Origin of the sequence: Erythrobacter sp. AP23 (genome assembly GCF_001542855.1) — a bacterium.
GTDB lineage: Bacteria > Pseudomonadota > Alphaproteobacteria > Sphingomonadales > Sphingomonadaceae > Qipengyuania.
In genome coordinates this window covers 57,672-112,731 of the sequence record NZ_LNBY01000001.1, presented here as the reverse complement: position 1 = coordinate 112,731, position 55,060 = coordinate 57,672, and the positions used below count along the sequence as shown (strand labels likewise).

Genomic DNA, 55,060 nt, shown 5'->3' with positions numbered 1-55,060 from the left:
AACGTCGAGGCCGCGCACCCGCGGAAAATCGCCGCGCGTCGAAAAGCCGAACGTATCGCCCACCACGCCGGCGGTGTAATTCAACGTGTCATCCAGCGTCAGAGCGCCTCGCTCGCGCCAATCCTCGGCGCTGATAACCGAAACCGAACGAGCGGTTTCGATGATGGGGGTTTCGGATTTCGTTGCACCGAAGGTCGACACTTCGCCTGTCACGACGATGACGTCCTCATCCTCGTCGACGGCTACGGAGCTTGCCTCCTGGGCGCTTGCCGTGCCGGCGAACGCCGTCGAGAGAAGGAGAGATGCTGTGATGGTTCTGCGCATTGATTGACCCTGTTTCGAATTCGCCGGCGCTGTTGGCGATAATGCTTCTGCGAGTCAATCGCAATTAGGGGCTTTTGATCGAACGGCGTGAGTCGAGCCGGTGCTCGCCGGCCTTGCATGAGCGACCGAAGCCGTGGTGCTAGATGAAACACGGCTTTCGATCTCCGCGTCGGTTGAGCAGGTAGCGGGAGCCCGACCGTCCAACTCCTTGCCGCGTTGGTCGCCCGAGCCCCCGCCAACCGGTCAAACCACTCCGAACTTCCGGTTGCAGCGTGAAACCTGCTTGCTAGGCATGGCGTGGAGAGGAGAGCGTGCGTGCCCGAACAGGATCCCGAGTATACCCCCGTCATCGTCGGCGTCGGCCAGATCAACGATCGGCCCGAAGTGCCCGGCGATGGACTCGACCCCGTCGCCCTGATGGTCCAGGCACTGCGCCGCGCCGAAACCGATGCGGGCGGCGGACTGCTCGCCGATTGCGACTCGCTTGCAGTGGTCGCCCAACTTGCCTGGCCGCAGCTCAATCCGATCGACGGAAAGGTGGCCGAAGCGCTGGGCATCGATCCAATTCACCGGATGCAGACCGCCCTTCCCAATGGCGACAGCCCTATCCTGCTGTTGCACGAAGCCGCCAATCGTATCGGCAAGGGCGAAACGAAAATCTGCGCCATCACGGGCGGCGAGGCGCTTCGCACCGCCGGCCAGCTTGCCGCGCTCAAGAAGCGGGAAAATGGCGATAAGCCCAATGCACTACGCGATGCGACGCATCGTGTCCGCAAGGGACATGCGCAGAGCTACGGTCTGGTGGTGCCGACCGACGTCTATCCCTTGTACGAGAATGCCGGGCGCGCGGCTTATGGCCAAACTCTTGCCGAAGGGCAGGCGGAAAGCGGTGCGATCTGGGAAGGGATGAGCGAGGTTGCAGCCCACAGCGAGGGCGCATGGATTCGCAAGCCGATCAGCGCGGATGAAGTGATCACGCCTTCGTGCGGCAACCGCCTGATCGCTTTTCCCTATACCAAGTTTCAGGTAGCCAATTCCTCGGTCAACCAAGGCGCGGGCTTCATCGTTACCTCGCTGGCCGAAGCGCGGCGCAGGGGCATCCCCGAGGACAGATTGGTATGGCTTGGCCACGGCGCGGCCGCGCATGAGAGCGGCAACTTCCTCGCCCGCGACCGTTACGATGCCTCGCCCAGCCTCGCGACATCGATCGAGCGGACCATGAAACTCAATGCCGTGAATGCCGACGATCTCGCCCATGTCGAACTTTACAGCTGCTTTCCCTGCGTCCCCAAAATGGCACGCCGGGTCCTTCGCTGGCCACTCGACAAACCCGCCACGGTTTTCGGTGGCCTCACCTTCGGCGGCGGGCCCATCGGTAACTACATGAGCCATGCAGTTGTCGCGATGGTGCGGAACTTGCGCGGCACGAAGGACAAGGGTCTGCTGTTCGCCAATGGCGGCTATGCGACGCACAACCACACGATCCTCCTGTCCGGCGCACCGACCGATGCCACCTTCCCGCAGGATTTCGACTATCAGGCCGAAGCCGACGAGCGGCGCGGCGACGTCCCGCCACTGGACGAAGACTATACGGGGCCGGCGACGATCGAGAGCTACACCGTGCACTATCACCGCGATGGGTCGGCAAGGTCGGGCGTGATCGTCGCAAAGACGCCGGACGGATCGCGCACGCTTGCCAGCGTTCCCAGTGCGGATGCGGGCACCATCGCATTTCTGACGGACGGGAAACGCGAACCGGTCGGCGCTGGCGGCGTGATCCGCCGCGAGGGCGGAGAGCTGGCGATCTGGCACCGCGGCTGAGTTCAGAACCGGATAGCCCGGACCGTTTCCCCAGCTACTCGCTTCGCCTGCCCCGGCGGGCACCGGATCAGCCAATCCGCACGCACGAGTCCGCCCTGTACGCCGCTGTCCTGATTCCCGAGAGGGCGCAGGCCGTCCTCTTCCCAGCTGGCCCTGGCGAAAGTTTCGCGGTCGCCGGTCTCTGGCAGGTCCAATGCAAGCGGCATTGCGCGCCAATGATGCTCTCCGGCACCGCCCTGTAACAGGGCGAGCAGCGGCACGAGAAACAAACGCGCGGTCACCATCGCCGAGGTCGGGTTTCCCGGCAGGCCGAGCACGGTGCTCGGCCCCACCCGACCGAGCCAGACAGGTTTGCCCGGCTTGATCGCCACCTTGTCGAAAATGAGTTCCAGTCCGTGGGCGGCGAACATCGGCTTGGCGAAATCGCGCTCACCGACCGATGCGCCCCCGGTCACGACTATCAGATCAGCTGTGCCGAGCAATTCCCCTGCCCGTTTCTCCAGCGCGGGCAAATCGTCTTGCGCACGATGGCGGGCGACGACACTGCCGCCACCAGTCTGAACCAGTGCCGCGAGCGCAGGGCTGATGGTGTCGGGAATGGCATTGGGCTCGTACCGCGCGCGGCCCGGGTCTGTCAGTTCGTCGCCCGTAGCAAGTACTGCGACCCGGGGACGGCTACCTACCAGAACCCGTCCACTATCGCCGGCGGCAGCGGCAACCAGCGCCTTGGGCCCGAGCCGCGTCCCCTTTGCCAGCAGGACGTCGCCCTTGGCGAAATCGCTTCCCGCGATGCGGACATGTCGCGCGGGGCCATGGCCTTTGGCGAATCTCACGGTTTCGCCGTCACGCTGCGCGCATTCCTGCATGATGACGCGATCGGCGCCGTCGGGCAGCGGCGCCCCGGTAAATATCCGCACCGCCTCGCCCGGTGCCAACCGCGCCTCGTAAGCCTTGCCAGGACGCGCTTCTCCGGCGATCCACAGCGCGCGGCCCGGTTCCAGTCCCGCTTCGGTCACTGCATAGCCATCCATGGCCGACACTGTGAGCCGCGGAGACGCAAGCGCGGCGACGAGATCCTCGGCAAGGATACGCCCCGCCGCGTCTTCGAGCGCGACCATTTCGCTTCCCAGTGCAGCGACATGCTGCTTGAGCAACGCCATCGCCGCGTCGAAACAGATCATGCCCTCTGCCAATTACCGGAGCGTCCACCCTCCTTCGAGGTCACGCGGATCGTCCCGATCGTCATCGTCCTGTCGATTGCCTTGAGCATGTCGAATAACGTTAGGCAGGCGACCGAAACAGCGGTCAGCGCCTCCATTTCCACGCCGGTACGACCCTCGGTGCGGACTATGGCGGCAACCCGAAAACCGGGCAGTTCCTCATCGAGGCCGATCGAGACTTCGACCTTGGAGAGCGGCAAGGGATGGCACAGCGGGATCAGATCGGCGGTTCGCTTGCCGGCCATAACTCCGGCCAATTCCGCGGTTGCGACGACTGAACCCTTCGGCGTCTGCCCTGCCTTCACTGCCGCAAGCGTTTCGGACGCGCATCGCAATTCACCCTCAGCGCTCGCCCTGCGCCGGGTGACAGGTTTGTCGCCCACATCGACCATTCTCGCCCGGCCCTGTTCGTCGATGTGCGAAAGCTCGGCCACCTGCAGTTCCTTTTCCGAAATTCTGTAGTGTATCGCTTCCAGCATCATAGGCGCATCCTGTCGAGGACGTTAGGTGCGCCATGCCGAGGTATTTCTAACCGCGTCAGCCGTGGCTATGCAATCAGGGGCGTCGGCTGCGCTAACTCCTTGTGAAGCACCCGTGGCGGAATTTCCGGTACTGGCCGTCGTCGAAGTGGATCGACGAATTCGGCCAGCCGGAGGTCCGCGCGGCCGGATCTAGAGTCCCAGCGCCTTTTTTAGGGCATCACCCGAAAAGGGCTTTCTGAGAATCGAAACGGGCATCTGCTCCAGCTCTTCGGGGACATTGCCGCCTGTCGCCAGAACGATGTCGACGTCGGGGTTCTTCTGCAGGACCTCTTGCAGGAACTGAGTGGCTTTACCGTCCGGCAGCCCGAAATCGGAGACGACGACGTCGACTTGGGTACGTTTGATCCTTTCCCGTGCCATCTTGAGAGAATCGGCCTCCAAGACTTCGTAGCCGGCGCGCTCCAAGGGGCGGATCAAGGTCATGCGGATAAGCGGCTCATCCTCGACGACAAGGGCCCGGCCGATCCGGTCCCCGTCGGTGCCCTTACCATTGCCATTTTGGCGATCCCTAACCGCTTCGATCGTGTCCGCGGCCTCAGCTTCGCAGGCCATGTCCAACGTCGCCCGAATCTTCTGACTTAGCTGCTCCGTGGAATAGGGTTTGCTGATCAGCTCGATATCGTCATCGAGCTTCCCGCCATGGACGATCGCGTTCTTGGTATAGCCCGAGGTAAACAGAACCGCGAGGTTCGGCATTCGCTCCTTGGCCATGCGCGCCAACTCGGGAGAGCGTAATTTACCTGGCATGACGACGTCTGTGAACAGTAGGTCGATCGAAATTCCGCACTGGATGATGGCCAGCGCGCTATCGGCGCTCGATGCCTCGATTACGCGGTAACCGAGGTTGCCGAGCTGTTCGACCACGGTCGCGCGGACATCCTCATCGTCCTCCACGACCAGAATTACCTCGTCATTGCCCTGGGCAGTCACCAATCCGGATGCTGGGCGCTTGGACATTTCCTCCTTGTGCGTCCGCGGAAGATAGATGCGGACGGTCGTGCCCTCCCCTTCTTCGCTGTAGATTGCGATATGCCCGCCCGACTGCTTGACGAAACCGAAGACCATCGAAAGGCCCAATCCCGTGCCCTCGCCAGGTGCTTTCGTCGTGAAGAACGGCTCGAAGACCTTCGACAGGCTCTCCTCGGGGATGCCACGTCCCGTATCGGTTACCGCGATCATAACGTATTTTCCGACCGAGGCGTCGGGATTTGCGGCGACGTATTCTTCGTCCAGCGAGGCATTGCCAGCTTCCAGCGTCAGCTTGCCCCGGCCGTTCATCGCATCGCGCGCGTTGATCGCCAGGTTGAGCAGCACATTCTCCAGGAGCCGCGGGTCGGCCAGACAGTTCCACAGACCGGCGGAAACGATGGTCTCTATCTGCACGATTTCGCCCAGCGTGCGGCGCAGCATGTCGCCCATCCCGCGCAGGACGCGACCGGCATTGATCGGTTTGGGATTGAGCGGCTGCTGCCTGCCGAAGGCGAGCAATTGCGAGGCCAGCTTCGCCCCGCGCTCGACTCCGGAAATGGCATTGTTGATGCGCGCAGTATTGCGCCCATCGATGATCGGGTCCTGTTTGAGCAGCTCCAGATTGCCGCCGATTACCTGGAGCAGATTGTTGAAATCATGTGCCACTCCGCCGGTTAGCTGGCCAAGCGCCTCCATCTTCTGTGCCTGAACGAGCTGGACTTCGAGCTCTTCCCGCTCGGTCATTGCCTCGTCCACCCGGTTCCTCAATGCGGCGTTGAACGAAGTCAGAGCTTCCCTGGCTTGCAATTCTTCTTCGATGTTGTGTGCTTCGATGACAGTGCCCACGGGGGTCCCGTCGGAATCTATCACCGGCGAAGCTGTAAAGCCGACGTGATAGAAGCTGCCGTCTTTGTGGACGAAGACTTCCTCGCCCTGCGTCTTGTGGTTCTCGGGAAAGGCACGGTCGATGGGACATTCCTCGATCGGGAACGGCCGACCATCGGGATAGGTGTGGTGCAGCACATCGTGCAGCGGTTTGCCTCGGGTCTCCTCGAATGTGTATCCGGTCAGCTCTTCCGCGGCCTTGTTCATGAACGAGCAGTGCTGCCGCTCGTCCATCATGAACACTGCCATGGTGGTGTTATTGAGGATGGCATCGAGACGGCCGGATACTTCCTGGAGCTCCTTACGCACCTGGTTCTGCTCGGTGATGTCCTGGATCGCGGCATAGAAAACCGGAAGGTCGTCGCTCGAGATAAGTTGCAGGCGCACGCTGGCGTCGTAGGTCGATCCATCCTTCCGCTCGTGGACGGTCTCGAATTGCAGGTGCTCTTCGCGGCCGTCGAGCAGCGGCCGAACGAATTCGATGAATTGTTTCTTGGTGTAGTCGGGCTTCAGATCCCACGGGTGGAGGCGAGCCAGCTCTTTTTTAGAGTAACCGAGATTGTCCCGCGCGCCCTTGTTTACGAGAAGAAAGCGAAGGTCGTCGTGGCCGAAAATATAGATTTCCGCCGCGGCGCCCTCGACGATCTGGCCAAGGCGTTCCGCCGTCATCTCTCGAGTATCTGGCATCCTTCAAACCCCCTGATCCCGGCGGATCAGCCACATCCATCCAAAACACTAGGCGGGAACCGAGATTCCTACCGACAGACCCCAAGTACGCAACTCAACCCATTAAAAATGCGGCAATTCCCCGTTGGTTTCCAACCGGGACCGATATGGCAATGATGGTTGAGCGAATATCCTTACCAAATCGTTAACCAATTGCCCGCGAGCAGAGCACCGAGAAAAGGCGGACACCGGCACTCGGCAATCGTCAAGGGACCGCCCGGAGGCCGCGGTTCGACCCGTTCCCAGTGCGCCCACGGCATATCGGTCGTCAGCGATCGCAGTCGCTGCAGTCGATCGGCTTCCTAATCTACGGGAAGTTTTGGTAGCGGAGGAGGGACTTGAACCCCCGACACGCGGATTATGATTCCGCTGCTCTAACCACCTGAGCTACTCCGCCCCAAAGAGGCATGCCGGGGCAGACGCCCGCACGGCAGGCGGCGCATTTAGGGCGGTCGGCACGCATGGTCAACCGCGCAATTACGCCTTCGGCGCGTTTTCCGCCGAGCCTTGCGCAGCCACCTCGTTCATACGCCTTACCTTGGCCGCGAGACCGCGATTGAGGGCGTGGGTGAGCGCCGTGTCGACCTCGGGCACGGCGCGTGCGTAATGCGCCAGCGCGTCGCGGTCGAAGGTCGCCACACGGGAGCGCTGGGCGACGATCACGGTGGCCGAAGCGGTCTGACCGGACACAAGGCTCATTTCGCCGAGAAACTCTTCCGGACCGCAGGTGCCGACGATTTTGCCATCGCATTCGACATGCACCCCGCCGCGCGCAACATAGATCAGCGGCGGGTCGGGCTGATGCTGGCGCATCAGCACCTCGCCCTCCTCGACATCGCGCCATTGCATCAGATCGCGCAGATGCTGCTGGCGACCGGGATCGTCGATGCCGAGCAGCCGGTCGAACAGGCTGACTTCTTCCTCAAGCATCGCCCCGCGCCGGGCCCGGCGGCGCAGCACCCAGATCTGTACACCGTTCACCGCAACGAAAACAAAGCAGACGATCGCCCAGCCGATCTGGTCGGTGAGTGCAAAATGCCCGAGCGCCGCCAGCCCGGCAGTCAGCATCGCGTAACGCAACTGCCTTATGGTTGTCGTGGCCATGGCGACGACGGCCAGCAGGGCCGCGCCATAGGCCAAGATCGTGGTAAGTCCGGCCATGTTCCGGTCCCCCTGACTATGCGGCCCTTATGCCGCGCCGCGGCCCCTGAATGCAAATTCCTTTACCGGCTCCCACGGTCCGCCGCGATAACGGAACAGCGCGAGGCCGCGGAAGGCAAAGGGCCGCGGCTCGATCAATCCAGCCAGCGCCGATTGCAGCGCCTTGGCCTCCTTACCGCTGACCTTGTTCTGAATGGTGACATGGAGCCGCGGGCGATGCTGGTCCTGCAGGGTGAGCATGCCGCGAAAATGCTCTGCGATCATGTCCCGCAGCGAGAGCATGTCGGGGCTCGACAGCTTGATAGCCGTGCCGCGCCCTAGCGACATCAGCCCCTCTACCCGCCCCTCGACCGGCGCAAATTCGGCGGCGATGCTCTTGAGGTAGGTGCCGGCTTCCCCCTCGCACATCGGCGGTAGCGCGTGGAACAGCGTGACGTGCGCCTCGAGATAGTTGCGCTCGGGCGGAAAATGCTCGTTGCGCAGAGCGGTGAAGCGCGCGTGGAGATCGTGCGGCAATTGCGCGGTCACGATCAGTGGAGCGTCGGTGGCGCCGCTCACATTTCCCCGCGTTCGCGGCGGATTTCGAACCACTCGGCGACGTTGCGATTATGCTCTTCCAGCGTTTCCGCAAAGGCGTGTCCACCGGTGCCGTCGGCGACCATGTAGCGCGCGCTGGTCTCGGCGGGATCGAGCACGGCAGCAATCGCCTCGCGCCCCGGATTGGTGATCGGTCCCTTGGGAAGGCCGACCATCGTGTAAGTGTTGTAGTCGTTGATCGCGGCGATTTCGGACTGGCGGATGCGGCGCCCAAGCGGCTTACCCTTGGTGATCGGGTAGATGATCGTCGGATCGGCCTGCAGCAGCATACCGTCTTTCACCCGGTTCGAATAAAGTCCGGCGACCATTCGTCGCTCGCTCGGCTTGCCGGTCTCCTTTTCGACAATCGAAGCTAGGATCACCGCGTCCCTGACATTGTCGACCGCGATATCGGGCGCGCGCTTGGGCCAAGCCTCTGCAAGGTAATTCTGCATCGCCGCCTGCATACGGGCAAGCACCGCGCTACGGGCTTCGCCGCGCTCGAAATCATAGGTGTCGGGCAGTACAGAGCCTTCGACCGGAACGGGAATCTCGCCCGTCAAATGCTCTTCCGCCATCAACCGCTCGTGTACCAGGATCGAGGGCAGCCCCTCGGGAATGGTTACGAAGCGGCGGATGACCTCGCCGTGCTGGAAGGTGTCGAGAATGGCTGCATTGCTGGCACCGGCCGGTAGAAGGAACTCGCCCGCCATGATCGGGTCGGACGAGCCGAAGATTTTCGCCCGCAGCAGGAACCCGTCGGCATCGGAGATCAGACCTTCGTCGGCGAGTTTCTCCGCGACCGAAGTGAGGCTCGCGCCAGAGGGGACGATGAAGCTCGTGTCCTCCTCCACTTTGGCACTGCCCCACCAGCCGGAGAGGAACCAGATCGCCCCGACGGCAAGGGCCAGCGAAAGGACGCCTGCGAGGAGGCACCCGGCCTTCTTCACCTCAGTCGACCTTCTTGACGATCAGCGATGCGTTGGTGCCGCCGAAGCCGAAACTGTTGTTGAGGGCTGCTCTTACCTCGCGCTGCCGGGCTTTGAGCGGGACCAGGTCCACGCCCTCGGTGCCCTCATCGGGGTTGTGAAGGTTGAGCGTGGGCGGAACCACCTGATCGCGGATCGCGAGGATGCAGAAGATCGCTTCCACCGCGCCTGCCCCCCCGAGCAAGTGACCGATTGCCGACTTGGTCGAACTCATCGACGCGCCGCCAAGGTCGTCCCCCATAACGCGCTTGACCGCGCCTAGCTCGATCGTGTCGGCCATGGTCGACGTGCCATGCGCATTGACGTAATCGATGTCGCCCGGGGCCATCCCCGCTTTCTTGAGTGCCATGCGCATCGCCAGCTCGGCGCCCTTGCCTTCGGGGTGCGGCGCGGTGACGTGATAGGCATCGCCCGACAGGCCATAGCCGACCACTTCGGCATAGATCGTCGCGCCGCGTGCCTTGGCATGCTCGTATTCCTCGAGCACCACCACGCCTGCGCCCTCGCCCATGACGAAGCCGTCGCGATCCTTGTCATAGGGGCGGCTCGCCTCGGTCGGGCGATCGTTCATGCTCATGTTGAGTGCGCGCGCCTGCGCGAAACCGGCGACGCCCAGCGGGTTGATAGTGCTTTCCGCACCGCCCGCCAGCATCACATCGGCATCGTCGAGCGCGATCATGCGCGCCGCATCGCCGATCGAGTGTGCTCCGGTCGAACAGGCAGTAACGACCGCGTGGTTCGGGCCCATGAGGCCATATTTGATCGAAACCTGGCCGCTGATGAGGTTGATCAGGCGGCCATGGACGAAGTGTGGGGACACCCGGCCCGGTCCGCGCTCATGCAGGACAATCGATTCGCTTTCGATGCCCGGCAATCCCCCGATACCCGAGCCGATTGAAACGCCGGTCCGCTGTTTGAGGTCGTCGTCCATCTCGGTGAGCCCGGCGTCTTCGAGCGCCTGTCCGGCGGCATCGATCCCGTATACGATGAACGGATCGACCTGGCGCTGCACCTTGTGGTCGACGCGCTTGTCGGGATCGAAGCCCCATTCGTGGTCCTTCGGCTTCACCTCGCAGGCGATGGTCGCCTTCTGGTTCGAGGCATCGAAGCGGGTGATCGGTCCCGCCCCGCTCTCGCTCGCAATCAGGTTCTTCCACGAGGTTTCGACATCGCCGCCCAGCGGGGTGACGAGGCCAAGTCCGGTTACGACCACACGACGCATGCTATTCTCCGCAAAAAGACAACAGGCCCGGCCCTGTTAGCGGGTCGGGCCTGTCCGAACCCGCACGGTAGCGGGCATGAAGGCAGCAGGGCTTAGCCCTTGTGCTCTTCGATGTACTTGGTCGCGTCGCCGACCGTGGTGATCTTCTCGGCAGCATCGTCGGGGATTTCCACGCCGAATTCTTCCTCGAAGGCCATAACCAGCTCGACGATGTCGAGGCTGTCCGCACCGAGATCGTCGATGAAGCTTGCTTCCTGGGTGACCTTGTCGGCCTCGACGCCGAGGTGCTCGACGACAATCTTCTGCACGCGGTCGGCAGTATCGCTCATTTTTGTCCCTCTCGAATTTGGGGGTTTATGAATTGCCTGTCGCCCTAATGAACGGCGCAGGCTTAGGCAAGGGCCACTGATTTTCCGCTATATGGGGAGCGCTCGATGAATTTGATAGCTGCCCTCAGTTCCCGGATCGATCGACCCGAGTCGCTTCGGCCCCATCGGGCTTGGGCGCATCGACCGTGCGGATGTGCACGTCACGCAACTGGCGCGGGCTGACGAGCGAGGGCGCGCCCATCATCAGGTCCTGCGCTTTCTGATTGAGCGGGAAGGCAATCACTTCGCGAATGTTCGGCTCGTCGGCGAGCAGCATCACGATGCGGTCGATGCCCGGTGCCGAGCCACCGTGCGGCGGTGCGCCCAGCTTGAAAGCCTCGATCATGCCCGAGAAGTTTTCGTCGACATCCGCCTGGCTATAACCGGCGATCTCGAAAGCCTTGTACATGATGTCCGGGCGGTGGTTACGGATGGCGCCCGAGGACAGCTCATAACCATTGCAGACGATGTCGTACTGCCAGGCGAGGATTTCGAGCGGGTCTTTCGTTTCCAGCGCTTCCATCTCGCCCTGCGGCATCGAGAAGGGGTTGTGGCTGAAATCGACCTTCTTCAATTCTTCGTCGTACTCGAACATCGGGAAATCGACGATCCAGCAGAACTTGAAGCAATCTTCCTCGATGAGGCCCAGCTCTTCGGCAACGCGGGTGCGTGCGGCGCCCGCGAGCTTGGCGGCTTCCTTTTCCTTGCCCGCGGCGAAGAACAGGCCGTCGTTTTCACCGAGGCCGAGTTCGGCGTAGAGCTTTTCCATGCCTTCGGTGCCGTGATTCTTGGCGATCGGGCCGCCGAACTCTCCGCCCTTGCGGGTGACGTAACCGAGGCCGGCAAAACCTTCGCGGCGGGCCCACTCGTTCATTTCGTCGAAGAACTTGCGGCTCTTCTCGTGCGTTGTCGGGGCGGGAACCACGCGAACCTTGCCACCCGTGCCGACAATCTTCTCGAACAGACCGAAACCGCTCTTCTCGAAGTGACTGGTGACGTCCGAGATGATCAACGGGTTGCGCAGGTCGGGCTTGTCGGTGCCGTATTTCAGCATCGCTTCGGCATAGGGGATGCGCGGAAATTCACCGGCCGGAGTCACGCTCTTGCCGTTCGCGAACTCCTCGAACACACCCGCGAGCACGGGCTCGATCGCCTGGAAGACGTCTTCCTGCGTCACGAAGCTCATCTCGAAGTCGAGCTGGTAGAATTCGGGGCTGCGATCGGCGCGCAGGTCTTCGTCACGGAAACAGGGCGCGATCTGGAAGTAGCGGTCGAAACCGGCGACCATGAGCAGCTGTTTGAACATCTGCGGTGCCTGCGGGAGCGCGTAGAAACGGCCCGGGTGGAGGCGGCTGGGTACGAGGTAGTCGCGTGCGCCTTCGGGCGACGATGCGCCGAGGATCGGCGTCTGGAATTCGCTGAAGCCCTGGTCGGTCATGCGGCGGCGCAGGCTCGTAATGACCTGGTTGCGCAGCATGATGTTGTTGTGGACGCGCTCGCGGCGCAGGTCGACGAACCGGTATTTGAGGCGCGTCTCTTCAGGATAGTCTTCGGCCGAGTTGACGATCAGCGGCAGGTCGTCCGCGCGGCTCTGCACGCTCACCTCGCGCGCGAACACCTCGATTTCGCCGGTCGGCAGGTTCGGGTTCACGGCCACATCGGCCCGCGCCTTGACTGTGCCATCGATCGTGACGACCGATTCCAGCTTGATTTTGTCGAGAACGGGGAGCGCCGGGCTGTCCTCGTCCGCGACGATCTGGGTGATGCCATAATGGTCGCGCAGGTCGACGAACAGCACGCCGCCATGGTCGCGCTTGTTATGCACCCAGCCGGAAAGGCGGACGGTTTCGCCGACATTGTCCTTGGTCAGCGCAGCACAGGTATGGGTACGGTAGGCGTGCATGAAAAGCTCGATCTTTCTGCCGGAAATTGATTGGGGCCGCGCGCGCATTCGGGCGCCGCGCGAAAGCGCGCCCCTAACAGCCATCGGGGGCCGATTTGTCAAGATTCGTCTGGTTGGCGCCTAAGCCAGTCGGGCGCGGCGCAGTGCCCTAAGCGTACCCGCACGGACCCAGGGTCGGCCGCCCGGCTTCGGCGCCCTCACTCCGCATCGCGCGAGCAACCCGTTCATTGCCCAGGCATCGTCCTGCAGCAGGCTGTCGCGCGATCGCCAGGTAACCGACAGCGAAATCGACGGGCTGTCGCCTACCGTGACCGTATGCGCCGCCTTGAACGGCACGTAGAGCGCATCGCCCGGGCCCATGTCGAAGTGCAGAGCATGTTCGGCCAGCTGCGGCGTCCAGGGCAGGAGGTTGTCGCCGGTGCGATGAAAGCGTTCATTGTCTGCCGCCGAAGGCAGGCCGCATGCCTGCGGCAGCACGGTGAAGCGCTTGTGTCCGGCGATCTGGAACAGAATATTGTATTCGGGATCGAAATGCAGCGGGGTTAGCAGACCCGGCGAGCTGGCGAAGAGGAAGGCGACGGGCTTGAGCAGTTCGCCCGTGTGCGGCGCGGCCACCGGCGCGATGCCGGCAAGGATCTCCGCGACGACCCGCTCGAATTCGGGCCAGCGTGCAAGATCGCGCAACATGATCCAGCGCTTCGTTTCGCTCAGCGAAGCAACCAGCGGCCCGAGCTTGGCGGGCAGATCGGAAAGCGGACGGAAGCGACCCTCGACACCATCCTCGCGCACTTCGATCAGCGAGCGGTCACCACAATCGAAGATGTCCTCCAGCCGCGCCCACGTGAAACAGCACTCGGCCTCCAGCGCGTGGTCGAGTGGCTGCGCCGTGTGCGGATAGGCAGCGCGCAAGCGTGCGCGATCGAACGGCCAGTCTGCCGATTGCGCGTCGAATTGCTCGCGTGGATCGATCCGCCCCATGCGCAGCAGCGATAGCGCGCAAGCGTTAAGACTCGCTTGACCGCGCATGTGGCAGGTCTAAAGCGGCGCGCGTCGCGGCGGTGCATAGCCCCGCTCGCGCGATTGCAGGCCTGGCGGCAATACCGCTAACCTGCGCCTGCGGGATGACCCCGCACTACCGATGGGCCTCGCCCGGGGGCGGCACTCCGCCCGACTGAACACGAAAAGACACGATGAAAATACACGATCTGATTACCGAGACCGAACCGCTCGCCGAATTGTGCGAGCGTCTGGCGAAAAGCGATTTCGTCTGCGTCGATACCGAATTCATGCGCGAGAACACCTATTGGCCCGAGCTGTGCCTGGTGCAGATCGGCAATGAGGAAGAGGCCGCGGCGATCGACCCGCTGGCCGAGGGTATCGACCTTACCCCGCTGTGGGACCTGATGTGCGACAATGAAGATGTGCTCAAGGTCTTCCATGCCGGCGGGCAGGATGTCGAAATCGTCTACAATTTCACCGGTAAGACCCCGCAGCCGATCTTCGACACGCAAATCGCGATGATGGCGATCAGCCAGTCGGAACAGATCGGCTATGCCAATCTCGTCGAGAGCTGGCTCGGCCTGACGATCGACAAGGGTGCGCGCTTCACCGACTGGAGCCGCCGCCCGCTGACCGACCGCCAGATCGAATATGCGATCGGCGACGTGACTCATCTGGCGCAGATCTTCCCGCGCATCCTCAAAAAGCTGATCAAGACCGGTCGCGGAGCCTGGCTCGATGCCGAGATGGAAAAGCTCGCCGATCCGGAGAATTATGCCAACGACGCGGGCAAGGCTTGGCAGCGCATCCGCTCGCCGGGACGCAACCCTGCCGTGCTTGGCAGACTCAAGGCGCTGGCAGCATGGCGCGAGAGCGAGGCGCAGCACAAGAACATCCCGCGCGGGCGCATCATGCGCGACGAGACGCTGGCCGATATCGCCAGCCACCCGCCCAAGAAGCAGGCCGAACTTACAAAGGTTCGTGGCCTGTCGAATGCGTGGAAAGACAACGACATCGGCAAGCGTCTTATGAAAGTGCTTGAAAAGGCAGAGCCGCTGCCGAAGGACGAAATGCCCGACAAGCCCAAGCGCGGCGCGCCGCTGGGCAAGGAAGGCGCACTGGTCGCCGACTTGCTCAAGTTGCTGCTCAAGATCCGCGCGCGCGAAATCGATGTCGCTGCACGGCTGCTGACCAAGGCCGACGAGATGGAAGCGCTGGCCGCCGGTGTGCGCGATCTCAAGATCCTCGAGGGTTGGCGCTACGACGTGTTCGGCAAGGACGCGCTCGAACTGGTCGAAGGTAGGCTCGCCTTCGCGGTCAAGGACGGACGGTTGCTGATGACCCATGTCGACGAGGTCCATGCGGGCATGGTCGAAGCGCAGGCAGCGGAGTGAGCACCTACCTTCCGACCCTCAAGCAGCTTCAATATCTCGTTGCGCTGCACGAACACGGCCATTTCGGCCGCGCGGCGGAGGCCAGCTTCGTATCGCAATCGACGCTGTCGGCAGGCATTCGCGAGCTCGAATCGCTGCTCGGCGTGACTCTGGTCGAGCGCAGCCGTCGCGTGGTGCGCTTCACGGCGCTGGGCAATCAGGTCGTCGACAAGGCGCACCGCATCCTGCGCGAGGCGGAGGAACTGGCGGACCTTGTTCAGGCCGCAGGCAAGCCACTGGCGGGGCAGCTCCGCATGAGCGTCATCCCGACTATCGCCCCTTTCCTGCTGCCCCGTTTTCTGCCGCGCCTGCGCAAGGAACGGCCCGACCTGGAGCTGTTCCTGCGCGAGGAAACCAGCCAGGACGCGGTCGAATCGCTCCAGCACGGGCGCGTCGATTGCGTTCTGCTCGCCCTCCCCTTCGCCACCGGCGAGGTCGAGAAAGCGCATATCTCCGACGACGAACTCTACGTCGCCTTTCCCAAGGATGACCCGCGCGATCCGCCCGACCTCATACCGCCAAGCATGATAGACGAAGGCCGGCTGTTGCTGCTCGAGGACGGGCACTGCCTCAAGGACCACGCGCTTGCCGCCTGCAACCGCCCGGAATTGCGCGCCTCTGCCACCATGATAGGCACCAGCCTGCACACGCTGGTGCAGATGGTCGACAATGACCTCGGCCTCACCATGCTGCCCAAAATGGCGGTGGATGCGGGCATTTTAGCCGGGACCGAGGTGGTCGCCCGCCCGCTCAAATCGAAAAGCGCCACGCGCGAGATCGCGCTGATCTGGCGCAAGAACTCGCCCCGGCGGGACGATTTCGAATTGCTGGCCGAAGAGCTGCGCGCGGGATGAACTTGCGATCGCCCTAGCGAAAGGGCTGAACCTCTTCACCAGCACTCAATACCGGCTCGGTCGATCCCCTGAGCGACAGCCGCCACCCGGACACGCTTTGGATCGCGAAGAGTGCCGATACGAGAAACTCGAGCATCTCGTCGTCATAGTGCGGCAGGAATTCGGACCAGTTGATGGGAAGCGGCGTGGGACTTCCGAGCGTGAGCCCAACTATGCCATAACATACGACCGATAAGCCGAAGAGCCACGCGCAGCTCACCGATGCCACCGGAAACTCCAGCGCATCGAGAAGGCGCCGGCAGAGCGGCTGATGGGCGTGCAGCAATGGTAAAAGAAAAAGCAGTGCTGCCGTCACCGCCAGACCGGGGTAAACAAACAGCGAATTGGAATAAACATTGTGCAGGGTGAATTCCCCCTGCACGTTGATCGCGGCAAGCTCCTCGGGCGTGTCGAAGCCGAACAAGCGCTGGCCCCAGCTGATCTCTTCCCCGCCCACGAACAGGAACAATAAGGCGAGGCCGATCAGCCAGCTACGCAACCTCGTACGTCCGCTCGCCCGAGCGGCGAGGACAATGCAGGATGCGCTGGCAATCCCGTAAAGGATTGCCGAGCCGTACTCGAACGGTCCGTCTTCGTAAAAAAGCACCGTGAACGCTTGCGCATCGAGCATGGCGAAAACGGTGAGCAGCAATGCCGATAGGACGAATAAGGCGTTCAAAGTCCGTTCGGCCAAGCTGGCCCTGGGAATTCGATCGAGGGCTACGACCTGTCTGGATTCGAGCTGTGCGGCCACGCGGGACAACATCGCCGCGACGCGATCCCGGAAGATCCAGCCAACGACTGCACCGATCAGCGAGCCCCAGATCACCAACCGACCGATCACCAACTTGGCACCGTCCGCGCCAGTAAGCGCCATGACCGCGCTCTCGATCCAGAGACCGAGAACAACGGCTGCCGCCGAAACGGCCAAATTCAATGCGATGGTTCTCATCGGATCTCCGGAAAGCTTGCCCAGCAAGCAGGATCATCCGACAATACATAGCCGCACCCGGTGAATGTAAGGTAAATTCGGGATTTACCTCTCTACAGGGCCCCAATTGTATTCGATAATGGAACGGTAGTACTCGTCGAGACATACCTTTTGTTCGTTCTCACCCATTCCCCGCAGACGATCTAAACCTGGGTTCTTCCACCTTTCCACCTTCTTGCTTCGCCACCGATTTGTCCCCGCCCCCTCGACCATCGGGTAGCCTTCTTGCTTGCGATCGACGATCTTGGCGCGCGAGGATGGGACTCTAGTCCATGTGCTTAAGACCGACGCGCAGATAGTCCCATCCGGTAATCACCGTCAGAACCGCAGCGGCCCATAGCGTCGTGAGGCCAACGGTGTGCGGGATATTCGCTTCGACTTCGCCGATCATCACAGTCCAGCGCGGCAGCCCTTGGCCGAGGATCAGCGAGCCTAGGGCAACCATCTGGAAGGTCGTCTTCCACTTGGCGAGCTTGGAGACCGGTACCGAGACCTGCAGTGGTCCGAGGAACTCGCGCAGACCCGACACGGCAATCTCGCGCATCAGGATGATAAGTCCTGCAATCACGTGCATGTCGCCCACATAGGGGCCGCGCAACACGCCTTGAGCGGCCAGCACCAGGATCACCGCGGCAACCATGATCTTGTCGGCGATCGGATCCAAGAAGATGCCGAGCTTCGATACGGTCCCGCTGGTGCGCGCCAGATAACCATCGAAGTAATCGGTAATTCCCATCAGGCAGTAAAGCCCGAAAGCCAGCAGGTAGCCCGCCTCCCATCCCGGCCACCAGAGAAACCAGGCGAGCAATGGGATGGCAAAAATGCGCGAAAGGGTGAGGATGTTGGGCAGGTTCAGCATCTTGGCCGCATGCCCTAGCGGCAATCGTCCCGTCGCAAAAGCCGCTCTGTGCCCTTGTCCGCCACCACGTTGGCACTAGAGTCGGGCGCACGATTGGGTTTCGCCCGGGGGGTCATGCTTACATCCACTCATCTGCTGCGTCGCAGGCGCTTCCTGCCGCTGTTCGTGACGCAGCTGTTCAACGCTTTCAACGACAATCTCTACAAGACCACCATGGTCCTGTTCGTCGTTTACGCAGTGTATAATGACGAGAGTACCGAGGCGAGCTTCAGCGGGCTCGCCAGCGCGCTTTTCATCCTGCCTTTCTTCATTCTCTCCGCGCTGGCCGGGCAGCTGGCCGACATGCGCGACAAGGCCAAGATCATCCGTGTGGTGAAGGCCTGCGAGATCGGACTGATGGTGATCGGTGCGACAGGCCTATACATGGCCTGGCAGGGTATTCTGGTGCATGCGGTGGCGATCCCGCTGCTGCTGCTCGCGCTGTTCCTGACGGGGGTGCAATCGACCTTTCTCGGCCCGATCAAATACGCGATCCTGCCGCAACATCTGAAGAAAGAAGAGGTACTTGCCGGGACCGGGCTGGTCGAGGCGGGCACGTACATAGCGATCCTTGCCGGTACCATTCTCGCCGGACCGTTGGCGGTCGACCATACCGGCTGGGCAGCGATCGGCATCATCGTGACCGCCTGCATCGGCTATCTCGTCAGCCGTCAGGTGCCCCCTGCCCCGCCGCTAGGCAAGGTCGAGCAGCTCGACTGGCACATTTTGCGCGCTTCGGCGAAGCTGGTGCGCGACACGATGCACAATGCCGAAGTCTATTACGCCATTCTCGCGATCAGCTTCTTCTGGACCATCGGCGCGGTGCTGTTCATTCAGTTCCCGCCGCTGGCCAAGAATACGATCATGGCCAGCCCCGAAGTTGCAAGCCTGTTCTTGGTGGTATTCTCCGTGGGTGTCGCGATCGGATCGGTGGCGGTGAATGCGTTGCTCAAGGGTCGTGTCTCCGCCCGCTTTGCGCCCGTTTCGGTGATTGCAATGGGATTGTTCGTGGTCGCCTTCTACATCGTTGCCAAGATGTGGGAGGCGGACCAGCCCGCCAGCCTGCTCGGCGTTAGCGAATTCATCGCCTGGCCGATGGCCACGGTGCTGCTGCTATGCTTGCTGGGAATTTCGGTGGCGGGCGGCATGTTCGTGGTACCGCTCTATGCATTTCTGACCACGCGGGTCTCGCCCGACACGGCTTCGCGCACGATCGCGGCAAACAACATCGTCAATTCGGGGGCGATGGTGGCCGGCTCGCTGATCGCCATGGCACTGAGCGCGGCAGGCGTTCCGATCACCGAGCAGGTATTGCTCTGCGCGGCGATGTGCCTGTTCTCGGCCTGGCTGGCGAAGCGGCTGATCGCGGCGGAGAACGCAGCTGCCGAACTGGCCGCCGCCGCCGGAGCCTGAAGCCTAAATCATCTAGATTATGAAGGCGAGGACCGCCGCGACGGTGGCAAAATATGTCGTTGCCGCACCGCGCACATCGTCGGCGGTGAGGCGCCAGTCGGTCATACCGCCAGCGGGCAGGTCGGCAAAGCCGCTGCGGCGTTGCGGGAGGCTTGCCCGGAACCAGTGGCGATGGGCTTCGCTCGTCAGAACCAATGCGCGTCTCATGATGTTGCGTTAACTAATTTTTAACCATTCGGTATCCTTCGGAGTCGAAGCTGTCCCCCTTTGGCACGGATTGGGAAGAATTAACCATGATTGTCGTGATTGCGCCGCTCCGATTGCCGGGCTAACCGCCGCTGACATGACTGCGCCCGACACACCGCAAGCCGCCCAGCTCCTCGTCGACTGCCTGATCGCGCAGGGTTGCGACCGTATCTTCACCGTTCCCGGCGAGAGCTTCCTGCAGGTGCTCGACGGGCTCTGTCGGCAAGACACGATCGATGTGGTTACCTGCCGACAGGAGGGCGGCGTCGCCTTCATGGCCTGTGCCGACGGAGCGATGACCGGGCGGCCAGGCGTGGCTTTCGTCACGCGCGGGCCAGGCGCCACCAATGCCAGCATCGGCGTGCATGTCGCGATGCAGGATTCACAGCCGATGATTCTTTTCGTCGGCGACGTCGACAGCGAAATGCACGACCGCGAAGGCTTCCAGGAAGTCGATTTTGCCGCCTTCTTCGGTCCGATAGCCAAATGGGCCGCGCGGATCGACAGCGCCGACCGCATTCCGGAATACATCGCGCGCGCCTATTCAACCGCCATCTCGGGCCGTCCGGGACCCGTTGTCCTGGCGCTGCCCGAGGACATGCTCAGCCGTGCGACCAACGCTACCCCGCGCGCGCGCGCCGAGAGGCCCGCACAGGCTCCCTGCCCCGACGCGATGCAGGCCATGATGGCGCTGCTTGCGGACGCCGCCTCGCCCATCGCGATCATCGGCGGCGCGGGCTGGAATGCCAAGGCTCGCGCGCATTTCCAGCTTTTCGCCGAACGGCTCGGCATTCCCGTCGCGACGGCCTTTCGGCGGCAGGACGCAATTTCGCCGTCGAGCCCGGTCTACGCGGGCAATTTGGGCTACGGGCCCAATCCCAAGCTGGTCGAGCGCGTAAAACAGGCCGATCTGATCCTGGCCATCGGCGCGCGGCTGGGCGAGGCGACGACCGATGGCTACACGGTGCCGCCTCTCACTGCTACCGAGCGCAAGCTGGTGCATGTGCACCCGGATCCGAACGAGCTGGGCAGCGTCTATCCCGCCGATCTCGCGATCTGTGCCAGTATGGACGAATTCGCCGAAAGCGCCGCGCTGTGGGACGACGGCGCGGTGATCGATTTCGACGCCGGGGCCGAAGCGCATGCGGAATGGCAGGCCTGGGCGACCGCACATCCCAACGATCACGCGCTCGACATGGGCCAGGCGGTGCAATTCATGCGCGACACGCTGCCCGCCGACACGATCATCTGCAACGGCGCGGGCAATTTTTCGAGCTGGTGGCATCGCTACTGGCGCTACGAAGGATTTCCTACTCAGCTAGCTCCTACCTGCGGGGCTATGGGTTACGGCGTACCGGCAGCGGTTGCCGCCGCGCTACGCTTTCCGCAACGCACTGTCGTCGCCGTGGCGGGTGACGGCGATTTCCTGATGAACGGACAGGAGCTTGCCACTGCCGTCCAGCACAATGCCGATCTGATCGTAATCCTGGTCGACAACTCGGCCTATGGCACGATCCGCATGCACCAGGAACGCGAGTTCCCGGGCGAAGACCGGATCAGTGCGACCCGTCTTGCCAATCCCGATTTCGCGGCCTTGGCAGAAGCCTTTGGCGGCTGGTCGGCTCGCGCCTCCACGACCGAGGAGTTCAAGCAGGCGCTCGTGGCTGCCCAAGGACGCAGCGGCTTGCGACTGATCCATTGCACCATAGATATCGAACAACTCGCCGCCAGCGGCGCGAGTGTGAGCGGGTTACGCGATCGCTAGACGTCAGCGCATCGTCATTCCGCCATCGACCACATATTGCGAGCCAGTGACGTAACTCGCCTGGTCGGACAGCAGGAACAGCGCCACCTGCGCCGCCTCGTCGGCCGACCCAAAACGGCCCAACGGCACCTGCTTCTCGATCTGCTCGGTCAGTTCTTCGACCTGGTCGTCGGGAATGCCCATGCCGTCGAAGAAATTGGTCTCGATCGGCCCGGGGGCAATCGAGTTCACTCGAATGCCGCGACCGGCGAGATCGGCCGCCCAGCTCCGCGCCAAAGCGGTCACGGCACCCTTAGTAGCGGCATAGACGGCACCCTGTGGCTGGCCGAGATACGGCGAGACCGAAGCCGTCACGACCACCGAGCCGCCGTCGGCGACCACCGGAATCAACTCGGCCATCTGCAACACGGGCCCGCGCACATTCACGTTGGTCATACCGTCGAACATCTTGGCATCGACACTTTCGTTGTCGCCGAACTTGCCGAACCCGGCATTCAACCACACGCCGTCGATCATGCCCATCTGCCCCTTGACCTTTGCACCCAACTCCTTGGCCGCCTGGGGATCGGACGCGTCGTTTCGCAATACCAGCGATCCCGACGGCAGCGCCGCACCAGCCTCTTCGAGATGATCCTGGCTCGTGCCGGTCACGGCGACTTCGCCACCCTCATCGACGATCATCTTCGCACCGGCCAGGCCCATGCCGCTGGTGCCGCCGGTAATGAGGATACGCTTGCCTTCGAACCGCTTCATGTCTGGTCTCCGTTGCTGGGGTCATCTCGGCAACGGTGGACTGCACCAAGGCGTTCCTTCGGTCTGCCCGATCAAATGCCCGCCATGGCACAGATTACCGACCATTCGTCGGGCTTGATCTCCGCCACCGACAGGCGCGAGAGCTTGACCAGTTCGCAATCGGCAAGCTTCGGCTCGGCCTTGATCTGCTTGAGCGTAACCGGATGTGGCAGCTTGCTCTTGGGCTTGACCTTCACCGCGGCCCACTTGCCTTCGGGATCGGTGGGATCGGTGATGCCCGCCACGCTCACTTCGCAGATGCCGACGATTTCGAGGCCCTCGCGCGAGTGGTAGAAGAAGGCCTGGTCGCCCACCTCCATCGCGGCGAGATTGTTTTTGGCGCGGTGGTTGCGCACACCGTCCCATGTACCCTCTTTCTCGGCGACGAGATCGTCCCAGCTGTACTTGAAGGGTTCGGATTTCATCAGCCAATAACGCATCGCGGGATCTGCTCCGTCGGTTACTCCTCGGTACGGGTTCGGGTAGACCGATGCGCGCGCGCTGGCCACCCCGGCAAGACCCACGATTAACGTGTTTTTAGTCCTATTGCGGCTATCGCAGGGCAGTCCAAATACTCCAAGGGGGCGGGATTGGTCCGGAAAAGTTCAGATGCGACCGGAAATCGGACCGCGCGCCGAGGCAAAGAGGCTGCCCGTAGCGATCACGATATCGTGACTCTTGGGATCGCCTTTGCTGCGATTATCCTCTTCGTCGGCACGGCTGGCGTGGTCCTGCCCAATTTGCTTTTGGCATGGAACGGCGATGCACCCTCTCTCGATGTCGCGCTCACCAATGCTCTGCTCCTCAATATCGCGCTGATCCTCTTGGGCTGGCACCGCTACAAGGCGCTCACCGAAGAGCTTAAGAGCCGCCGCGAGTCCGAAGAAGAGGCGCGCCGCCTCGCCGATATCGACCATCTGACCGGATGCCATAACCGCCGCAGTTTCACCGCCGTGCTGGGGCAATTGCTGGCCGAGCTCGAGCGCCGGGAAAACGCGCTCGCGGCAATTGCGATCGATCTCGACAGCTTCAAGCAGGTCAACGATCTGCACGGCCACCAGGCCGGCGACGAAGTCTTGCGGACAACCGCCGCGCGCATCCAGCGCCTGCTACCCGACGGGGGCGCACTGGCACGGCTTGGCGGAGACGAATTCGTTTGCGTCGTGCCCTATCCTCCCCAGGTTCCCGACCGCGTTGACCAATTGGCGACGCGAATGATCGAGCAGGTCGCACGGCCGGTTGAATATGCCGATTCCGCGATCGAGGTAACCATGTCGATCGGCATTGCCTCGAGCACCCAGATGGACGGTGTACGCAACGGCACGCCTTCCGCGCAAAAGCTGATGCATAAGGCGGATATCGCCATGTATCACGCCAAGAAGCAGGGAAAGAACCGGTTCTACTGGTTCGAACCGTCGATGGAGAACGAGCTGCGTTTTCGCAACGAGCTCGAGGCGGGCATCCGCCGCGGCATCGCCAATGGCGAATTTAGGCCGTACTACGAACAACAGATCGATATCGAGAGTGGCGAGCTGGTCGGTTTCGAAATGCTGGCGCGCTGGGAATCGCCCGAAATGGGCGTGGTCGGCCCGGACATCTTCATTCCCATAGCCGAAGAAATCGGTGTGATAGGAGAGATGAGCGAAGCGCTGATCGAGCAGGCCTTCGAGGATGCCAAACAGTGGGATTCGGAGCTCACGCTGTCGGTCAACATCTCGCCCGTGCAGATGCGCGATCCGTGGTTTGCGCAAAAGCTGCTCAAATTGCTCGTACTGCACAATTTCCCGCCCAACAGGCTGGATATCGAGATTACCGAGAGCTGTCTGCACGACAATGTCGGCATGGTTCGCTCAATGATCAGCAGCCTGCGCAATCAGGGTGTCTGCGTCAGCCTCGACGATTTCGGTACCGGATATTCGAGCCTGGCACAGCTCCGCAGCTTGCCATTCGACAGGCTCAAGATAGACCGGGCCTTCATCGCCGAACTCAAGGAAGACGAACACGGCGCCAAACTGGTCGACGCAATCCTCGCCATGAGCGACGGGCTGAAACTTCCCGTGACCGCCGAAGGGATCGAAAACGAATTCGTGCTCGAAGCGCTGAAGCGTATGGGCACGATGAAGGGCCAAGGCTATCACTATGGTCGCCCCGAGCCGGCGGCGCAGGTGCTGGAACGGCTGAACCAGAAGGGCCTTCTCTCCAAGGACAAGCTCGACAACGTGACCGAAGTCGACTTCACCGCACAGGAGACCAAGCGCGGCGAAGGCAAGCGCGCGGGCTGATACGCACACTGGACGCTTCCGCGTCGAGTGCATAGATGCGCCGCAGGATGCGCGTCGATTTCACCAAGATGCATGGGCTGGGCAACGACTTTGTCGTGCTCGATGCGCGTGCGCGCGCTGTTCCTGCAATCGATGCCGCGATTGCGCGGGCCCTGGCGGATCGGCGCACCGGCATCGGCTGCGACCAGCTGATCCTTCTCGAACCCAGCGAAACCGCCGATTTTCGCATGCGGATCTTCAATCATGACGGCGGCGAGGTAGAGGCTTGCGGTAATGCGAGCCGCGCGGTCGCGTTGCTGCATGGAGCTGACGCCAGCGTGGAGACGTCTGGTGGAGTGATCCATGTCGAACCGGCAAGCGGTGGAGCGAGCGTCGACATGGGCAAACCGCGCTTCGACTGGGACGCGATTCCCCTCGCCTACGCCATGGACACTGCGATAATGCCCGTCGGCTGGGACGGGCTCGACCAGCCCGGTGCGGTCAATGTCGGTAATCCGCATGTGATCTTCTTCGTCGAAAATGCCGACGCGGTTCCGCTCGACGAGGTCGGACCCGAGATCGAAAACGATCCGCTGTTCCCCGAACGTGTCAACGTCAATGTCGCTACCATCGAGAACCGTGAACACATCCGCTTGCGCGTGTGGGAGCGTGGCGTCGGCCTCACCCGCGCCTGTGGCACCGGGGCCTGCGCCACAGCGATCCACGCCATGCGCAGAGGACTTGCCGACCGCGAGGTGACCGTGACCCTGCCGGGTGGAGACCTCGTGATCGCATGGGGCGACGATAACCGCATTCGCATGACCGGCCCTGCGACCGAAAGCTATCGTGGCAGCTTCGAATGGGGCGACTTCGCATGAGCGAGGCGCAAGTCATTTCGCTCGGTTGCCGCCTGAATATCTCCGAAAGCGAGCAAATCCGCGCCATGCTGGCGAAGGAACGCGACCTCGTGGTGGTAAACAGCTGTGCGGTGACCAGCGAGGCCGTGCGCCAGACCCGCCAGGCGATCCGCCGCGCACGCCGTGCCAATCCCGATGCGCGCCTGCTGGTGACCGGCTGCGCTGCCGATATCGAGCGCGATCAGCTCGCCGCCATGCCCGAAGTCGACGGGCTGATCGCCAACACTTCCAAGCTCGACGCCCGTGCCTGGAACATCCCGCCCGAGGCGCCCTCCGCCCCGCAGGACCGCACCCGCGCCTTTATCGCGGTGCAGAACGGGTGCGACCATGCCTGCACCTTTTGCGTCATCCCGCAAGGGCGCGGCCCCAGTCGCTCGCTGACCATCGCGCAGGTTCTGGCCGAGGTGGAACGTCATCTCGACCATGGCGCGCCCGAAGTGGTGCTGACCGGCGTCGATGTGACGTCATGGGGCCACGATCTGCCTGGCGCGCCTCCGCTCGGCGAGCTGGTGCGCGCGGTGCTCGACACTTTCCCCCAGCTCCGGCGGCTGCGGATGTCCTCGCTCGACGGGATCGAAATCGACCCACTGCTGTTCGAGCTTTTCGCCCATGAGCAGCGGCTGATGCCGCACCTGCACCTGTCGCTGCAGCATGGTCACGATCTTATTCTCAAGCGCATGAAGCGGCGGCATCTGCGCGGCGATGCAGTGGATCTGATCACCCGTCTGGCGGCGCTTCGCTCCGATCTGGCGGTGGGCGCGGACCTGATCGCGGGCTTTCCGACCGAAACCGACGAGCATCATGCGGCCAATCTCTCGATTATTCGCGAACTCAAAATAGTCCACGGGCACATTTTTCCCTATTCGCCTCGCCCCGGCACCCCCGCCGCGCGCATGCCGCAGGTCGAACGCGCCGAGATCAAACGCCGTGCGGCCCAACTGCGCACGGCCACAACGCAGGCGCGCGACGAGTGGCTGACGACGCTCGTCGATAAGCCGCACACTGTCCTCGCCGAGCGTGACGGGACCGGCTACACGCCGCATTTCGCCCGTGTTTCCGTACCCGAAGGCACGCCCGCCGGGTCGATCATCGCGGTCACGCCGACCAAGCACGAGAATGGCCTTCTAGAATGACAGAGAAGCAAAGCTGGACCGACCGGCTGTTCGGAGGATTTCGCAAAACCTCCGAAAAACTGACCAGCAACCTCACCGAAGTGGTGGGCACGGCCAAGCTAGACGATGCAACACTGGACGATGTCGAGGATGCGCTGATCCTGTCGGATCTCGGCCCGTCTGCTGCTGCGCGCATTCGCGAAAAGCTGCGCGCCAAGCGTTTCGGTCTCGAAATCAGCGAGTCCGAGCTGAAGGAAGCGGTGGCCGAGGAAATCGCCGCCATCCTGCGTCCCGTCGCCAAGCCGCTCGAGATCACTGCCTTCCCGCGCCCGCAGGTGCTGCTGGTGATCGGCGTCAACGGCAGCGGCAAGACCACCACCATCGCCAAGCTGGCGCATCTCTTCCAGGAAGACGATTACGCCGTGATGCTGGCGGCAGGCGATACTTTCCGCGCCGCGGCCATCGGCCAGCTCGCCACTTGGGCCGACCGCATCGACGTGCCGATCGTGCGCGGCCCCGAGGGCGGCGATCCGGCCAGCATCGTGTTCGATGCCGTCAAGAAAGCGACCGAGATCGGCACCGATGTGCTCATCGTCGACACGGCAGGCCGCCTCCAGAACAAGCGCGAGTTGATGGACGAGCTGGCCAAGATCCGCAAAGTTCTTGGCCGCCTCAATCCCGAAGCACCGCACGACGTGGTGCTGGTACTTGATGCGACCAATGGCCAGAACGCGCTCAACCAGATCGACGTGTTCAAGGAAGTCGCGGGGGTCACCGGCCTTGTCATGACCAAGCTCGACGGCACAGCGCGCGGCGGCGTGCTGGTGCAGGCGGCCGAGCAATACGGCCTGCCGATCCATGCGATCGGCGTGGGCGAGAAGATCGACGATCTGCGTCCCTTCGACCCCGACCTCGTCGCGCGCGTCATCGCGGGAGTGGCTTGATGACCGAAGACACCGCACCCAAATCCAAATCCGGCTGGCTCAACATCCTCGTCGACTATGGCCCGCTGCTGGTCTTCCTCGGGGTCTACAAGTTCTACCAGCCGCCCGAGACCTCGACCTTCGGCGAGATCGCGGCGGTGATCTACGGCACCATCGCCTTCATGATCGCGGCGGTGGTGGCACTCGTCTTCAGCAAGTTCAAGTTCGGCCATGTCAGCCCGATGTTGATCCTCTCGACCGCGCTGATCGTGGGGTTCGGCGGGCTGACCATCTGGCTGCAGGACGAGAAGTTCATCCAGATCAAGCCGACCGCGATCTATTTGCTGTTCGGCGCGCTGCTGATCGGCGGCTGGCTGCGCGGCAAGGCGCTACTGCAGATCTTGTTAGAGGCGGCCTTCGAAGGCCTGAACCGCGAAGGCTGGCTCAAACTGTCGCGCAATTGGGGCCTGTTTTTCGTGTTCATGGCCGGCCTCAACGAGGTCTTACGCCTGCATCTGAGCTTCGAAAGTTGGCTCTGGGCCAAGCTGTGGGTGTTCATGCCGCTGAGCTTCCTGTTCACCTTCACCCAGATCCCGATGCTGCTGAAGCATGGCCTGGCGCTGGAGGAAAAGGACGAGGTGATTAAGGACGAACCGCCGACGGCGTGAGTAATCTAGCCAAGCCGGTCGATCGCGCTCACCAAGCAGATGGTCGAGGCTAAGCAGGATAGGGTCCGCACATGGTTCCATCGAACCCATGCGGCCAGATATCGCGACCACATCACATCGCCAGCTTGGCTGCCGGGTTTTTCGGTCTCAAGGGCATTGTTGAGCGGCACCTTACCGACCACCGTCACAACGAACATGCCGAAGAAATAGAGGGCTCCACCCGCCACGAGCATGACCGCACCGGGCCGACCCATGTCGTAGAGACCAACAACTGCAACGGCTGCGCTCGTGAGCGTGCCCCCGAAAAACACCGGTAGAAAAAGCGATCGCACAATCACCTTGTTGATCGACTGCATCGCCTCCATGCCACGCGCGCTTCCGAGCGCGTCGAGCGAGGGCATCATGAAAGTGGAGAAGGCGAAATATACGCCTCCCATGATCGTAGCCGAAATCAAAGTGATCCATGCAGGGATCGGAATGACGGTGTCCAAGAGAGCCTCCTGCAGCTTCGCAGCGCGCACGACACGACCCTCCGTATCGAGCCTACCCCACAGAGACTAGATTTCCACCTGGCTCCCGAGCTCGACCACCCGGTTGGTTGGCAGCCGGAAGAAGTCCATCGCGGTCGCGGCATTGCGCAGCATCCAGGCGAAGACTTTCTCGCGCCAGATCGGCATGCCGGGCTTGTCGCTGGCGAGCAGCGTCTGGCGGCTGAGGAAGAAGCTGGTGTGCATCATGTCGAACTCGCCGCCGCAGCGCTGCATCTTCTTCAGCCCCTGCGGAACGTCGGTCTCTTCCATGAAGCCGTAGTGCAGGATCGCGCGATAGAAGCCGTCGCCTAGGTCGTGATATTCGCAGCGCTCCTCCGGATCGACATAGGGTGCATCGGCGATCAGAACGGTCAGGATCACCACGCGTTCGTGCAGCACCTTATTGTGCTTGATATTGTGCAGCAGCGCGGAAGGCACGCCCGCCGTCTGGCTGGCCATGAAGATGGCGGTGCCGGGCACGCGAGTGGCGGAATTTTTGGCGCTTTTGGCGAAAATCTCGATCGGCAGCGCTGTCTCGCTCATCCGGTCGCGCATCAGCTTGCGACCGCGCGCCCATGTGGTGAGTAGGGTGAAGGCAATGAGGCCCACGACCAGCGGGAACCAGCCACCATCGGGCACCTTGAACAGGTTTGCGGCGAAATAGGCACCGTCGATGATCAGGAAGAAGATCACCACCGGCGCGGCGTACCACCACTTCCACTTCCATACGCCGACGAACAGCACGCCCATCAGCAGCGTGTCGATCGTCACCGCGCCCGTCACCGCGATGCCGTATGCGCTGGCAAGGTTGGAGGAGGTCTGGAAGGTCAGCACCAGGATGATGACCGCCACCATCAGCGCCCAGTTGACGACCGGAATGTAAATCTGGCCCGCTTCGGTTTCGCTGGTGTGGCGGATCGACAGCCGCGGCATGAAGCCCAGCTGCATCGCCTGATGCGTGATGCTGAAGGCGCCCGAGATAACCGCCTGGCTGGCGATGAAGGTCGCCACGGTGGCGAGGATCACCAGCGGGAGGCGGAATTCCTCGCTCGCCAGCAGGAAGAAGGGGTTCTTGACGACTTCCGCCGCCTGCTCGGACGGGAGCCCTGCGATCATCGCGCCCTGCCCAAAATAGTTGAGCAGCAGGCACGGCATGACGAAACCGAACCACGACAGACGCATCGGCCCGCGCCCGAAATGGCCCATGTCCGAATAGAGCGCTTCGGAACCCGTCACCGCCAGCACCACCGCGCCCATCGCAAGGAAGGCGATGAAACCGTCGGTCACGAAGAACATCACCGCGTAGTAGGGGTTGAGCGCCCAGAGGATGTCCGGGTTCTGGATGATCTGGTTGAGGCCCAGCCCGGCAAGCGTCAGGAACCAGACGATCATCACCGGGGCGAACAGCGCCCCGACCTTGGCCGTGCCCCGTCGTTGGAGAACGAACAGGAAGACCAGCAGCACAAGCGCGATGGGTATGACGTAGGAGGACAATCCTTCGTCGACCACGGTCAGCCCCTCCACAGCCGAAAGGACCGATATGGCCGGGGTGATCATGCTGTCGCCATAGAATAGCGACGTGGCGAACACGCCCAGCAGAACCACGAGCCAGGCGTATTTCGTCTTGCCGACATGGCGCGATAGCAGTGCGACAAGGGCAAGGCTGCCGCCCTGCCCCTTGTTGTCCGCACGCATCAGGATGGTAACGTACTGGATCGCGACGACCAGCAGCATCGACCAGAATATCAGGCTGACCACGCCCAGCACGTGCATCCGGTCGATGGCAATGCTCGCCGCCCCGGAAAAGGTCTCGCGAAAGGCATAGAGCGGGCTTGTCCCGATATCGCCGAAGACGATACCGATCGCACCCACGGCCAGAGCCGCGCGCGAACCGCTGCGGCCGTGCCCGCCATGCGAATTCGCAGGCGGCACACCTTCGTTCAGCGGGGATGACGCGGGAGCGTTTTCTGTCATGCGGGAATGGGTTCCGACAACATCGTGTCTCTCGGCCTAAGTGGCGAAGTCGCGGGCGTTAGCAGCAAGGCTTCGCACTCGCAACAAGTCGCGCATGGGGCTGTTATCCTTCGGTTTCTTCCGTGGAAGAAACAGGGCCTACCCCCAGCATCGCTTCCAGACGTTCGAGTCGCGCGGCAAGCGGCCCGCGCCAATCGGTGCCTTCGGGCGCATTTTCGAGCAATTCGCGCCACAGTGCGAGGGTCCGTCCCGGCTCGCCTGCGCGAAGGTAAGCGAGGCCAAGAAAATAGGTCGGTGCGGGATTGGCGGGAGCGACCTGCTCGGACCGCGAGTATGCGTAAAGCGCGGCCGCAGTAAGCTGGCCGTTGGCATGCTCGACCAGCGCATTGCCCAGTGCCAGCCAGGCCTCGCTGTCTTGCGGATTCTCGGCCACGGCATTGCGGAGGAAATTGGCTGCCTGCGCGTGCTGGCCGCGCCGGGTAAAGGCGTCGGCGGTGACGACGAAGCGCGAGGGCAGACGACCCTCGGGATAGAACTCGCGCCGCGCCTCGACCAGGAGTTCGCCGGTCTGCGAAGCCTCCTCGGCAACCGGCGCGGTAGGCGCGGCAGGCTGGCCGGGGTTTCCTTGCATCGCATAGCCTGCCAAACCGAACAGCAGAGCCGATCCGAACAGCATCCACAGACTGCGCGGGAGCTTGAGCAGATACACCGCAAGGCCGAACACCAGTGCGGCCAGGGCGAGGATCGGCAGCCAACTCATGCGCGCCTCCGGTACCTGCCGAGGAGCACCCCGCCCGCGAGCGCCAAAAGCAGGATGGGTATGGCAAACAGCGGCCAGGTCGTCGCACTTACCACCGGCTTATAGCTCACATAGTCGCCATAGCGCTGCGTCAGCCAGCCGCGGATCTGGTCGGGGCTTTCACCCGCGGCGATCCGGATACGGACCTGGTGACGCATATCGCCCGCCATCGGCGCATCGCTATCGGCGATCGATTGCGACTGGCATTTCAGGCAGCGCAGCGTCTCCATGAGGTCCTGTGCGGCAGCCTCCTGCACCGGATCGTCGAGCTGGCGGTAGGCATAGGGTGCCGGCGGCATGCTCTGCTGGGCGGCAAGCGGGAAGGCGAGCATCAAGATGAACGAAACGACGAGAGGGCGGATCACCGGGCCTTCTCCAGCTCTGCCAGCAGGCGTGGCACGTCATCGGCCCGGATATCGCCGATGTGCTGGTGACGGATCACCCCACTGCCATCGATGACGAAGGTTTCGGGCACGCCCGACGATCCGATGGCGAGTTGTACTTCGGACAGATCGTCACGTCCTATCCTGCTGTAAGGATTGCCGTGCTGCGCGAGGAAACGCGCAACGTCCTCAGGCCGGTCACGAATAGCGACGCCCACGATTTCGGCGCCCTGCTCTTTCAGGCTTTCGAGATGCGGTGCCTCGGCGATGCATGGCAGACACCAGCTCGCCCAGATATTGAGCAGGCGCGGCTGGCCGTCGGCAAAACTTGCATTGGACACGCCTTCGACACCGTCCATCGCGGGCGGAAGCTCGAAATAGGGCAATTCCTCGCCGACCATGCGGCTCTGGACGAATTCGTCCTTGGGCTGCGTGAGCTGGTAGGCGGCAAGGCCGACGAACAGCGCGAAAGCGAACAGCGGGACCCAAAGACGCCAGCTCATGCGACCGCCTCCCGGTCGGCGCGCCGTTCGGCAATGCGCGAAGCGAGGCGCCGGTGTCGCAGATCGCTATGGACCCGGCCGACCAACGCAAGGACACCCCCCAGCGCAATCAGCAGTCCGCCATACCAGATCAGCGTTACGAAGGGCTTCCACCATAGCCGCAATTGCCAGCGCCCATCGGCCGCGCGGTCGCCGACCACGGCATAGAGCTGGCCGTTCCAGCGGGTAGAGAGTGCGCTTTCGGTGGTTTGCTGCAGCGGCGCCCAAAAGTTTCGCGATTGCGGGGTGAGGACCCGAGCCTCGCCTCCGCCATAGCTTGCCGCAAGCCGTCCTTCGATCGCGGTCCAGTTTGGTCCGGCGACGGGTTCGACCCCCTGTAGGACCACCGTCCACGGCCCGACTGTGGCGCTGCCGCCTTCCTCGACCGCGGCCAGCCGTTCCTCGGTAAAAGCGCTTTCGCTCGCCATGCCGAGCAGCGCAACGGCGACACCGAAATGCGCCACGATCATCCCCCAGGTGGACAGCGGCGTGCGCGAAAGCTTGCGCCTGCGTAGCGGCATCAGGCTGGCGACGGCCAAGCCGAGACCGAATGCAAGACCCAGCAGCGGCAGGATGGCAATCTCGGAAAGCAGGCTCACCAGGACCAGCGCGGCCAGCACCAGCGCGGCAAACAGGGCGACTTCCTTGCCGATCCGGTCGATCCGGTCCTGCCGCCAACGCAGCAGCGGTCCCACCGCCATGACGGCGAACATCGGGATGGTGAAGATCGCCCCTACGGGATTGAAGTAAGGCGGACCGACCGAAACGCGCACGTCGAACGCCTCGGTCAGAAGTGGGTAGAGCGTGCCGAGTAAGACGATGGCGAGAATCGCGCTCAACATGACGTTGTTGAACACCAGCGCCCCCTCACGGCTGGCCAGCGCGAACCGCTCCCCCTCCCTGATCGTATTCGCGCGCAGGGCGAATAGCAGCAGCGCCCCACCGATGAAAATGCCGAGCAAGACTAGGATGAAGGTGCCGCGTTCCGGGTCGACCGCGAAGGCATGCACGCTGGTGAGGATGCCCGAACGCACGAGGAAGGTGCCCACCATGCTCATCGAAAATGCGACCACGCCGAGCATGATGGTCCAGGTGCGCAAGGCGTCGCGGCTGGCGAGGACACTCGCCGAATGGAGCAGCGCAGTCGCGGCGAGCCATGGCATGAGCGAGGCGTTTTCCACCGGGTCCCAGAACCACCAGCCACCCCAGCCGAGTTCGTAATAGGCCCAATAACTTCCCGCGGTGATCCCGATAGTCAGCATCACCCAGGCGCCCAGGACCCAGGGTCGCATCGCGCGTGCGAAATTCGGCGTCACCTGTCGTGTAAGCAATGCGCCCACTGCGAAGCTGAAGGCAACCGAAAGGCCGACATAGCCCAGATAGAGCGTAGGCGGATGGAAGACGAGGCCGATATCCTGCAGCAGCGGGTTTAAGCCCATGCCTTCCGCTGCCGGTGTCGGAAGGCGCTCGAAGGGGTTCGAACTCAGCAGCAGGAAGGCGTAGAAACCAAGCGAAACCACGCCCTGCGCTGCCAGCGTCGCATTCATCGTATTTTCCGGCAGGCGCTTTTCGACCGCGGCGATCAGTGCGCCGGCAAGGCCCATCACCATAACCCACAGCAGCATCGAGCCCTCATGATTTCCGAAACTACCCGAGAGCTTGAAGATCAGCGGTTTCATGGAATGGGAATTCGAGGCCACCAGCTTCACTGAGAGATCGGTGATCGCGAACAACCATACCAGCATGGCGAAGGAGAAAGTCACCAACACGCCCTGCACCACCGCGGCAGGGCGGATCAGGCTGGCAAGCTCGCTCGAAGCGCCCTGACGCACCGCCATGAAGCCCGCGATCATCTGCAATGCGGCTAGCGCCGCGGCGAGCCACAGGGCTGCAAGGCCGAGTTCTGCAATCATTCGAGACCGACCGTCGTTTCCTCGGCCATCTTAGCGGCCTGGTGCTGCTCCATTTCCTGCAGCTCGCGCGGGACGTAATTCTCATCATGCTTTGCGAGGAGGTTGTCGGCCACGAAAGTGCCATCGGCGCCGAGGCGCCCCTCGGCCACCACGCCCGAACCTTCGACGAAGAGGTCGGGCGCGATGCCGCTGAAACGGACCGGCACGCGCGAACCGTCATTGCCTGTAACGGCAAAGGTCAGCGTGATGCCGTCGGCGGCGGTGTGCAGCGAGCCTTCCTCGACCATGCCGCCAAGCCGTACTGCCTGACCCACTTCGGGCGGGTCGGCTAACATCTGCTCGGGGAGGTAGAAGTAGCTCGCCTGGTTGCGCAGGGCATACGCCGCCAGAAGGCCCGCCCCGACCAGTGCAACCAAGGCAAGGACGACCAGAACGAGCCGCTGGTGCTTGGGTTTCAATGCGTTCATTTACGCCTGCTCTCCGCGCGGCGCTTTTCCGCACGCTTCATGTCGATCCACGCCCAAGCCACCATGGCAAGCGTGCCGACGATACCCACCGCATAGGCTGCGACAACGAAATCCCACTGGTCGAGCGCTTCCCTCATCATGCAGACTCCATCGCCCGGCGACGCAGGCGCGCCTCGGCCTGGATATCGGCAAGTAATGCGCGCATGCGGGCGAGGACCACACCTCCGAACACAAGCGAGAAGCCCAGCACCGCGACCAGCAGCGGCGCCAGAAATTCGCCGTCGATGGCGCTCTTACCCATCGTTATGCTCGGAGGCTGGTGGAGCGAGTTCCACCACACGACGCTGCGGTTGATGATCGGGATGTTGATTGCGCCGAGCAGGCCGAAGATCGCCGGAATGCGCGCGGATACACCCTCACGCTCGGCTGCCTGTGCCAGCGCGATATAGGCGAGATAAAGAAAGGCCAGCACCAGCATGCTCGTCAGTCGGCCGTCCCACACCCACCACGTGCCCCAGGTCGGGCGCCCCCAGATCGAACCGGTGGCAAGGCATATCACTGTAAAGACCAGCCCCGGCACCGCCGCGGCGCGGGCGGCAAGCGCGGCCAGTGGGTGCCGCCAGACGAGGAAGACGAGGCTGGCAATCGCAATCGCGCTCCATCCCCCCATTCCCAGCCATGCGGCTGGAACGTGAAGGAACAGAATTCGTACCGTTTCCCCCATCAATCGATCGGGCGGGACGTGAAACAGGCCCCAATAGAGCGCCGCAGCGCTCACTAGCAGGCCGCCGACCAACAACAGCGGGGTCAGCAAGCTGGCGAGCGTGAGGAAGCGTTTGGGGTTCGCGAAGCCGTGCATCGAAAATTACCGTTCCGCCCCGCTTTGACAGCGCTCACCCGGCGTCGCAAGAGCGCAGTTCAGCGACCGATCAGTTCCTGCGCCATGCGGTCGGCAACCTGATCCGGTGAGGCGCCGCTTCTGTCGCTTTCGTGCCAGATCTGCTCGAGCCGTCCCGGGATCAGCGCGATGCGCTTGCGCACTTCGTTGATGTCGCAAGGCGCCTTGTCCTTGCGGCACAGATACTCGAGAGTAACCGAGATGATTCCGCCTGCATTGATAACGTAATCGGGCGCATAGAGGATACCGCGCTCGGCCAGCATGGGCCCATGCTCGGGGCGGCGCAGCTGGTTGTTCGCACCGCCTGCCACGATCTGGCAATCTAGCCGCGCGATGCCTTCGTCATCGAGAATCGCGCCCAGCGCATTGGGACTGAAGACATCGCATGCGACCGACATTATCGCATCGGACGCGGCCGTATCCGCGCCGAGCTCGGCGGCCAGGGCTTCGGCGCGGTCGTGATGGATGTCCGACAGGGTCAGCTTGGCGCCGTCGCGAGCCAACAAGCGGGCGACACCGCCGCCAACGCTGCCGGTACCCTGGAGCGCAACATGCACGCCTTCTACGCTGTCCTTGCCCAACTTGTGTCGAATCGCAGCCTTGATGCCGAGGAAAATCCCAAGCGCGGTAAAGGGCCCCGGATCTCCGCCAGCCGCATCCTCGCCCTCGACCGGCAGGCCCGAAACGTATTGCGTGCGCTCGGCCACCGCTGCCATGTCGGCTTCGCATATGCCGACGTCCTCGGCGGTAACATATTGCCCGCCCAGCGCTTCGACGGCATCGGCGAAGGCAGCGAGCATTTCGGGCGTCTTGGTCTTGTCCTTCTCGGCGAGAATGACTGCCTTGCCACCACCCATCGGCAGGCCGGCCATGGCGTTCTTGTAGCTCATGCCGCGCGACAGGCGCAGCGCATCGCGCATGGCATCGGCGGGTTCGGTATAGTGCCAGAAGCGCGTACCTCCCGCGCCTGGGCCGAGATGGGTGGAGTGCAGCGCGATGATCGCAGTCAGGCCGCGTTTCGCATCGCGAACTACCTCGACCAGTTCGTGGTCGTCGAAATCCGCTTCGGTCCAGAACGCCGTCATGCCTGCTTGCCCCCTAAGAGCGTTGAAGGACGGCCAACAAGAGGGGAGAAAATGGGGCGATCGACGGGGTTCGAACCCGCGACCTCCGGTACCACAAACCGGCGCTCTAACCAACTGAGCTACGATCGCCACATGCCCCCGGAACCGCCCGGGAAAGGGGGGCCTGATACGCTTGCGCGCGGCAGCGTCAACCCGCCCAACGCAACGGCGCGTGCCTGTTGCACAATGAGGGCCGATTGGGAAGCGAAAATCGCAATCACCCGCGCCCTGCGCAACATTCTTTCGCAGTTGCCGGGAACTGCAAGCGCGCTATCCTTGCTGCGATGAAGGGTCCCGGCGAATCTTCCAGCGAGCGCTTGCTGATGGTCGAAGGAATGCAACGCGTGCCGAGCGACAAACTTGAACTGTTTCAACTGCGTGACTTCGTGCCTCACGATCTGCGCGAAGAACTGATTCGCCTGATCGAACAGGATCGCCGTCCCTCGACGCTCGCCGATGCGGGCGATGATCGCTATTTTCGCACCAGCGAGACATGCGATCTCGAAACGGACGAGCCCGCCGTGCGATCGCTGGAAGAGCGGCTGTATGCGCTGAATGGAATCGATCCGGCGCATGGCGAACCGCTGCAAGGCCAGCGTTACGAGGTTGGACAGGAATTTAAACCGCATTGCGACTATTTCAATCCGGGCGGTTCCGACTGGGCCAAATACTGCTCGGTTGCCGGGCAGCGAACCTGGACATTCATGATCTATCTTAACGACGTCGAGGCCGGCGGCGCGACGCGGTTCAAGGCGGTGGGAAAAACCTTCCAGCCCGAGGCGGGCAAGCTGATCTGCTGGAACAACCGCCGCCCCGATCTCAGCGAGAATCCCAATACGCTCCACCACGGCATGAAGGTGCGCAAAGGGCTCAAATACGTCATCACCAAATGGTATCGCGAGAAACCCTGGGGATGGTGAGGTGATCGAGGGCGGCAAGATCTACGAAGGCGGCTCTCATTGCAGGACGGTTCGGTTCCGCTTCACCATGCCCGAGGAGCCCGTAATCCGGCGGTGCAATTGCACGATCTGCGCGATGAAGGGGGTGGTGATGCTCGATGTACCCATGGCCAGCCTCGAGATCACGGCGGGGCGAGATGCCCTTGTGCTATATACCTTCGGCAGCGGGCAGGCGAAGCACCGGTTCTGTTCGAAGTGCGGTATACACCCGTTCCACCAACTGCGCTCCGAACCCGACCAATACGGTCTCAATCTCGCTTGCGTGGACGGGTTGACGATTTACGATCTGCCCGAGGTTCCGGTATTCGATGGCCAAAGCCATCCCGCTGATGGCGGCGAATACAGCTACGTCGGCATCATGCGGTTCGAACGCAGCGAAAATTGACGCAAGACAAATTTCGCTCGTGGCATTCATGGTAGTCAGCGAGAATTGGACCAATCGGGAGTGTGGTAATGACCGACTACAGCGATATTCGCGCCAAGCTGCAAACACGCCTCGCAGATCTGCTCGCACGCGCCGAGGTCATCGAAGATGACCTGCGCCACCCGCTCGACGCAGATTCGAGCGAACAGGCGGTCGATCTCGCGGACGACGAAGCCTTGGAAGGAATTGACGATGTCCTGCGGCAGGAGATCGGACAGGTACGCATGGCGCTGTTGCGGATCGAGAACGGGACCTATGGCGCCTGCAGCCGCTGCGGGAAGCAGATCGCACGCGCCCGCCTCGAAGCTCGACCGATCGCGACGCGCTGTATCGAGTGTGCAGACTGATCGGTCGAAACAAAAAGGGCGGCCTCGCAGGACCGCCCTTCCCAAAACTTCGAGGCTCGCCGCGCTCAGTTCTTCTTGAGCGACAGGCCGCCGAAACGCTTGTTGAAGGCTGCAACGCGGCCGCCTTCCTGAATCTGCTTGGTGCCGCCGGTCCATGCCGGGTGGCTGGTCGGGTCGATATCGAGCGTCAGCGTATCGCCCTCGCTGCCCCAGGTGGAGCGCGTCTGGAATTCGGTACCATCGGTCATCTTGACCGTGATCATGTGGTAATCGGGGTGACCTTCGGCCTTCATTGTAAACGTCCTTCTAGCCTCGGAACGGTTCCGACCGGTCCAGCTGTGTTGTGGAGAAGGCGCGCGCATAGCCGCGAGCGCCGAATTTGGCAACCTTATTCGGGTGCGTCGGCAATCATCGCGGTAAACTGCACTTCACAGGTCACCTTGCCATCGACCGAAGCCTCGCCCGCAAATTTGCACACACGGGAGCGCTTCTGGACGAATTCGGCCTTCAGATCGAGCAGCACGCCGGGCGTCACTGGCGCACGGAACTTCGCATTCTCGATCGCCATGAAGTAGACGAGCTTGCCCGAACCCGCGAGGCCGAGGCTTTCAACCGCGAGCACACCCGCGGCCTGCGCCAGCGCCTCGATCTGGAGCACACCGGGCATAATCGGCGCGCCGGGGAAATGCCCCTGGAAGAAATCCTCGTTGAAGCTGACCGCCTTGACCGCATGAATGCGCTCGTCGACGGCCAGTTCCTTGACCCGATCGACCAGCAGCAGGGGATAGCGATGCGGCAGGCGCTTCAGCACCTCGACGACGTCGAAACCGGTTTCGCTCATTCCCCTGCTCCTGCTGCTACGATCAGCGACCGGTCGGCTGCGTCGCCGGCTGCTGCTGCTGCTGCGCGGCTTGCTGGGCGGCCTGTTGCTGCGCGACGCCCAGCAGGACCTGCGAAACCGTCTGCTGCGTCTGCAGCGATTCCTGACGCGGGCGCCAGCCCTGCGGCGGCGTGATCTGTACGCTCGGCACACGCTGGTTCATTGCCGCCACGAGATCGCTCGTCACGTTGACACCCTCGGGGGCCCACTGGATGGCGTCCGGAGTAAGCAAGAGCTGGATATTCTTCTGCTGCACGACCTGCTGCTGAACATTCTGGTAATCGTCGATCAGCTGCTCGATGGCGTAGGTTTGCGCAAGCACGATCGGCTGCGACGTCTGCGCAAGCTGCTGCTCCTTCTGCTGGATCTGCTGGACGACAGTCGGGTTGGCCTGCGCTTCGGCCTGCGTGAGCTGGCCGTTGTTATCGGTATCGAGGCTCTGTTGCAGCGTCTGCATTTCCTGGCGAAGCGTACGCAGCTGGGTAATCTGCGCCGAATATTGCTGGTCGATCTGCTGGTAGGCGTTGATGCGCGCCTGACTGCGCACGATCACCGCTTCGGGGCTGCTGGTTGCGATGCCGTTGACCTGTGCAGCGGCGGGGGTCGCGATGGCTGCTGTGCCTGCAAGAGCGGCGGCAGCAATGGCTTTGGCAAAGAGTTTCATTAGAATTGCGTTCCTACATTGAAGGAGAAGGTCTTGGTATCGTCTCCGACCTGCTTCTTGAGCACGTGAGAGATATCGATCCTGAATGGACCGAAAGGCGAGTTCCAGTTGACCCCGAAACCGACCGAAATGCGCGGCGACGGGCTATCGCCCACGAACACTTCCCGGAAGGCCGGAAAAATGATGTTCGGCTCGTTGGCAGTTCCATCGGGCGCGATGGGGTCGGTGACGACGGTTACAACCGTATTCCCGTCCGCATCGAGCGAACTCTGGAGATACTCGAGATTTCCATTGGCGTCGGTGTTCTGCACCCCGTTAGGGAAATCCTGCAGTATGGGACGAGTGACGCTGAACAGCGAGCCGACGTCGAGAAAGATCGACGGCCGCAGGCCCATTTCGCGCGCACCGCTGCCCAAAGGAATTTCGAGTTCGGCCCTGCCGAGGTAGTATGCCTTGCCACCCAAGGCATCGTCGACGCGGTTGTTGCCCGCCAGGGCATCTTCGATCGACTCGGGCACATCCGGCGTCGTCGGATCTTCGTCGTCATCGATATAGGACAGGCGTACGATGCGGGGGCCAACACCGCGAATATCGAAACCCCGGAACTGCGGTTCGCCAAGGAAGAATCGATCGGTCAGAAGGACATCGTCGCGACCAGCGACGTCGTTGTCTTCAAGGCTGCGTATCCACCCCCCTTCACCGGTGACCGAGAAGATGAAACCACCCCCGACCGGCCAAAACTTACCCGCCTGGGCGCGCGAACGGACATATTTCACGTCACCGCCGAGCCCGGCAAACTCGGTCGTCCAACTCACCCTTTCACCGCGAGTCGGTCGAAGGCGACTGTCGAGCGTATTGTAGGTAAGCGTTAGCCCGACAATCGAACTCGTCCGTTCACCGATGGCTTCACAAAGGAAGCGGCTGGCCCGCAAAGGGTCGCAGGTCGCCACTCCATCGCCATCGCGATCGGAGAAATAGATCGACTCGTCGAGACTTACATCCTCATATTCGAAAGTGTAGCTGCCAATCGCACTTACATATTCGGTCAACGGGACGCCGGCACGGATCGAGATGCCTGTTTGCGACTGCTCATACGTCGTATTGCGTTCGTTGTTGCGGAAGTTGAAGCTGTTGAGATCGCGGCGATAAATGTCGACGCCGGCGGAAATGTTCCGGTCGAACACATAGGGTTCGCTGAAGCTCACCTGTGCCGATTGCGAGAAGCGCGAATAGTTCAGGCTCAAGCCGACCGTCTGGCCGCGGCCACGGAAATTGCGCTGCCGGATGGAGCCAGCAAGGATGAAGCTCTCAAGGCTCGAAAAGCCCGCCGACAGCTGCAATTCGCCGGTTGCCTGTTCTTCGACATTGGCTTCGAGCACGATCCGATCGGGTGCGCTGCCCTCGACCTGGTTGATCTCGAAGTTTTCCTGGAAATAGCCGAGCGAATTGATACGCGCGGTCGAACGCGCGACCGACAGCGAATTGAAGGCATCCCCTTCTGCAAGCCGGAATTCGCGGCGCACGACCTTGTCCTGCGTCAGCGTATTGCCGTTCACATCGATCCGCTCGACATAGACGCGCGGCGCTTCGCGAAGCACGAAGGTCACGTTCATCGTCAGGTCGTCGGGATTGCGGCGGAACTGCGGCTGCACATCGGCAAAGGCGTAGCCGAAAGTGCCGGCCAGCTCGCTCAACTGCTCGACCGTGTCTTCTACGAGCTTGGCGTCGTACCAGTCCCCCCCCTGCATTGGCAGGCGCGCGGTCATCGCGTCATTGTCGAAGTCGCGGATCTGAGAGTCGACCGACACATCGCCAAATTTGTACCGCTCGCCCTCCTCGACCACATAGGTGATGATAAAATCGCGCTTGTCCGGCGTCAGTTCGGCGACTGCGGAGACAACGCGAAAATCGGCGTAGCCTTCGGTCAGATAGAATTGGCGCAATTTCTGCTGGTCGAAGGCCAACCGATCGGGGTCGTAGCTGGTGTTCGAACTGAGGAAGCTGGTGAGACGCGCTTGCTTGGTCACCATCTCGCCGCGCAGCTCGCCGTCGGAGAAGGCCTCATTGCCGATGATGTTGATCTGGCGGACCTTGGATTTGGGACCCTCGCTTATTTCGAAGACGATATCGACGCGGTTTTGCGACAGTTCGACCATCTTCGGTTCGACGGTAGCGGCGAAGCGGCCCTGGCGCTTGTAGAGTTCGATAATGCGCGCCACGTCGGCGCGGACCTTCGAACGGGTGAATATCTGGCGCGGCGAAAGTTTGATCTCGGGCAGGATCTTGTCGTTCTTGATCCGCCGGTTACCCTCCAGGATAATCCGATTGATCACCGGGTTCTCGACGATCGTGATCACCACATTGCCATCATTGTTCACAACGCTGGCGGTGGAAAAGAGTTCGGTCGCGTAAAGGTCCTTGAGGACCTCGTCGCCGGCCGCCTGCGTCCAGACATCGCCTGGGCGCAGTTTGATGTAGGACAGGATCGTCTGCGGCTCGAGACGCTGGGCGCCGCTCACGGCGATGGTCTGCACAACATCCTGCTGTACGACCAGCGCCGGGGCCGGCGTTTCCGCGCCCTCTTCCTGTGCGAAGGCCATAGCGGGCATCCCTGCAAGCATGGTGCCGGCCAACAGGCCGATCGCCAGCCGCGCGGCAGGGTTCTTGCGTCGCGTGGCGGCAAAAGCAAAATCAGTCATCGACAAGGAGATTCCCGTCCTCGTTGCACTTACAGCAGACCCGGCTGTCGCAGCCCCGATCCGGCGTCAGGCCGCACTGAGCGGGGCAGCCCTGCCGTCCCCTGCCCGATGCGCCTTCGCCGATCAAGCGTTGCTGCGGTAAATTGCCGGTATCCCGCTCCCTTTCCCCGGCTAATTCCCGAAAACGGGAAGCGTCGCCAGATCGTTGATCGTGACGAACACCATCAGCATCAGCACGAGGGCCACGCCGGCGCGGTACGCCACTTCCTGACCGCGGGGCCCGACCGGCTTACGGCGGACCGCTTCTGCCGCGTAGAAAGCCAGGTGCCCGCCGTCGAGGGCCGGGATTGGCAGGAGGTTGATGAATGCCAAGTTAAGCGAAATCAGCGCGGCGAAATTGATGAAGGCCATCGCGCCGAGACTGAGCTGCTCGCCGGAGAACTTGGCGATCTTCACCGGCCCGCCGAGTTCCTGAACCGACCGTTCACCGGTGAAGATCTGACCGATTCCCGTCACCATCATGTCGACGATGCCGATCGAATGATCGACCGCCAGGCCCAGCGAAGACCCCAGCCCCTGAGGCACGAATTCGAGCTCCGACCCGCCCGAAGCGACACCTATCATGCCGATTCTCGAGGCATTGCCGAACCGATCGGTCATCTCGACACTGCGCACCGGTACGGCGAAAGTCCGTTCCGCGCCGTCACGCACGACGGTGATGTCCAGCGTGCGACCAGGATAAAGCATCACCGAATCCTGCACGTCGCGGAAATCCTCGACGCGCTCGCCCTCGACAGCGACAATCCGGTCGCCGACTGCAATACCGGCTTCACGTGCAGTCGAGATTTCGGCGAATTCGGCCACCGTCATCTGCTGATCGACATCGGCGGGCACAGGCTTGCCGTAGAACGCGAAGAAGCTCGCGAAAATGCCGAGCGTCAGCAAGATATTGGTCGCCGGACCGGCGAAGACGATCAGCGCGCGCTTCCACAGGGCGGCGTGATGGAAGCTGCCCGTGCGCTCCTCGGCGCTGGCACGCGCGGTCGCTTCAGCATCGGGAATGCTGGCCGGGTTCATGTCGCCCTTGAACTGGACATAGCCGCCAAGTGGGAGCGCGCTAAGCTTCCAGCGCGTGCCACGTTTGTCGGTGAAGCCCCAGATTTCCTCGCCGAAACCGACCGAGAAAGCCTCTGCGTGCACGCCGAACCAGCGGCCGACGAGATAGTGGCCGAGTTCGTGAAAGGTGACCAGCGGCCCCAACAGCAGCGGGAAGCCGATTACGTAATAAAGCCAAAGGGGCAGGTCGAATTCCAAGGTCAGGCGGGCTCCAGCAAGTGGGTGGCACGGATACGTGCGTCCTCGTCAACGCGCATAACCTCTTCGAGGGTCCGCGGCGCATTAGGCAAGTCGCCTTGCTGGAGGACGCTTTCCACCACTACCGCAATCCTGCTGAACGCAATCTTACGCGTCAGGAAAGCTGCAACCGCCACTTCGTTTGCGGCATTGAGCATCGCCGGCGCCGCCCCGCCCGCTTCCGCGGCCTCGCGGGCGAGCTTCGTCGCGGGGAACCGCACTTCGTCAGGGGCAAAAAAAGTCATCTCGCCGATGGCGGGCAGGTCGAGCGGTGCCATCGGCGTATCCATCCGCGCCGGCCAGGCGAGGCAGGAGGCGATCGGCACCCGCATGTCGGATGGTCCGAGCTGAGCCAAAGTCGACCCGTCGCGATACTCGACCATCGAGTGGATCACGCTTTGCGGGTGAACCACGATCCGGATGCGCTCGAGATCGATCGGGAACAGGTGGTGTGCCTCGATCAGTTCGAGACCCTTGTTGAACATGGTCGCGGAATCGACGCTGATCTTGGCGCCCATGTCCCAGTTGGGATGCGCGATGGCCTGCTCGGGCGTCACCGCGGAAAGATCCGCAACCGTGCGCAGCGGCCCGCCGCTGGCCGTTAGCGTGATCGAACGTACATCCTCGATCCGGCCGCCCTGCAGGCACTGGAAGATAGCGTTGTGCTCGCTATCGACCGGCAACAGGGTCGCGCCGTGCTTCGCGACCGCCGCGGTCATGACTTCTCCGGCGGACACCAGCGCCTCTTTGTTCGCCAATGCGATGGTGCCGCCCTGCTCGATCGCGGCCATGACCGGGCCAAGCCCGGCGCAGCCGACGATGGCGGCGACGGTGATATCGACCGGGCGCGAAGCAGCTTCGCACAATGCCGCGCGACCCGCCGCCGCTTCGATTCCGGTGCCCGCAAGCGCATCGCGCAGCTCGCCAAGGCGGCGCTCATCGGCCACCACCGCAATGCGCGCTCCGAACTCGCGCGCGGCCTTCGCCAGGCCCTCGACATTCGAATTTGCGGTCAAGGCGACCACCTTCCAGTCCCCGGAATTGCGGCGGACGAGGTCGAGCGTTTGCTCGCCTACCGAGCCGGTCGCGCCGAGGATGGAGATCGAGCGCATCAGCGCGCCGCGCCGAGCAAGACGCCCGCCAGCAATATGACCGGGATCATTCCGTCGGTGCGATCAAAAACACCGCCGTGTCCGGGAATCAGCCGAGAGCTGTCTTTTACTCCCGCCTTTCGCTTGAGCCAGCTTTCGAAGAGGTCGCCTGCCTGCGCCGCGACCGCGGTCAAGGCACCGAGAGCCAGGATCTGCCCCGCCTCGGCGAGGTCGAAGAACATCGTCGTTTCGCCCGACACGGCACGGGCCGCGACATAAATCCAGCCGCCGATCCACACCGTTGCGCCGACAATTCCGCCGAACAGGCCCGCCCAGGTCTTCGACGGGCTGATCGAGGGCGCAAGTTTCGGCCCCCCGAGAGTGCGACCGAAGAAATAGGCGAAGGTATCCACCGCAATGACCGAGCCAACCACACCGACGACGATCGGCAGCGGAAAGCGCGAAATCATATATCCCGCAATGCCTATATAGATCGCCCCGGCAAGTATGCCGGCAAGGCGATAGGGTATGTTTTGCGTCGCTTTGACGACCAGCAGCACGAATTCGATCATCGTGGCCAGCACAACCGCCAGGATGAACCAGCCGAACCACGGATCGCCTGCTACCAGCGCTCCAGCGGCGACGACGATCATCACCGCGGCCGAGATGATCCGCACCGGCAGGTCCGGGTTTTTCGGTGCGGGTTGATCCGTCACTGCTTCAGCGTCCGCCAAATCGCCTCTCCCTCTCCGCGAAATCGGCCAAGGCGTGCTTCAGATGATCCGGCGTAAAGTCCGGCCACAGCACGTCGACGAACAGCATCTCCGCGTATGCCGCCTGCCACAAGAGAAAATTGGACAGGCGTATCTCGCCGCTGGTGCGGATCAGAAGGTCGAGCGGTGGTAATGGCGCGCTGTAGAGATGGCGCTCGATCGACTCCTCGGTCACTTCGCCCTCCTCCGCCGCCTTCCGCGCAGCCTGCGCAATTTCCGCGTGCGAGCCGTAGTTGAGCGCCACAGCCAGCGTCCGCGAGCCGTGAGAAGTCTTCTCCAGGGCATCCTCGAGCATTGCGACGATATCGGGCGCAAGTCCCTGCCAATCGCCGAGGATATGGAGCTTGACGTCATTGGCGATAAATTCGGGCAAGTCCGATTTGATGAACCTGCGCATCAGATTCATCAGATCGTCGACCTCGTCTTCGGGCCGTTTCCAGTTCTCGCTGCTGAAAGCGTAGAGCGTCAGACACTCGATACGCGTATCCTTGAGGCTACGTACGAGTTCGCGCACGGCCTCCACGCCCCTGCGATGCCCCATGGCGCGGGGCAGGTGCTTGCGTTTCGCCCAGCGGCCATTGCCATCCATGATGATGGCCACATGCCGGGCGTGCCGCCCTTCCCCACTCATCCTCTCGCTCCGCGTCCCGCCGCCTTACTGCGTCAGGATTTCCTTTTCCTTCTGCGCGGCGGCAACATCGGCCTCACCGACATACTTGTCGGTCAACTTCTGGACCTCGTCCTCACCGCGCTTTTGCTCGTCCTCGGAGATTTCCTTCTTCTTCTCGTCTTCCTTGAGCGCCTCCATGCCGTCGCGGCGAACATTGCGGATCGCGATCTTCGCCTGTTCGGCATATTGTCCGGCAAGCTTGGCGAGTTCCTTGCGGCGCTCCTCGGTCAGGTCGGGCATCGGCAGGCGGACATTCTGCCCGTCGACCATCGGGTTGAGCCCGAGGTTGGCCTTGGCAATGCCCTTTTCGACCGCGGTGACATTGGCCTTGTCCCATACCTGCACGCTCAGCATGCGCGGTTCGGGGGCGCTCACGGTGGCAACCTGATTCAGCGGCATCATCGCGCCATAGACCTCGACCATCACTGGATCGAGCAGGCTGGTATTGGCCCGGCCGGTGCGCAGACCCGCCAGATCGCTCTTGAGGCTTTCGATGGCACCCTTCATGCGGCGCTCGATATCGGCTTTGTCGTACTTGGCCATGGCGGATTCCTCTTACTTTTCTGTGTTCGTGACGATCGTCTGCGTGCCCTCGCCGCTCAGCACGCGGGCGAGATTGCCCTTTTCGCGGATCGAGAAGACGACGATCGGGATATTGTTGTCGCGGCACAGGGCCACGGCGCTGGCATCCATGACCTTGAGATCGTCGGCCAGAACCTTACCGTAACTTACGGTTTCAAAGCGCTTTGCGTCCGCATTCTTCTTGGGGTCGCTGTCATATACCCCGTCGACGCTGGTACCCTTCAACAGCGCGTCGCATCTCATTTCCGCCGCGCGTAGCGCCGCACCGCTGTCGGTGGTGAAATAGGGCGCGCCGACGCCGGCGGCAAAGATCACCACGCGGCCCTTTTCGAGGTGGCGTTCGGCCCGTCTGCGGATCACCGGCTCACAGACCTGGTCCATCTGCACCGCACTCTGCACGCGTGTTTGCACCCCGAGCTGTTCGAGCGCGCTTTGCATCGCCAGCGCGTTCATCACCGTCGCGAGCATGCCCATGTAGTCGGCCTGCGCGCGGTCCATCCCCTGCGCCGCCCCGGCCATCCCGCGAAAGATATTGCCGCCGCCGATGACCAGGCAGATTTCGAGCCCGGTTTCCTTGGCAGTCTTCACCTCCTTGGCCAGTTCCATGACGAAGGCCGGATCGATCCCGAACTGCTGGTCGCCCATCAAGACTTCGCCCGAGAGCTTCAGGAGGACACGTTTCATCGTCGATAGAGGCATGGATTCTCGCTTGGCAGAAGTTTGCGCGGCCTTAGAGCGCCAACAGGCCGCTGCCAAGTGCGCGGATTGTGGCGGAATTCGCGATCGGCCGTTTTCCAACGCCGGAGCGAGCGCCCGCTTCGCCATGGCGTCACGACCAGAAATCCGGTCGCAGCCGGTCGGAGCAGAAGGGATTCGACCGAATCGGCGTTGCTTACGAAAACGGCCGCCGAACCGAAGTCCGACGACCGTTCCCGAATACGAGCGACCCGAATAACTACGGGCTTCGCCAATTGCTCATAGAAGGAACTGCTTTGCCAGTTTTTTATTTTGCGAAATACACAGAATCAGCCGGCGACGGCAGCAGCGACCTCTGCGGCGAAGTCGGCTTCTTCCTTCTCGATGCCTTCGCCCAGCTGAAAACGGACGTAATCCACCAGCTCGACCTTGGCCCCGACATCCTTGCCGGCCTGCTCGACGACCTGCGCTATGGGGGTCTTGTTGTCCATCACGAAGATCTGGCTGAGCAGCGCGTTTTCCTTGGCGTATTTGTTGATCGCGCCTTCGACCATCTTTTCCTGGACGTTTTCGGGCTTGCCGCTTTCGGCAGCCTTTTCCTTGGCGATCGCGCGTTCGCGCTCGATCACGGCCGGATCCAGACCTTCGGCGGTCAGCGCCTGCGGGAAGGCCGCGGCAATGTGCATGGCGAGCTTCTTGCCGAGCTCTTCGAGCTTGGCGGCATCGCCTTCGCTCTCGAGCGCAACGAGCACGCCGATCTTGCCGAGGTCGGGCGCGACGGCATTGTGCATGTAAGGCACGATCACGCCGTTGGTGACCGAAACGCTCTTCATCCGGCGAACCTGCTGGTTCTCGCCGATGGTCGCAACATTGTCGGTCAGCTTGTCGGCAACGGTTCCGCCATCGGGATAGGCAGCGGCCTTGAGCGCTTCGACGTCGTCATTCGATGCGTTGAGCGCGACCTGCGTGGTCTTGCGCACGAAATCCTGGAACTTGTCGTTCTTGGCGACGAAGTCGGTTTCCGAGTTCACCTCGACGGCCACGCCCTTGGTGCCTTCGACGGCAACGCCGACGAGACCTTCGGCCGCGGTACGGCTCGACTTCTTCTGGGCGGTAGCGAGGCCCTTGGCGCGCAGCGCGTCGACTGCGGCTTCGATATCGCCATTGGCGCCTTCGAGGGCCTTCTTGGCGTCCATCATGCCCGCGCCGGTCTTTTCGCGCAGGGCCTTTACGTCAGCGGCAGTGAATGCAGCCATGATAGTTTCCTTCTTCGTATGATACGCGGACACCGGGCCAACTGGGGGGGCGGCCCGGCGCTTAACTCCGCTTTGTGACGGGCGCGTGATGGCACCCGGTCAATGGAGGGCTCAAGCCGCCGCGGTTTCTTCCGGCGGATTTTCCATTGCGCCGACATCGGCACCCGAATCCTGCACGCCTTCGCCCTTGCCGCTCTTCGCAGCTTCGGCGACGGCTTCGCAGTACAGGCGGATAGCGCGCGCAGCGTCGTCGTTGCCCGGGATCGGGAAGGCGATGCCTTCAGGATCGACATTGGTGTCGAGCACGGCGACGACCGGGATGCCGAGCACGTTGGCTTCCTTGATCGCCAGGTCTTCCATGTTGGCGTCGATCACGAACATCACGTCAGGAATGCCGCCCATGTTGCGGATACCGCCGAGCGACAGCTCGAGCTTGTCGCGCTTGCGGGTCAGGTCGAGGACTTCCTTCTTGGTCAGACCTGCGGTGTCGCCGGCAAGGCGCTCGTCGAGCGACTTAAGAAACTTGATGCGTTCGCTGATGGTCTTCCAGTTGGTCAGCATGCCGCCCAACCAGCGGTGGTTGACATAGTGCTGGCCCGAAGCGAGCGCGGCTTCGCGGATCGCGTCCTGCGCCTGGCGCTTGGTACCGACGAACAGCACCTTGCCGCCCGAACGCGCGGTCTGCTGGATGAAGTCGAGCGCGCGCGCGAACAGCGGCACGGTCTGCGACAGGTCGATGATGTGGATGCCGTTGCGCGCGCCGAAGATGTACGGCTTCATGCGCGGGTTCCAACGGTGGGTCTGGTGGCCGAAGTGCGAGCCGGCCTCGATCAATTGCTGCATCGTGACGGTAGGAGCCGCCATAGTCATATTCCTTTCCGGTTATACCTCTGGAAAGCTGGAACCCGAATGCGGTCATGTCCCGCGGCGGGCACCGGTATGTGCGCCTTCCATGTGGATTTGCCCGCTTGGTGGCAGCCGGGAATCGACCGAAACCTGTGCGGACGGCGCGCCCTTAGCGCTGCCGGGCGCAAAAATCCAGACTCAATTCGTCAATCGAAAAGAGCATCCGGTCGCAAATAGCGCTTGACAGGCTGGAACAAAAAGAGAACATTGCCTCCATCGTCGGAACAACCGACGTGCAAGGCGGGTTTTCCACCCAATATCCCCGTCCTGTCAACAGCGCTGTCGACAGCCGGGAAGGAGACTTTGAGATGTTCGCACTGTTCCTGTTTGCCCTGCTGGTTGCCATCGCCGTGGCAACGGTATGTGTGCTTGCCGATAGCGCACTGCGCTGGTGGTGTGCTTTCGGCATTCTTCGGCGTGAACTGAGAAACGGCGCAGCACCCGCCCTGCCGTTGCTGCGCCGGACTGTGACTGCGGGTGGTTGTGCCGCATTCGATCGCTCCGGCACGGATCGCGCTCTGCGCGCGAAAATCAACTGCGCCGCTTGATCCGCGCGTAGCGGACAAGGCTGTAAGGCAGAAGCACGAGGTAGCCCGCGCAGATTGCGCTCAGCGTCCACCAGGGTTCGACCAGCAAGGCTGCGAACAGCAATCCGACGAATGCCAGCACCTCGAGACGAATGCCGCGTCGCGGACGCAGCGAGGTCCAGCTCGGCGTCGCCATATTCGAAATCATCAGCAGCGCGATGACGGCAAGCCAAATGCCGACGAAGAGCGGATAGCGGAACTCTTCCAGACCCGTCGCCATCCAGAGGTAGAAGGGTGCGAAGGCAAGTCCGGCACCGATCGGCGCCGGGACACCGGTCAGAAACCCGAGCGATTTATGCGGCTGGTCGGACACGTCGATCTGCGCGTTGAAGCGCGCGAGGCGAAGGGCACAGCAAATGGCGAAAGCCAGCGCGGCAAACCAACCCAGCCGCGGCTCGGCCGACAGCGACCAGAGAAAAACGATGATTGCAGGCGCCGTTCCGAAACTGAGCGAATCGGCGAGGCTGTCGAGCTCCGCCCCGAAACGCGACTGCGCCTTCAGCGCCCTGGCGACCCGGCCATCCATCCCGTCGAGAATTCCGGCCACGATCACGGCGACGACGGCCGCCCCCCAGTTCGCGTCGATTGCGAAGCGAATGCCGGTGAGGCCCGCACATAATGCCGCGGCGGTTATTGCATTGGGGATCATCGCTCGAAGCGTCAGCGCGCGGGTCCGAACGACCGGCGGCTGCTCGTCCTCCGAAGCCTTCGGCCCGAGGCGCGCGCCTTCTTCGTATTCGTGTTGCGGCCCGGTCACTGCGAAACTCCCTCGATCAGTTTCTGGCTGCCGATTTCCGCAAGGACGGTTTCGCCGCCAATACAGCGCTGGCCCAGCAGGACCTTTGAATCGGTTCCCGCCGGCAGATAGACATCGACCCGGCTACCGAACCGGATCAGGCCGATGCGCTGCCCCACGCCGACCGCATCGCCCGGCTTGACGAAAGGTACGATCCTGCGTGCCACCAGCCCGGCAATCTGCGTGAAGCCGATTTTCAGCCCATCGGTGCGCTCGATCAGGATATGCTGGCGCTCGTTCTCTTCGCTCGCCTTGTCGAGACCCGCATCGAGGAAGCTGCCCGGAATATAGATGACCCGCCGCACCGTACCCGCGATAGGGGCGCGATTGATATGCACGTCGAAGACCGACATGAAAATCGAAATACGCGTGACCTTGCCCGGTTCGAGACCGGCATGCCCGCTGCCATCGTCGACGATCATTTCGGACGGCGGATCGACTTCGGCGATCAGGGATACCAGACCATCGGCCGGCGCAACGATCACTTTCTCGTCCTGCGGCACCACACGTTCGGGATCGCGGAAGAAGGCGAAGACGGCGAGCGAGAGTGCCAGCAAGGGCCAGCCGACTATTTCCCAATCGAGCCCGACGAGGAACACCAGGCTGACAACCACCGCGATGACGCCGAACTTGCGCCCCTCGGGATGGATCGGGGGCCACGACCAGCGGACATCCCCGCGGCCGCGATTGTCGAGAAGATCACCTGCCATTGACGCCACCTAGGCCCTGGGACGAAGCGTCACAAGGTGTCATGCCACCTTGCGCAGGAAGACCGCACCCGCCGAATAACCCGCGCCGAAGCTGCAGATCAGGCCTGTATCGCCCTCGGCAAGGTCCTCGTTATGCTTGTGAAATGCGATGATCGAGCCTGCGCTCGAGGTATTGGCATAGGTGTCGAGCACAGTCGGGCTTTCATCGGCATTGGCCTCGTGCCCCAGCACCCGGTGCGCGATCAGGCGGTTCATCCCGGCATTGGCCTGGTGCAGCCATAGCCGCCGCAACGCCTGCGGATCGAGCCCCAGCTTTCCCGCTTCGGTGACGATCATCTCGGCGACCATCGGCACCACTTCCTTGAACACCTTGCGCCCTTCCTGGACGAACAGCTTGTCGGCCGTGCCCTCCCCTTCTGGAGACGCGCGGTTGAGAAAGCCGAAATTGTTGCGGATGTTGTTCGAGAACACCGTCTTCAGCTTGGTGCCGAGTATGTCCCAATGCCGCTGCGGTGCGACAGCCGCATCCTCGACCAGCACCGCAGTCGCCACGTCGCCGAAAATGAAATGGCTGTCGCGGTCGCGCCAGTTCAGATGCCCGCTGGTAATTTCCGGGCTCACCACGAGAACGCTCCTGGCATTGCCCGAGCGGATGTAATCGGCAGCGGTCTGGATCCCGAAAGTGGCGGAAGAACATGCGACATTCATGTCGAACCCGAATCCGTCGATTCCCAGTTCCTGCTGTATCTCGATCGCCATTGCCGGATACGGCCGCTCCATATTGGACGCGGCGCACAGTACCGCGTCGACATCGGCTGCCTCACGCCCTGCCCGCTCCAGCGCCTGACGCGCAGCCTTCACGCCGATCTCCGCCAGTATGGAGAGCTCCTCGTTCGACCGTTCCGGCCAGCGGGGCGCCATGATCGCGGGATCGAGAATCGGCTCTTTCGCCATGACGTGGCGTGCCTTGATGCCGCTGGCCTTCTCGATGAATTCTACCGAACTCGGCTGCAATGGCTCGATCTCGCCGGTCTCGATAGCCTCGGCATGCTCGGTATTGAACCGTTCGACATAGCGGTTGAAGCTTTCGACGAGTTCCTCATTGGTGATGGTCTCGTCGGGCGTGAACAACCCGGTGGAGGAAATGACGGGGCGCCCGGTCAGGTTCTGGTCGTGACTCATGTCGGCTGACTAGGCCGACGCCGCCTTGCCTGCAAGCATCTGCAATCATCCGCATGCGCGGGCGCGAAACACCACTTCACATCGCTACGGCCACCCGATAGTGCGGAGCCCATGCATGATATGCCGTCATCTCGACCGACGAACTTTTGCGACGCCTGTGCCATTCGCAATCGCGCCATTTGTGCCGACCTCGATGATCGCGAGATCGGGCTTCTCAATGGTATTGGCCGTCGGCGCAAACTGTCGGCGGGCGAGCAACTCATGTGGGAAGGCGATGAAGCGGTCCTGGTCGCCAATGTGATCGAGGGCGTCCTCAAGCTATCTTCGCATTCGGCAGACGGAAAGGAACAGATCCTCGGCCTCGTCTACCCCTCGGACTTCCTCGGTCGCCCGTTCGGCGAAACCTCGCCCTACGGTGTCGAGGCACTGACCGATGCCAACATCTGCGTATTCGAACGGGCGGATTTCGATCGCTTCGCCCGCGAACACCCCCGCCTCGAGCACAAATTGCTCGAGCGTACTCTGAGCGAACTCGACCGCACACGGCGCTGGATGCTGCTTCTGGGACGCATGAACGCGGAGCAGAAGGTAGCGAGCTTCCTGCTCGAAATGGCAGAGCGGCTCGGGACGACGGTTGCCGGCGCGGGAACCAGCGTCGCGCTGCCCCTGTCGCGGCAACAGATCGCCGATGTGCTCGGACTCACGATCGAGACGGTCAGTCGGCAATTGACCCGCCTGCGCAACGACGGCTTGATCGACCTGCCCTCGCGGCGCGAGATCGTGCTGCACAACCACGCAGATCTCCAAGCCCGTGCCAGCTAGACGCACGACAGCCGCTCGCGCGGCCGGGTGACGTTGCTCTGAATTGGTAGGTGGCGGTGGTGGCAGGGCTTGAATCGAACCGCGAAAATAACGCTTTGAAATCAATTCTGTCTTTGAGATCGGCGCGAATGCTCCCCCACACTCTCCCCCACACTTTTGTTCATATTAGGGTAATTCGGTTCAGCTTTTAAGCTTTGAAGCTGAATTTTTCGGCGTTTGGTAGAGCGCCTTTTCTACATATCCCAGCCCGTTCGAAACGCCAAGAAACGCTCCTTCAGAAGCGGTTCTGTGCTGTTGCGCACCAACGTTTCAGCACGTGGGAGTGGGTCGATGAGCGCCCATCCCCATTTCTTGGTATTGACGTATGCGGATGACGCTGAATCACTGTGCGCTATGAGCGAGTATTGCGGATGAATGATGGTCAGCAGGTGCAACCATTCCAGCAGCTTGCTAGGAACTGAGTGATGAAGACCGACCTCGATCATCTGCCGCCGCAAAAGCAGCGCGAACTGGAACGCGTGTTGCAGCTGATCTTCGAGGAGTTCGATGACGCTTTCGCGCTTGCCAAGCATGAATGGAAGAAGGCCGGTCGCATTCTCAAGGTCATTCTCTACGGCAGCTATGCGCGGGGCACCTGGGTCGACGAGCCGTACACCGCCAAGGGCTACCAGTCAGACTACGACCTTCTGATCATCGTCAACGACAAAAGGCTGGTCGACCGAGTCAAGTACTGGTCGAAGCTCGATGACCGGCTGATGCGCGAATACGGCGTAACCAAGGCGCTAAAGACACCGGTCAATTTCATCGTCCACACCCTGCAGGAAGTGAACGATGGCCTCGCGCACGGTCGCTACTTCTTCATGGACGTGAAGGATGACGGGATCGCGCTATACCAATCGGACGACACTGAACTGCACAGACCAAAGCCCAAGACGCCCACGCAAGCGCTCGCCATGGCGCAAGAGTATTTTGACGAGTGTATGCCCGGCGCGAACGACTTTGTGGACAGTGCCACG

57 protein-coding genes, 2 tRNA genes and 1 pseudogene (2 of these 60 only partly in view) are annotated in these 55,060 nt (G+C 62.4%); 16 read left to right on the top strand and 44 right to left on the bottom strand.

The annotated features are described in order from the left end of the window. Positions 1-324 carry the start of a TonB-dependent siderophore receptor gene (locus ASS64_RS00540; RefSeq protein WP_067688257.1) on the bottom strand. 1,836 nt of this gene lie to the left of the window's left edge, so only the first 324 of its 2,160 coding nucleotides appear in the window; it begins with the start codon at positions 322-324; its stop codon lies beyond the left edge, outside the window. A gap of 417 nt (positions 325-741) precedes the next feature. Between ASS64_RS00540 and ASS64_RS00535 the strand changes: the two are divergent. Then, positions 742-2,055, top strand: a pseudogene (locus ASS64_RS00535) (acetyl-CoA acetyltransferase); the annotation flags it as partial. A 92-nt stretch (positions 2,056-2,147) separates the two neighbouring features. Here the strand turns inward: ASS64_RS00535 and ASS64_RS00530 are convergent. The 11 genes from ASS64_RS00530 to ASS64_RS00480 all read right to left on the bottom strand — a co-directional run bounded on the left by ASS64_RS00530 (position 2,148) and on the right by ASS64_RS00480 (position 13,732). Further along, a complete protein-coding gene (locus ASS64_RS00530) occupies positions 2,148-3,326 on the bottom strand; it encodes a molybdopterin molybdotransferase MoeA (protein WP_067688251.1) in 1,179 nt (392 codons plus the stop codon). Beyond that, on the bottom strand, positions 3,323-3,847 hold the full coding sequence (moaC, locus tag ASS64_RS00525) for a cyclic pyranopterin monophosphate synthase MoaC (protein ID WP_234002272.1): 525 nt from the start codon (positions 3,845-3,847) through the stop codon (positions 3,323-3,325). Before moaC ends, ASS64_RS00530 begins: the two co-directional genes overlap by 4 nt. Positions 3,848-4,036: 189 nt before the next feature. Next, positions 4,037-6,448 (bottom strand): PAS domain S-box protein, encoded by a 2,412-nt coding sequence (locus ASS64_RS00520; RefSeq protein ID WP_067688249.1) that lies wholly within the window; start codon positions 6,446-6,448, stop codon positions 4,037-4,039. Positions 6,449-6,807: 359 nt separating this feature from the next. Further along, positions 6,808-6,884: transfer RNA gene (locus ASS64_RS00515), tRNA-Met, on the bottom strand. An 80-nt stretch (positions 6,885-6,964) separates the two neighbouring features. Then, positions 6,965-7,648: a Crp/Fnr family transcriptional regulator gene (locus ASS64_RS00510; RefSeq protein ID WP_067688246.1), complete on the bottom strand. Its 684-nt coding sequence runs from the start codon at positions 7,646-7,648 to the stop codon at positions 6,965-6,967. 27 nt (positions 7,649-7,675) lie between these two features. Further along, the gene (locus ASS64_RS00505; protein ID WP_067688243.1) at positions 7,676-8,206 is read right to left on the bottom strand and encodes a 2'-5' RNA ligase family protein; all 531 of its coding nucleotides are present in this window, start codon (positions 8,204-8,206) and stop codon (positions 7,676-7,678) included. Beyond that, positions 8,203-9,174, bottom strand: a complete 972-nt coding sequence (gene mltG, locus ASS64_RS00500; RefSeq protein WP_067688240.1) for an endolytic transglycosylase MltG — start codon at positions 9,172-9,174, stop codon at positions 8,203-8,205. The genes ASS64_RS00505 and mltG overlap by 4 nt, the downstream gene beginning before the upstream one ends. Position 9,175: 1 nt before the next feature. Beyond that, complete coding sequence (gene fabF, locus ASS64_RS00495) at positions 9,176-10,435, bottom strand: beta-ketoacyl-ACP synthase II (protein WP_067688237.1); 1,260 nt, start codon at positions 10,433-10,435, stop codon at positions 9,176-9,178. A 92-nt stretch (positions 10,436-10,527) separates the two neighbouring features. Next, positions 10,528-10,764 (bottom strand): acyl carrier protein, encoded by a 237-nt coding sequence (locus tag ASS64_RS00490; protein WP_006834437.1) that lies wholly within the window; start codon positions 10,762-10,764, stop codon positions 10,528-10,530. A 124-nt stretch (positions 10,765-10,888) separates the two neighbouring features. Beyond that, positions 10,889-12,706 (bottom strand): aspartate--tRNA ligase, encoded by a 1,818-nt coding sequence (gene aspS, locus ASS64_RS00485; RefSeq protein ID WP_067690205.1) that lies wholly within the window; start codon positions 12,704-12,706, stop codon positions 10,889-10,891. 120 nt (positions 12,707-12,826) lie between these two features. Next, positions 12,827-13,732: a cupin-like domain-containing protein gene (locus tag ASS64_RS00480; protein ID WP_083508092.1), complete on the bottom strand. Its 906-nt coding sequence runs from the start codon at positions 13,730-13,732 to the stop codon at positions 12,827-12,829. Positions 13,733-13,896: 164 nt separating this feature from the next. Between ASS64_RS00480 and rnd the strand changes: the two genes are divergently transcribed. Continuing rightward, complete coding sequence (gene rnd, locus ASS64_RS00475; protein WP_067688231.1) at positions 13,897-15,099, top strand: ribonuclease D; 1,203 nt, start codon at positions 13,897-13,899, stop codon at positions 15,097-15,099. Next, positions 15,096-15,992 carry a hydrogen peroxide-inducible genes activator gene (locus tag ASS64_RS00470; RefSeq protein WP_067688228.1) on the top strand — a complete coding sequence of 299 codons (897 nt, stop codon included), beginning with the start codon at positions 15,096-15,098 and terminating at the stop codon, positions 15,990-15,992. The genes rnd and ASS64_RS00470 overlap by 4 nt, the downstream gene beginning before the upstream one ends. A gap of 13 nt (positions 15,993-16,005) precedes the next feature. On the opposite strand, the gene ASS64_RS00465 is transcribed toward ASS64_RS00470, so the two are convergent. Further along, positions 16,006-16,983, bottom strand: a complete 978-nt coding sequence (locus ASS64_RS00465; RefSeq protein ID WP_067688225.1) for a hypothetical protein — start codon at positions 16,981-16,983, stop codon at positions 16,006-16,008. 304 nt (positions 16,984-17,287) lie between these two features. Then, positions 17,288-17,881 (bottom strand): CDP-diacylglycerol--glycerol-3-phosphate 3-phosphatidyltransferase, encoded by a 594-nt coding sequence (pgsA, locus tag ASS64_RS00460; protein ID WP_067688223.1) that lies wholly within the window; start codon positions 17,879-17,881, stop codon positions 17,288-17,290. Between the two features lie 114 nt (positions 17,882-17,995). Here pgsA and ASS64_RS00455 point away from each other — a divergent pair, with 114 nt between their 5' ends. Continuing rightward, a complete protein-coding gene (locus tag ASS64_RS00455; protein WP_067688219.1) occupies positions 17,996-19,333 on the top strand; it encodes an MFS transporter in 1,338 nt (445 codons plus the stop codon). 12 nt (positions 19,334-19,345) lie between these two features. Here the strand turns inward: ASS64_RS00455 and ASS64_RS00450 are convergent, their stop codons facing one another. Beyond that, positions 19,346-19,540, bottom strand: coding sequence for a hypothetical protein (locus ASS64_RS00450; RefSeq protein WP_067688216.1), 195 nt, complete (start codon positions 19,538-19,540; stop codon positions 19,346-19,348). A 136-nt stretch (positions 19,541-19,676) separates the two neighbouring features. Between ASS64_RS00450 and ASS64_RS00445 the strand changes: the two genes are divergently transcribed. Further along, on the top strand, positions 19,677-21,344 hold the full coding sequence (locus tag ASS64_RS00445) for a thiamine pyrophosphate-binding protein (RefSeq protein WP_067688213.1): 1,668 nt from the start codon (positions 19,677-19,679) through the stop codon (positions 21,342-21,344). Positions 21,345-21,347: 3 nt separating this feature from the next. On the opposite strand, the gene ASS64_RS00440 is transcribed toward ASS64_RS00445, so the two are convergent. Together ASS64_RS00440 and ASS64_RS00435 are read right to left on the bottom strand one after the other, a co-directional pair. Beyond that, complete coding sequence (locus tag ASS64_RS00440) at positions 21,348-22,097, bottom strand: SDR family oxidoreductase (protein WP_067688211.1); 750 nt, start codon at positions 22,095-22,097, stop codon at positions 21,348-21,350. A gap of 71 nt (positions 22,098-22,168) precedes the next feature. Continuing rightward, entirely contained in the window at positions 22,169-22,576 is a 408-nt protein-coding gene (locus tag ASS64_RS00435) for an EVE domain-containing protein (protein WP_067688208.1), read from the bottom strand. Between the two features lie 231 nt (positions 22,577-22,807). Here ASS64_RS00435 and ASS64_RS00430 point away from each other — a divergent pair, with 231 nt between their 5' ends. Genes ASS64_RS00430 through ASS64_RS00410 form a run of 5 tightly spaced genes read left to right on the top strand, consistent with a single transcriptional unit; the run spans position 22,808 to position 28,017 of the window. Further along, complete coding sequence (locus ASS64_RS00430; RefSeq protein ID WP_234002271.1) at positions 22,808-24,418, top strand: bifunctional diguanylate cyclase/phosphodiesterase; 1,611 nt, start codon at positions 22,808-22,810, stop codon at positions 24,416-24,418. A 47-nt stretch (positions 24,419-24,465) separates the two neighbouring features. Then, positions 24,466-25,275 (top strand): diaminopimelate epimerase, encoded by an 810-nt coding sequence (gene dapF, locus ASS64_RS00425; RefSeq protein ID WP_067690202.1) that lies wholly within the window; start codon positions 24,466-24,468, stop codon positions 25,273-25,275. Beyond that, positions 25,272-26,447, top strand: a complete 1,176-nt coding sequence (locus ASS64_RS00420; protein WP_067688205.1) for a MiaB/RimO family radical SAM methylthiotransferase — start codon at positions 25,272-25,274, stop codon at positions 26,445-26,447. Before dapF ends, ASS64_RS00420 begins: the two co-directional genes overlap by 4 nt. Beyond that, positions 26,444-27,370, top strand: a complete 927-nt coding sequence (gene ftsY, locus ASS64_RS00415) for a signal recognition particle-docking protein FtsY (protein WP_067688202.1) — start codon at positions 26,444-26,446, stop codon at positions 27,368-27,370. The genes ASS64_RS00420 and ftsY overlap by 4 nt, the downstream gene beginning before the upstream one ends. After that, positions 27,370-28,017, top strand: coding sequence for an inner membrane-spanning protein YciB (locus ASS64_RS00410; protein ID WP_067688200.1), 648 nt, complete (start codon positions 27,370-27,372; stop codon positions 28,015-28,017). The genes ftsY and ASS64_RS00410 overlap by 1 nt, the downstream gene beginning before the upstream one ends. A gap of 5 nt (positions 28,018-28,022) precedes the next feature. On the opposite strand, the gene ASS64_RS00405 is transcribed toward ASS64_RS00410, so the two are convergent. The 11 genes from ASS64_RS00405 to ASS64_RS00360 form a co-directional block, all read right to left on the bottom strand. Then, a complete protein-coding gene (locus ASS64_RS00405) occupies positions 28,023-28,508 on the bottom strand; it encodes a DUF1772 domain-containing protein (RefSeq protein ID WP_198147603.1) in 486 nt (161 codons plus the stop codon). Positions 28,509-28,574: 66 nt separating this feature from the next. Further along, positions 28,575-30,521 carry a potassium transporter Kup gene (locus tag ASS64_RS00400; protein ID WP_067688197.1) on the bottom strand — a complete coding sequence of 649 codons (1,947 nt, stop codon included), beginning with the start codon at positions 30,519-30,521 and terminating at the stop codon, positions 28,575-28,577. 103 nt (positions 30,522-30,624) lie between these two features. Beyond that, a complete protein-coding gene (locus tag ASS64_RS00395; protein ID WP_067688195.1) occupies positions 30,625-31,281 on the bottom strand; it encodes a tetratricopeptide repeat protein in 657 nt (218 codons plus the stop codon). Then, complete coding sequence (locus ASS64_RS00390) at positions 31,278-31,652, bottom strand: cytochrome c-type biogenesis protein (protein ID WP_067690197.1); 375 nt, start codon at positions 31,650-31,652, stop codon at positions 31,278-31,280. The genes ASS64_RS00395 and ASS64_RS00390 overlap by 4 nt, the downstream gene beginning before the upstream one ends. A 29-nt stretch (positions 31,653-31,681) precedes the next feature. Continuing rightward, positions 31,682-32,206, bottom strand: coding sequence for a DsbE family thiol:disulfide interchange protein (locus tag ASS64_RS00385; RefSeq protein WP_067688192.1), 525 nt, complete (start codon positions 32,204-32,206; stop codon positions 31,682-31,684). Beyond that, entirely contained in the window at positions 32,203-34,158 is a 1,956-nt protein-coding gene (locus tag ASS64_RS00380) for a heme lyase CcmF/NrfE family subunit (protein ID WP_067688189.1), read from the bottom strand. Before ASS64_RS00380 ends, ASS64_RS00385 begins: the two co-directional genes overlap by 4 nt. After that, the gene (ccmE, locus tag ASS64_RS00375; protein WP_067688186.1) at positions 34,155-34,625 is read right to left on the bottom strand and encodes a cytochrome c maturation protein CcmE; all 471 of its coding nucleotides are present in this window, start codon (positions 34,623-34,625) and stop codon (positions 34,155-34,157) included. Before ccmE ends, ASS64_RS00380 begins: the two co-directional genes overlap by 4 nt. Beyond that, entirely contained in the window at positions 34,622-34,765 is a 144-nt protein-coding gene (locus ASS64_RS16570) for a hypothetical protein (protein WP_157075038.1), read from the bottom strand. The genes ccmE and ASS64_RS16570 overlap by 4 nt, the downstream gene beginning before the upstream one ends. Then, a complete protein-coding gene (gene ccmC, locus ASS64_RS00370; RefSeq protein WP_067688184.1) occupies positions 34,762-35,484 on the bottom strand; it encodes a heme ABC transporter permease CcmC in 723 nt (240 codons plus the stop codon). Before ccmC ends, ASS64_RS16570 begins: the two co-directional genes overlap by 4 nt. 59 nt (positions 35,485-35,543) lie before the next feature. Next, positions 35,544-36,608, bottom strand: a complete 1,065-nt coding sequence (locus ASS64_RS00365; protein ID WP_067688181.1) for a Glu/Leu/Phe/Val dehydrogenase dimerization domain-containing protein — start codon at positions 36,606-36,608, stop codon at positions 35,544-35,546. Positions 36,609-36,660: 52 nt separating this feature from the next. Further along, positions 36,661-36,737: transfer RNA gene (locus ASS64_RS00360), tRNA-His, on the bottom strand. A 194-nt stretch (positions 36,738-36,931) separates the two neighbouring features. Between ASS64_RS00360 and ASS64_RS00355 the strand changes: the two genes are divergently transcribed. From ASS64_RS00355 to ASS64_RS00345, 3 genes are all read left to right on the top strand, one after another. After that, positions 36,932-37,567, top strand: a complete 636-nt coding sequence (locus ASS64_RS00355; RefSeq protein WP_067688178.1) for a 2OG-Fe(II) oxygenase — start codon at positions 36,932-36,934, stop codon at positions 37,565-37,567. 67 nt (positions 37,568-37,634) lie between these two features. Then, positions 37,635-37,991: a GFA family protein gene (locus ASS64_RS00350; RefSeq protein WP_083508159.1), complete on the top strand. Its 357-nt coding sequence runs from the start codon at positions 37,635-37,637 to the stop codon at positions 37,989-37,991. A 68-nt stretch (positions 37,992-38,059) separates the two neighbouring features. Beyond that, a complete protein-coding gene (locus ASS64_RS00345) occupies positions 38,060-38,377 on the top strand; it encodes a TraR/DksA family transcriptional regulator (RefSeq protein WP_067688172.1) in 318 nt (105 codons plus the stop codon). A gap of 65 nt (positions 38,378-38,442) precedes the next feature. Here the strand turns inward: ASS64_RS00345 and rpmE are convergent, their stop codons facing one another. The 12 genes from rpmE to rpsB all read right to left on the bottom strand — a co-directional run bounded on the left by rpmE (position 38,443) and on the right by rpsB (position 49,905). Next, a complete protein-coding gene (gene rpmE, locus ASS64_RS00340; RefSeq protein WP_067688169.1) occupies positions 38,443-38,670 on the bottom strand; it encodes a 50S ribosomal protein L31 in 228 nt (75 codons plus the stop codon). A gap of 95 nt (positions 38,671-38,765) precedes the next feature. Then, positions 38,766-39,218, bottom strand: coding sequence for a 3-hydroxyacyl-ACP dehydratase FabZ (fabZ, locus tag ASS64_RS00335; protein ID WP_067688165.1), 453 nt, complete (start codon positions 39,216-39,218; stop codon positions 38,766-38,768). A gap of 22 nt (positions 39,219-39,240) precedes the next feature. Continuing rightward, on the bottom strand, positions 39,241-39,921 hold the full coding sequence (locus ASS64_RS00330) for an OmpH family outer membrane protein (RefSeq protein ID WP_067688163.1): 681 nt from the start codon (positions 39,919-39,921) through the stop codon (positions 39,241-39,243). Next, on the bottom strand, positions 39,921-42,620 hold the full coding sequence (bamA, locus tag ASS64_RS00325; RefSeq protein WP_067688160.1) for an outer membrane protein assembly factor BamA: 2,700 nt from the start codon (positions 42,618-42,620) through the stop codon (positions 39,921-39,923). Before bamA ends, ASS64_RS00330 begins: the two co-directional genes overlap by 1 nt. 171 nt (positions 42,621-42,791) lie before the next feature. Further along, positions 42,792-43,934 carry an RIP metalloprotease RseP gene (rseP, locus tag ASS64_RS00320; protein WP_067688157.1) on the bottom strand — a complete coding sequence of 381 codons (1,143 nt, stop codon included), beginning with the start codon at positions 43,932-43,934 and terminating at the stop codon, positions 42,792-42,794. A gap of 2 nt (positions 43,935-43,936) precedes the next feature. Beyond that, positions 43,937-45,085 carry a 1-deoxy-D-xylulose-5-phosphate reductoisomerase gene (gene dxr, locus ASS64_RS00315; protein ID WP_067688154.1) on the bottom strand — a complete coding sequence of 383 codons (1,149 nt, stop codon included), beginning with the start codon at positions 45,083-45,085 and terminating at the stop codon, positions 43,937-43,939. Beyond that, entirely contained in the window at positions 45,085-45,798 is a 714-nt protein-coding gene (locus tag ASS64_RS00310) for a phosphatidate cytidylyltransferase (RefSeq protein ID WP_067688150.1), read from the bottom strand. The genes dxr and ASS64_RS00310 overlap by 1 nt, the downstream gene beginning before the upstream one ends. After that, a complete protein-coding gene (uppS, locus tag ASS64_RS00305) occupies positions 45,785-46,468 on the bottom strand; it encodes a polyprenyl diphosphate synthase (RefSeq protein ID WP_067688147.1) in 684 nt (227 codons plus the stop codon). The genes ASS64_RS00310 and uppS overlap by 14 nt, the downstream gene beginning before the upstream one ends. Before the next feature lie 24 nt (positions 46,469-46,492). Further along, positions 46,493-47,050 carry a ribosome recycling factor gene (gene frr / locus ASS64_RS00300; protein WP_067688144.1) on the bottom strand — a complete coding sequence of 186 codons (558 nt, stop codon included), beginning with the start codon at positions 47,048-47,050 and terminating at the stop codon, positions 46,493-46,495. A 12-nt stretch (positions 47,051-47,062) separates the two neighbouring features. After that, the gene (pyrH, locus tag ASS64_RS00295; protein WP_067688141.1) at positions 47,063-47,788 is read right to left on the bottom strand and encodes a UMP kinase; all 726 of its coding nucleotides are present in this window, start codon (positions 47,786-47,788) and stop codon (positions 47,063-47,065) included. Positions 47,789-48,114: 326 nt separating this feature from the next. Beyond that, complete coding sequence (gene tsf, locus ASS64_RS00290; protein WP_067688138.1) at positions 48,115-49,041, bottom strand: translation elongation factor Ts; 927 nt, start codon at positions 49,039-49,041, stop codon at positions 48,115-48,117. A gap of 111 nt (positions 49,042-49,152) precedes the next feature. Continuing rightward, entirely contained in the window at positions 49,153-49,905 is a 753-nt protein-coding gene (gene rpsB, locus ASS64_RS00285; protein WP_067688135.1) for a 30S ribosomal protein S2, read from the bottom strand. 350 nt (positions 49,906-50,255) lie between these two features. Here rpsB and ASS64_RS00280 point away from each other — a divergent pair, with 350 nt between their 5' ends. Beyond that, on the top strand, positions 50,256-50,495 hold the full coding sequence (locus tag ASS64_RS00280; protein WP_067688132.1) for a hypothetical protein: 240 nt from the start codon (positions 50,256-50,258) through the stop codon (positions 50,493-50,495). On the opposite strand, the gene ASS64_RS00275 is transcribed toward ASS64_RS00280, so the two are convergent. Genes ASS64_RS00275 through ASS64_RS00265 form a run of 3 tightly spaced genes read right to left on the bottom strand, consistent with a single transcriptional unit; the run spans position 50,479 to position 53,222 of the window. Next, positions 50,479-51,291, bottom strand: a complete 813-nt coding sequence (locus ASS64_RS00275; protein WP_067688128.1) for a phosphatidylcholine/phosphatidylserine synthase — start codon at positions 51,289-51,291, stop codon at positions 50,479-50,481. The genes ASS64_RS00280 and ASS64_RS00275 overlap by 17 nt on opposite strands. Next, positions 51,288-52,040, bottom strand: coding sequence for a phosphatidylserine decarboxylase (locus ASS64_RS00270; protein ID WP_067688125.1), 753 nt, complete (start codon positions 52,038-52,040; stop codon positions 51,288-51,290). Before ASS64_RS00270 ends, ASS64_RS00275 begins: the two co-directional genes overlap by 4 nt. Before the next feature lie 39 nt (positions 52,041-52,079). After that, a complete protein-coding gene (locus ASS64_RS00265) occupies positions 52,080-53,222 on the bottom strand; it encodes a beta-ketoacyl-ACP synthase III (protein WP_067688122.1) in 1,143 nt (380 codons plus the stop codon). 111 nt (positions 53,223-53,333) lie between these two features. On the opposite strand from ASS64_RS00265, the gene ASS64_RS00260 reads away from it, so the two are divergent. Beyond that, positions 53,334-54,044, top strand: coding sequence for a Crp/Fnr family transcriptional regulator (locus ASS64_RS00260; protein WP_083508089.1), 711 nt, complete (start codon positions 53,334-53,336; stop codon positions 54,042-54,044). 233 nt (positions 54,045-54,277) lie between these two features. On the opposite strand, the gene ASS64_RS16565 is transcribed toward ASS64_RS00260, so the two are convergent. Then, entirely contained in the window at positions 54,278-54,529 is a 252-nt protein-coding gene (locus tag ASS64_RS16565; protein ID WP_157075037.1) for a hypothetical protein, read from the bottom strand. Here ASS64_RS16565 and ASS64_RS00255 point away from each other — a divergent pair. Beyond that, a protein-coding gene (locus ASS64_RS00255; protein WP_067688119.1) for a HEPN domain-containing protein crosses the window boundary here: on the top strand, positions 54,509-55,060 show its 5' portion. The gene runs 378 nt beyond the window's last position; only the first 552 of its 930 coding nucleotides appear in the window; it begins with the start codon at positions 54,509-54,511; its stop codon lies beyond the right edge, outside the window. The two genes, ASS64_RS16565 and ASS64_RS00255, sit on opposite strands and share 21 nt — an antisense overlap.

What these genes read in the sequence shown, in the direction of transcription:
- ASS64_RS00530 (WP_067688251.1), bottom strand. Translation starts at nt 3,326, where the DNA reads ATGATCTGTTTCGACGCGGCGATGGCGTTGCTCAAGCAGCATGTCGCT.
- moaC (WP_234002272.1), bottom strand. Translation starts at nt 3,847, where the DNA reads ATGATGCTGGAAGCGATACACTACAGAATTTCGGAAAAGGAACTGCAG.
- ASS64_RS00520 (WP_067688249.1), bottom strand. Translation starts at nt 6,448, where the DNA reads ATGCCAGATACTCGAGAGATGACGGCGGAACGCCTTGGCCAGATCGTC.
- ASS64_RS00510 (WP_067688246.1), bottom strand. Translation starts at nt 7,648, where the DNA reads ATGGCCGGACTTACCACGATCTTGGCCTATGGCGCGGCCCTGCTGGCC.
- fabF (WP_067688237.1), bottom strand. Translation starts at nt 10,435, where the DNA reads ATGCGTCGTGTGGTCGTAACCGGACTTGGCCTCGTCACCCCGCTGGGC.
- ASS64_RS00490 (WP_006834437.1), bottom strand. Translation starts at nt 10,764, where the DNA reads ATGAGCGATACTGCCGACCGCGTGCAGAAGATTGTCGTCGAGCACCTC.
- aspS (WP_067690205.1), bottom strand. Translation starts at nt 12,706, where the DNA reads ATGCACGCCTACCGTACCCATACCTGTGCTGCGCTGACCAAGGACAAT.
- ASS64_RS00480 (WP_083508092.1), bottom strand. Translation starts at nt 13,732, where the DNA reads ATGCGCGGTCAAGCGAGTCTTAACGCTTGCGCGCTATCGCTGCTGCGC.
- rnd (WP_067688231.1), top strand. Translation starts at nt 13,897, where the DNA reads ATGAAAATACACGATCTGATTACCGAGACCGAACCGCTCGCCGAATTG.
- ASS64_RS00465 (WP_067688225.1), bottom strand. Translation starts at nt 16,983, where the DNA reads ATGAGAACCATCGCATTGAATTTGGCCGTTTCGGCGGCAGCCGTTGTT.
- pgsA (WP_067688223.1), bottom strand. Translation starts at nt 17,881, where the DNA reads ATGCTGAACCTGCCCAACATCCTCACCCTTTCGCGCATTTTTGCCATC.
- ASS64_RS00455 (WP_067688219.1), top strand. Translation starts at nt 17,996, where the DNA reads ATGCTTACATCCACTCATCTGCTGCGTCGCAGGCGCTTCCTGCCGCTG.
- ASS64_RS00450 (WP_067688216.1), bottom strand. Translation starts at nt 19,540, where the DNA reads ATGAGACGCGCATTGGTTCTGACGAGCGAAGCCCATCGCCACTGGTTC.
- ASS64_RS00445 (WP_067688213.1), top strand. Translation starts at nt 19,677, where the DNA reads ATGACTGCGCCCGACACACCGCAAGCCGCCCAGCTCCTCGTCGACTGC.
- ASS64_RS00440 (WP_067688211.1), bottom strand. Translation starts at nt 22,097, where the DNA reads ATGAAGCGGTTCGAAGGCAAGCGTATCCTCATTACCGGCGGCACCAGC.
- ASS64_RS00435 (WP_067688208.1), bottom strand. Translation starts at nt 22,576, where the DNA reads ATGCGTTATTGGCTGATGAAATCCGAACCCTTCAAGTACAGCTGGGAC.
- dapF (WP_067690202.1), top strand. Translation starts at nt 24,466, where the DNA reads ATGCGCGTCGATTTCACCAAGATGCATGGGCTGGGCAACGACTTTGTC.
- ASS64_RS00420 (WP_067688205.1), top strand. Translation starts at nt 25,272, where the DNA reads ATGAGCGAGGCGCAAGTCATTTCGCTCGGTTGCCGCCTGAATATCTCC.
- ftsY (WP_067688202.1), top strand. Translation starts at nt 26,444, where the DNA reads ATGACAGAGAAGCAAAGCTGGACCGACCGGCTGTTCGGAGGATTTCGC.
- ASS64_RS00410 (WP_067688200.1), top strand. Translation starts at nt 27,370, where the DNA reads ATGACCGAAGACACCGCACCCAAATCCAAATCCGGCTGGCTCAACATC.
- ASS64_RS00400 (WP_067688197.1), bottom strand. Translation starts at nt 30,521, where the DNA reads ATGACAGAAAACGCTCCCGCGTCATCCCCGCTGAACGAAGGTGTGCCG.
- ASS64_RS00395 (WP_067688195.1), bottom strand. Translation starts at nt 31,281, where the DNA reads ATGAGTTGGCTGCCGATCCTCGCCCTGGCCGCACTGGTGTTCGGCCTT.
- ASS64_RS00390 (WP_067690197.1), bottom strand. Translation starts at nt 31,652, where the DNA reads ATGCTCGCCTTCCCGCTTGCCGCCCAGCAGAGCATGCCGCCGGCACCC.
- ASS64_RS00385 (WP_067688192.1), bottom strand. Translation starts at nt 32,206, where the DNA reads ATGAGCTGGCGTCTTTGGGTCCCGCTGTTCGCTTTCGCGCTGTTCGTC.
- ASS64_RS00380 (WP_067688189.1), bottom strand. Translation starts at nt 34,158, where the DNA reads ATGATTGCAGAACTCGGCCTTGCAGCCCTGTGGCTCGCCGCGGCGCTA.
- ccmE (WP_067688186.1), bottom strand. Translation starts at nt 34,625, where the DNA reads ATGAACGCATTGAAACCCAAGCACCAGCGGCTCGTTCTGGTCGTCCTT.
- ASS64_RS16570 (WP_157075038.1), bottom strand. Translation starts at nt 34,765, where the DNA reads ATGATGAGGGAAGCGCTCGACCAGTGGGATTTCGTTGTCGCAGCCTAT.
- ccmC (WP_067688184.1), bottom strand. Translation starts at nt 35,484, where the DNA reads ATGCACGGCTTCGCGAACCCCAAACGCTTCCTCACGCTCGCCAGCTTG.
- ASS64_RS00365 (WP_067688181.1), bottom strand. Translation starts at nt 36,608, where the DNA reads ATGACGGCGTTCTGGACCGAAGCGGATTTCGACGACCACGAACTGGTC.
- ASS64_RS00355 (WP_067688178.1), top strand. Translation starts at nt 36,932, where the DNA reads ATGAAGGGTCCCGGCGAATCTTCCAGCGAGCGCTTGCTGATGGTCGAA.
- ASS64_RS00350 (WP_083508159.1), top strand. Translation starts at nt 37,635, where the DNA reads ATGCCCGAGGAGCCCGTAATCCGGCGGTGCAATTGCACGATCTGCGCG.
- ASS64_RS00345 (WP_067688172.1), top strand. Translation starts at nt 38,060, where the DNA reads ATGACCGACTACAGCGATATTCGCGCCAAGCTGCAAACACGCCTCGCA.
- rpmE (WP_067688169.1), bottom strand. Translation starts at nt 38,670, where the DNA reads ATGAAGGCCGAAGGTCACCCCGATTACCACATGATCACGGTCAAGATG.
- fabZ (WP_067688165.1), bottom strand. Translation starts at nt 39,218, where the DNA reads ATGAGCGAAACCGGTTTCGACGTCGTCGAGGTGCTGAAGCGCCTGCCG.
- ASS64_RS00330 (WP_067688163.1), bottom strand. Translation starts at nt 39,921, where the DNA reads ATGAAACTCTTTGCCAAAGCCATTGCTGCCGCCGCTCTTGCAGGCACA.
- bamA (WP_067688160.1), bottom strand. Translation starts at nt 42,620, where the DNA reads ATGACTGATTTTGCTTTTGCCGCCACGCGACGCAAGAACCCTGCCGCG.
- dxr (WP_067688154.1), bottom strand. Translation starts at nt 45,085, where the DNA reads ATGCGCTCGATCTCCATCCTCGGCGCGACCGGCTCGGTAGGCGAGCAA.
- uppS (WP_067688147.1), bottom strand. Translation starts at nt 46,468, where the DNA reads ATGAGTGGGGAAGGGCGGCACGCCCGGCATGTGGCCATCATCATGGAT.
- frr (WP_067688144.1), bottom strand. Translation starts at nt 47,050, where the DNA reads ATGGCCAAGTACGACAAAGCCGATATCGAGCGCCGCATGAAGGGTGCC.
- pyrH (WP_067688141.1), bottom strand. Translation starts at nt 47,788, where the DNA reads ATGCCTCTATCGACGATGAAACGTGTCCTCCTGAAGCTCTCGGGCGAA.
- tsf (WP_067688138.1), bottom strand. Translation starts at nt 49,041, where the DNA reads ATGGCTGCATTCACTGCCGCTGACGTAAAGGCCCTGCGCGAAAAGACC.
- rpsB (WP_067688135.1), bottom strand. Translation starts at nt 49,905, where the DNA reads ATGGCGGCTCCTACCGTCACGATGCAGCAATTGATCGAGGCCGGCTCG.
- ASS64_RS00280 (WP_067688132.1), top strand. Translation starts at nt 50,256, where the DNA reads ATGTTCGCACTGTTCCTGTTTGCCCTGCTGGTTGCCATCGCCGTGGCA.
- ASS64_RS00270 (WP_067688125.1), bottom strand. Translation starts at nt 52,040, where the DNA reads ATGGCAGGTGATCTTCTCGACAATCGCGGCCGCGGGGATGTCCGCTGG.
- ASS64_RS00265 (WP_067688122.1), bottom strand. Translation starts at nt 53,222, where the DNA reads ATGAGTCACGACCAGAACCTGACCGGGCGCCCCGTCATTTCCTCCACC.
- ASS64_RS00260 (WP_083508089.1), top strand. Translation starts at nt 53,334, where the DNA reads ATGCATGATATGCCGTCATCTCGACCGACGAACTTTTGCGACGCCTGT.
- ASS64_RS16565 (WP_157075037.1), bottom strand. Translation starts at nt 54,529, where the DNA reads ATGATCGAGGTCGGTCTTCATCACTCAGTTCCTAGCAAGCTGCTGGAA.